This is a genomic window from Mesorhizobium sp. P2_E6, from assembly GCF_056403835.1.
The window spans coordinates 224488-274406 of sequence record NZ_JBFUEQ010000010.1 but is presented as its reverse complement, the minus strand read 5'-3'; the positions used below and the strand labels follow the sequence as shown (position 1 = coordinate 274406).

Below are 49919 nucleotides of genomic sequence, written 5' to 3'. Positions count from 1 at the left end.
GGGCCGCCAATCGCGTGAAGCAGGGCGCCGATCGCCTCCAGCTCGGTCTCCACCTTGCTCTCTCGAATGAGTTTGCCACCCGTGTCCATTACGCAGACGCTGGTGGTGCGAACGGAAACATCAAGACCGACGAACAGTTCCATGGCAGACCTCCTGACCGGTTGAACTGTTGGAGCCTGCCCGGAAGACCGACCTCCCGCTACTCCCATGCAGGGAGGCCGCCGGAGCCCCAATCATCCGATCTTTTTATTATTGGCTCCGCCGACTTACTGCGAGTGTTTTGGGTGGTCCCCACATACCGCCTGTAAAACTGTCAGAACCGGCGATCTGCAAGACGTTCACCTCTCTTTGATATTTTTTTCCGAACCAACCTTCATATTCGATCTGAATCGGAAACTCGGCCTGCGCGATCCAAAAGCTTTGACGCAGATCTCTATGGGTTAGACCAAAGAAAAGGACGTCCGAGCACCGTTGTCGAGGAGACGGATCACCCTGGAAGGCTCGAAACAAGCCAACTAAAGGCCCTTGTTCTCGTCGTTGGCTCCGGCACCAAGCGCCGCCTCAAGCGCTTTCTGATCGCTAATGAAGAGCTTGATATTCTTTGCCGGGATCGATCCGGAGTTAAGGATTACCAGGTCGTACGCGATAGCCTCGTTGCCGCCGTGGTGCGTCTCAACCATCGCCGTGATGATTGGGCGAAACTGACGTCGCCAGAAATGCAGCGACAGTCCAAGGGCCATCACCGTCGCGAATACGCCGGCGACGTTGAGCCAGTCCACGCTGACCAACCAGTAGATGAGAGATTACACTGCCCCACCCCCTTTTGTCGCGCGGGCCTGCCGATAGTTGCAGGAAAGGTTTGGCACCGCAATCAGCCGGCGAGGGCGCGACCGACTGCTATCCCGACGCCGATCGCCACGCCGATCGTCACGTTTCCTGCCAAGCGAAACGCCCAGGCCATCGCAGTTGGGCGCCAATTCCATGTCGGCTGGGCTCGCAGCAGGCCAATCAGTTCATCAAAAACATAGTCCATGGACGTTCTCTCCTTCAGCGCCTAGCGAAGTCGAGTTGCGTACCTATACCGTACCTATCGCCAAAAATGGCGATTTTGCAGATTCGGTAAGTGCTTGGAAAAGTTGGCTCCCCGGGCCGGATTCGAACCAGCGACCAACCGGTTAACAGCCGGTTGCTCTACCACTGAGCTACCGGGGAACAGAGGCTCTCATGTGAGTGGCGCAGCCTATAGCAAACCCTTTTCCGCTTTGCAAAGAAGCATTTCGCATTTTTCCGAGGCTTTTTCGCTCAGGCGTTTCTCGCAATCGTTCGCGGATGCCCTCATATTAGCCGTCTTGCTGGGGATATGGAACCGAAAGCGCGGTTGCGGCTTAGATTCAACGGTGCTCCTGAACGGTCAAAAGGGTTAATCTTTCGAGACGATGACAGCACAAGACAACCAGATGCCGGCGCGGAAAATCTCGGTTTTCGGGCGTGAGTTCAAAATGCCGCGCTCGCGCGGGCTCAGAATCACCATGGGCATCGTGCTGACCATCGGCGGCATTCTGGGTTTCCTGCCGATCCTCGGCTTCTGGATGGTGCCGCTTGGATTGCTGGTGCTGTCCTATGAATTCGCCATGGTCCGCCGCCACCGGCGCCGCTTCGTTGTCTGGTGGGAACGGCGCCGCCGGCCGGATTGAGGCCGACAGCGCCCGGTCTCAGCGCCCGGCGTGCTCTTCCAGCGCTTCGCGGATCTGCTTGAGAATCGCAGCCGCCGAGGCGAGCTTTGCCCGGTCACGCGGCAACAGGCTGCTCGCGCTCCCGATGCACAGGCGGTCGATGGCATAGCGCAAAAGCTCTTCGCACTGCGGCAGCGACAGGCCGGACGCCGCATTCATGTCGTCTGCCTTGCCTTTTGCTGCCGTTGTCCGACGCATGGCATGTCTCCCGCCATGTTCAACGTATGGGCTGCTGAATGAGTTTCTTCCGGCGTCGAGCCATGCTTAACAAGCAGCTAACGTATCGTCGTCAGGCCCGGGCCTGGGATTTGACGGGACGCTGCCCAAACCGGCGAGAGGAAACCGCTCGGAATGCACGGGTGGCCGCTTGACGGCATTTTCGCCGCAACCTATTGGAACCGGGTGGAACGCCGGGAGCAATGAGGCCTCGTGGCGGAGTGGTTACGCAGAGGACTGCAAATCCTTGCACCCCGGTTCGATTCCGGGCGAGGCCTCCAATGCCCGGGCCCCCGCGCACCAGCGCTGGGGCCTGAAGTTCCGATCGTAATGAACCGCGGTTCTGGCGCGGCAAGCGGATTGGTTGGAACATGAGCGCTGATTTCTCCGAGCTTCGCGTCAAGATGGTCGACGGCCAGGTTCGCACCACCGATGTGACCAGCGCGCCTTTGCTCGAAGCGATGCTTGTCGTGCCAAGAGAAATCTTTGTCGGCGCCGAACAGCGCGATCTCGCCTATATCGACGAGGACATCCGCATTGCCGCCGGCGCGGACGGCGCGCGCTATCTCATGGAAGCCTCGCCGCTGGCCAAGCTCATGCAACTGGCCGAGATCAGCCCGGCCGATTCGGCGCTCGATGTCGGCTGCGGCACCGGCTATGCCTCGGCCGTCCTGTCTCGGCTGGCGAAGTCCGTTGTGGCGCTCGAAAGCGATGCGGCGCTGGCTGAGACCGCCAGATCGACGCTTTCATCGCTCGGCTGCGGCAATGTGACCGTAGTCCAGGGGGCGTTGCCGCAAGGACATGCGGCCAAGGCGCCCTATGACGTCATCTTCATCGGCGGCAGCGTCGCGGACGTGCCGGCACCGCTGCTCGACCAGCTTGCCGAAGGCGGCCGACTCGTTGCCGTCGAAGGCCAGGGCAATTCCGGCGTGGCCCGGCTTTTTTTTAAAGCGGGGGGGGTTGTAACCGGAAGACGCGCATTTAATGCGGCAATTAAGCCACTACCGGGATTCGAACTTATTCGCGCCTTCGAATTCTGAATGATTTTGCCTTGCAGGATAGGCGTTGTCATGGTCGCTTGTGTTTGAAATCGTTGCTGATCCGCAAAACTGGGGGCACTTTGGGGCTGAGCAGCAGGGAACATTGAACACGCGGCGCCGGCTGCTCAAGAAGGAGAAGCCGGCGTGGCGTGGTTCCCATGGACAACGAATGAGGGATACATGGTCCTGCCTATACGCAAGAGTCTTTTCGCCGCCGTCCTCGTTTCCGCGACCGCGCTTTCTCCATTCTCGGCCTCGGCGGAATCCATCCTCGGCGCGCTGGCAAAGGCCTATCAGTACAATTCTTCGCTTAATTCGGCCCGGGCCGGCGTCCGCGTCACCGACGAGAGCGTCGCCATCGCCAAGTCGGGATGGCGCCCGACCATCAACGGGTCGGCGGACATCGACTACTCAAGCAGCCATCTCAACGGCACGAACTCAAGCGTGCGGCTGACCACCGGCAATTTTGGCGTCCAGATCAATCAGACGCTGTTCGACGGTTTTCAGACCAGGAACAATGTCGCCGCCGCCGAAGCGCAGGTCCGCGCTTCTGTCGAAACCCTGCGCAACACCGAAGAGAACACCCTGTTCAGCGCGGCGCAGGCGTATATGAACGTGATTCGCGACCGCCAGATCGCCGTGTTGACCGAGCAGAACCTGCAATTCCTGACCGAGACGGCGCGCGCGGCGCGTTCGCGTTTTGAGGTTGGTGAAGGCACGCGTACCGACGTCGCGCAGGCCGACGCTTCGCGGGCCGCCGCCGTGGCATCGTTGAGCGCCGCCCGCGCGCAAGCCTTGTCCAGTGCCGCAAGCTATCGCCAGATCGTCGGCGACGAACCGGGCAAGCTCAAAGCCGCTTCCCCGGTGGCAAAACTGTTGCCGTCGAGCCTCGCAGTTGCCGTCGAGGTGGCCGCGAACGAGCACCCGGCCATCCTTGCCACCCAGCATCTGGTCGACGCGGCCGCGTTTTCGGTGAAGTCGGCCGAAGGCGCGCTGCTGCCGCAACTGACTGCAAGCGCGGGTGTTTCGAGCGATTATCGCAATACTGTACCGGGCGTCTTCGCGTCGCAGGACGGCACTACCAATTCGGCCAACATCGGGGCCACGCTGAGCATCCCGATCTATTCCGGTGGCCGTAAATCGGCGATTGTGCGCCAGGACAAGGAATCGCTCAGCCAGGCCCGCATCGAGGTCGACGTCAGTCGCGACCAGGTGCGCCAGGCCGTCACCGCCGCCTGGACCGAGTACACTGCCGCGCAGCAACAGCTCACGGCCAACAAGCAAGTGATCGAGGCCGCGAAGCTAGCACTGAGCGGCGTCATCGAAGAACGCAATGTCGGCCAGCGCACCACGCTCGATGTCCTCAACGCACAGGCGACGGTCATCACCGCGGAGATCAACCAGGCTGGCTTTGAACATGATGTGGTGGTGGCGAGCTATGCCATCCTGCAGGCGACCGGCCGCCTGTCCGTCGACCGCCTTGGCTTGCAGGTGACGAAGTACAGACCTGAAGAGCACTACAACGCGGTCAAGGACAAATGGTTCGGCCTGCGTACGCCGGACGGCCGCTGAGAGGTTCGACTCGGACTTTTCGGTCCCTCCTGCCTGAGCCAGCTCTTTGGCTCCACTCCCCGTTGGTTCGGTATCTGGTCTAATCTGTTGAAATCCCACAAGTCCCCAGATTGGGGATTCTCGTGCGGCGATCCGTCGGTTACGCTGGCGTCATGATTCGATCCGGCTTTGCCGGAGCGGAAATCTGCAACGGGTCACAAGGGCGGCGGATGTGACGATGGCGACGGCAAGCAGCGCACAGCGCGAACCTTCCATGGAAGAGATACTGGCTTCCATCAGGAGGATCATCGAGGACAGCGACGGCGGCCGCAAGCAGCCGGGCGACACCGACGAGCTGCGCCAGGACCTGGAGCCGGCGGCGAGCGCCGGTGCAGTTGCCGACGTAGAGGCATTCCGAGCCGACCTGCAGGCCCCAGAGATCAAGAAGCCGGTGACGCTAGCGGAAGTCCAGGCACAATTGCCGGCGGCCGAGCCGGTGATTACGCGGATGGAAACGCCGGTGCGCCCCGAGCCCGTCCCGGCAAAGCCATCGATGACACTTGCAGAAGTCAGCGCCCGGGTCGCCGCCGAGCCGACCCCGCCGCTCATGGCCGACGCGCCGGAAGCGCGTCTTATTGCCGACTCGCTGGCAGTGCGCCCTGTCGCCGACGCCCCCGTTGCCGATTGGCGGCGCGAGATCGCCGCCGTCGGCGATCACGCCAAAGCTGTGCCGGACAGAGGCGAGGCCCTTAAGCCGGTTGTCCAGCCGCCGGTGGAGGCTCCGAGAGACGAACCGACTGCCGAAGCAGCCCCCGAGCCGTCTCATCCGGGCGCAAGCGTGGTGCGACCGGCGGTGGCCAGCGATGCGCCGCGTCCGGCCATCGTTTCCGAGCACACGGGCAGGCAGGTTGCCGCCGCCTTTGGCGAGCTTTCCGATGCGTTTGCCAGCCGTAGCAAGAAGACATTCGACGAGATGGCCGAAGAGATGCTGCGGCCGATGCTGCAGGATTGGCTCGACAACAATCTGCCGACACTGGTCGAGCGGCTGGTGCGCGAGGAGATCGAGCGCGTGGCGCGCGGGGCGCAGTAGAGGCGGCGTTTTTGTCGATGAGGTCAGCCCGCGCTGGTCGCGAAGCAAATGAGGTTGTCGTCGGGATCCCTGACGATGAACGTGCGGGCGCCCCATGGTTCGGTTCTCAATGTCTGGTGGAAGGGAGCCTCGGCTGCCTGAAACTCCAGGAACAGCGCCTTGATGTTGTCGAGTATGATCGTTGCCGCCAGCAGGTCATCGGCCGAATTGGCGGCCAATGGCGGCTTGTCGACATGGCGCAGGTTGAGCCGCGTGCCATCGCGCATGATCTGGGCGTAGAAGGGTGGCTCGCCATAGGTGAAGCGCGTCTCGAAGCCGAGCTTTTGCCGGTAGAAATCACAGGCCGCTGCGATGTCGCAGACAAAGAGCTGTGGCTCGGCAAAGGCGAGATGCGGTTTTGCTGCGTCTGGTGCTGCACGATCGGTCACGGTTCGAAGGCCTTCCTTCAGCGCCTGCCAGCTCTCGAAACCTGACTTCCTGGCGACGAGTTCCTGGGCATCGGCAAGCTTGAAGCCGTGATCGAGGATCTGGCTGTCGCTGAGATCGCGAAAACGCGGCAAGAGCCATCCAATCACAGCAGCGACGGGATAGTACCGCTCGCGATGCCATTTGAGGTAAAGCTTGGCCTGTTTCTTGTGGTGTTCGAGGGTCGGCATGGGCGCACTGCGGGGTTGAGGTGGCGTAGGCGGGCAATGCTCCTCCGGCCGGAAGCCGATGCGCCCTACAGCAGCGTTGTCAGCGTATTGCGGCGGCACCTGCCGGTCAAGGCGCGAGCGCTACGGCTTTCCCCGAGGAACAGGCCCGCTGCCAATCTGATCGATGGAACGCAAGTGGCTCTCCTTGACCTGATCCAGGCCGTATCTATTTGACGTTGAGGTTCAAGGCAGCCCCTGCGGTTGACTTGGCCAAAACCTTCCGATTTACACCGGACCAGCAAAACTCCCGACAGCGCGGACCATTTTCCCATGCTTGAAAAGACCTACGACGCAAAAACCGTCGAGCCGAAGATCGCCAAAGTCTGGGAAGACGCCGACGCGTTCCGCGCCGGCGCCGGGGCCGAGGAGGGGGCGGAAGCCTTCACCATCGTCATCCCGCCGCCGAACGTGACCGGCTCGCTGCATATGGGCCACGCGCTCAACAACACGCTGCAGGACATATTGGTGCGCTTCGAGCGCATGCGCGGCAAGAACGTGCTGTGGCAGCCGGGCATGGACCATGCCGGCATCGCCACGCAGATGGTGGTCGAGCGCCAGCTGATGGAAAAGCAGATCCACCGCCGCGACCTGACACGCGAGCAGTTCATCGAAAAAGTCTGGGAGTGGAAGGACGCATCGGGCGGGGCGATCTTCAACCAGCTGAAGCGGCTCGGCGCCTCGGCCGACTGGTCGCGCGAACGCTTCACCATGGACGAGGGCCTGTCCAAGGCGGTGCTGGAAGTGTTCGTCACGCTCTACAAGGAAGGGCTGATCTACAAGGACAAGCGCCTTGTGAACTGGGATCCCAAGCTGCTCACCGCGATCTCCGATCTCGAGGTCGAGCAGCACGAGGTCAACGGCAATCTGTGGCACTTCCGCTATCCCATCGAGGGCGAGGTCTTCGATCCGGAAAATCCGAAAACCTTCATCACCGTGGCGACGACGCGCCCCGAGACGATGCTGGGCGACACCGCCGTTGCCGTGCACCCCGACGACGAGCGCTTCCGGCATCTGGTCGGCAAGAACATCGTCTTGCCGATCGTCGGCCGCAAGATCCCGGTGGTGGCGGATGAGTACTCCGACCCGGAGAAGGGTTCTGGTGCGGTCAAGATCACGCCCGCACACGACTTCAACGATTTCGAGGTTGGCAAGCGCCACAAGCTGCCGGCGATCAACATCCTCACCGTCGCGGCGGCGATAAGCCTCAAGGACAATGAGGATTTCCTCGCCGGTCTCGAGGTGACGCCGGAGCGGCAGGCAGTCTGGGATGAACTCAACGGCCTCGACCGCTTCGTCGCGCGCAAGAAGGTCGTCGAGCTGATGGAAGAAGGCGGCTTCCTGGAAAAGGTCGAACCGCATCACCATGCGGTGCCGCATGGAGACCGCGGCGGGGTGCCGATCGAGCCGTTCCTGACCGAGCAATGGTATGCCAACGCGGCGGAACTGGCCAAGCCAGCGATCGCCTCGGTGCGCGAGGGGCGTACCAATTTCGTGCCGAAGAACTGGGAGAAGACCTATTTCGACTGGATGGAAAACATCCAGCCCTGGTGCATCTCGCGCCAGCTGTGGTGGGGTCACCAGATTCCGGCCTGGTATGGGCCGGACGGGCGCGTCTTCGTCGAGAAGACCGAAGAAGAGGCGCTGGGTGCGGCGATCGAATATTATCTGGCGCTGGAAGGGCCGTGGAAGGCCTGGGTCGAAGACAAGCTCGAGAACTTCAAGCCGGGCGAGATACTGATCCGCGACGAGGACGTGCTCGACACCTGGTTTTCGTCGGCGCTGTGGCCGTTCTCGACGTTGGGCTGGCCGGACGAGACGCCCGAGCTGAAGACCTACTACCAGACCGACGTGCTGGTCACCGGCTTCGACATCATTTTCTTCTGGGTCGCCCGCATGATGATGATGGGCCTGCATTTCATGGACGAGGAGCCGTTCCACACTGTCTACGTCCATGCGCTGGTGCGCGACAAGAACGGGCAGAAGATGTCGAAGTCGAAAGGCAACGTCATCGATCCGCTCGACCTCATCGACGAATACGGCGCCGACGCGTTGCGTTTCACCCTGACGGTGATGGCGGCGCAAGGCCGTGACGTGAAGCTCGATCCGGCGCGCATCGCCGGCTATCGCAATTTCGGCACCAAGCTGTGGAACGCGACGCGCTTTGCCGAGATGAACGAAGTCGCGCGCAACGACGATTTCTGGCTGAACGATGCCAAGCTTGCGGTCAACCGCTGGATCCTCACCGAACTGACACGGGCGGCGCGCGAGATCACGGACGGCATCACCTCATACCGCTTCAACGAGGCGGCTGGGTCGGCCTACCGGTTCGTCTGGAACCTGTTCTGCGACTGGTACCTGGAACTCCTGAAGCCGGTGTTCATGGGCACGGATGAGGCGGCCAAGGCCGAAAGCCGCGCATGCGTCGCCTTCGTGCTCGACGAGATCTACAAGCTCTTGCATCCGATGATGCCGTTCATGACCGAGGAACTGTGGGCGCAGACCGCTGGCGAAGGCAAGGAACGCGCCTCGCTGCTGTGCCATGCGGCGTGGCCGTCGCCGGACTTCGAGGACGCAGAGGCTGCCGCCGACATCAACTGGCTGGTCGATCTCGTCTCGGGCATCCGCTCGGTGCGCTCGGAGATGAACGTGCCGCCGGCGGCGATCGCGCCGCTGGTCGTGGTCGGCGCCAACGAGGTGACCCGCGAACGGCTTGTTCGCGAAGACTCGGCGATCAAGCGGCTGGCGCGGGTCGGCGACATCTCGCTGGCCGATGTCGCCCCAAAAGGCTCGGCGCAGATCGTGCTCAACGAGGCGACGATCTGCCTGCCGCTTGGCAGCCTGATCGATCTCGCCGCCGAAGCGGCACGGCTGCAGAAGGAACTGGCCAAGGTGACCGAGGAAATCGCGCGCCTGCACAAGAAGCTGTCGAACGAGAGATTCGTCGCCAGCGCGCCGGCCGAGATCGTCGATGCTGAGCGCGAAAAACTCGCTGAGTACCGCGACGCGCAGGACAAGCTTTCGGTGGCGTTGACGAGGGTTCGCGACGCTGGTTGAGGGCAGATTCGTGGCGCCTCGGCGGCTTCGAAATCAGACCTTCTTGCCTCGAAAATAGGCATTCCGCTGCGTTAATGTTGACGTAAACGGAAAGTTTTGGCCCCATTGTTGCCATAATGTAACAATGGGGCCGTGAATCCCCAAAAACATATATTTTTGAGCCTTTTGGGCGGATTTTTCTCGCGTTTTGAGGGCGGCACACACTCCGGAGGCGGTTTTTTGGCCTAACGGCAGTGGCTTGTTTTGTGTCGAAAATGCGCTTGGCGAACATGTACATGTACGCCCCAGGAATTCGTTATTGCACCGTTAACCTGAATTGGTTCTAGCTTGCCGCACTCGAATTCGGGGAGGACATTCATGACTATTTTGCGACATAAAGCACTGCTGGGGGCGGGGTGCTTTTCGCTGGCTTTGATCGGGACGGCGTTGAACTCGGCGCATGCTGGCGGCCTGGAGCGCGGCGGCTACGACATCGACTTGCTGTTCGATCCGGCGCAGGTCACAGGCGAGCTTTCCGGCACCTATGTGATGCCGCAGCGAGACCTGAAGAATGCAACGGATACGGATCCATCTGACGGCAATCTCAATGCGCTGGGCAAATCCAGCACGGCGCGCGATACCGAAAGCTATTGGGTGCCCTACGGCGGCATCAAGATCGGCATGGGACCGGTCGATTGCCTGGGCGACTACTCCCAGCCAATCGGTGCATTCAGCAATCCTGGTGCGAACTGGGCGGGTGCACAAAGCAATGTCGAGACGAAGGTAGAGAGCAAAGCCTTTAGCGCGACCTGTTCTTACAAAATGGACCTCAGCAAAGGTCAGTTTCGCTTCATCGGCGGCGTGTTCCATGAGGATGTTTCGGGTTTCAAGGAACAGTTGGTTGCGCCCATTCCCGCCTTTCTCGGCACAGGCATTGGCCGCCTTGATCTCCAAGGAGATGGATGGGGATGGCGTGCTGGTGTCGCCTATGAGATCCCAGACATCGCCTTGCGCGCCAGCCTGGTCTACAACTCGTCGGTCAAGCTCGACAATTTGAGTGGAACGCTTGATTTGACCCAGGTGCCTGGGCTCATCAATCCCGCAAATCCGCTTCTCGGCAACGTTACTGACGTCTATGGTTCCTCGCAGGTTCCGGACTCTGTTGAACTCAAGCTTCAGTCAGGCATCGCTCCCGGCTGGTTGGCTTTTGGATCCATCAAATGGGTGAATTGGAGCGATCTGCAGAGCATTCCGTTCTGCCCGACCTCGACCCAGGGGCTCATTGCCTGCACGACGACCAGCCCTGTGCGCGCCACCTCGCTTGATTTGCTCTATCGCGACGGTTGGACGGTTTCCGGCGGCATCGGCCATAAATTCAACGATCAGTGGAGCGGGGCGGCGGTTCTCACCTGGGATCGTGGTACGACGACCGGCCTGAGCGCGCAGACCGACACCTGGACGGTGAGCGGCGGCGTGGCCTACACGCCGACCCAGAACATCGAAGTTCGTCTCGGTGGCGCGCTGGGCGTGCTTACCAGCGGATCGATCCATTCGGTCGTCGGCAGTGACGGCGTTACCTACGGTACCGAATACACCGCAGACTTTGGCAATGATCTTGTTTCGGCGATCTCCACTTCCTTGAAGGTCAAGTGGTAACCATCTGAAGTGAAACGAAAAAAGGCCGGGCATTGCCCGGCTTTTTTTGTTTGGGCCGGCGCCGTTTGGGCCTTGGCATCCACGCTGCGTTGCAGATAAGCCGCAGCGCTTTCGCCTCGTGCGATTGTGACGTTTTGGCAACACTTTCTGAACAACCCCTGCGCTAAAAGTCAGGCTAGGGAAATTGCCCATTTCCCGCCATAAACCCGGCGCACCTCGATCTTGTCTCGGGACACGCGCCAAAAGGCTCGGCGATGGGGCAGGCCGCACCGCCCGCGGCAAGGAAGAGTATGGACGCCAAAGTTATTTCCAAGGCCAAGCTCCCGAGCCGCCATGTGACCGTCGGTCCGGCGCGTGCACCGCACCGTTCCTATCTCTATGCGATGGGGTTGTCGGCGGCCGAGATTGCGCAGCCGCTCGTCGGCGTCGCGTCCTGCTGGAACGAGGCAGCGCCCTGCAACATTTCGCTGATGCGCCAGGCGCAAGTGGTCAAGAAGGGCGTCGCTGCCGCCAACGGCACGCCGCGGGAATTCTGCACCATCACCGTCACCGACGGCATCGCCATGGGCCACCAGGGCATGAAGTCGTCGCTGGTGTCGCGCGAGGTCATCGCCGATTCAGTCGAACTCACCATGCGCGGCCACTGCTACGATGCGCTGGTTGGGCTGGCCGGCTGCGACAAGTCGCTGCCCGGCATGATGATGGCCATGGTGCGTCTCAACGTGCCGTCGATCTTCATCTATGGCGGCTCGATCCTGCCCGGCAGCTATCGCGGCCGCCAGATCACCGTGCAGGACGTGTTCGAGGCGGTTGGCCAGCACTCGGTCGGCACGATCAGTGACACCGAGCTGCTCGAAATCGAGCAGGCGGCCTGCCCGTCGGCCGGCTCGTGCGGCGCCCAGTTCACCGCCAACACCATGGCCACCGTTGCCGAGGCGATCGGCCTGGCGCTGCCCTATTCCTGCGGCGCGCCGGCGCCCTACGAGATGCGCGACCGTTTCAATTTCGCCTCGGGCGAAAAGATCATGGAACTGATCGCCAAAAACATCCGGCCGCGCGACATCGTCACGTTGAAGGCGCTGGAAAATGCGGCGACTGTGGTTTCGGCCACCGGCGGCTCGACCAACGCCGCACTTCACCTGCCGGCGATCGCCCACGAGGCCGGCATCAAGTTCGATCTGTTCGACGTGGCGAAAATCTTCGAGAAGACGCCCTACATCGCAGACCTCAAGCCGGGCGGCAAATATGTCGCCAAGGACATGTTCGAGGCCGGCGGCATTCCGCTCCTGATGAAGACGCTGCTCGACCACGGCTATTTGCATGGCGACTGCATGACGGTGACTGGCCGTACTTTGGCCGAAAATATGGAGCACGTTGCCTGGAATGAACATCAGGATGTGGTCCGCCCGGCCAACACACCTATTACCCAAACCGGCGGTGTCGTGGGGTTGAAGGGAAACCTCGCCCCCGAAGGCGCGATCGTGAAGGTCGCCGGCATGTCGGAGTTGAAGTTCTCCGGCCCGGCGCGCTGTTTCGATTCGGAAGAAGAATGTTTCGAAGCGGTGACGAAGCGAGATTACAGGGAAGGCGAGGTGATCGTCATCCGTTACGAGGGGCCGCGCGGCGGCCCAGGCATGCGCGAGATGCTGTCGACGACGGCAGCCCTCTACGGCCAGGGCATGGGCGGCAAGGTGGCGCTGATCACCGACGGGCGCTTTTCGGGCGCGACGCGCGGTTTCTGCATCGGCCATGTCGGGCCCGAGGCAGCGGTGGGCGGCCCGATCGGGCTGCTCAGGGATGGCGACGTGATCTCGATCGACGCGGTGAACGGCACGATCGACGTGGCGTTGTCCGATAGCGAACTGGCGGCGAGGGCAAAGACCTGGAAGGCGCGCACGACCGACTATCAGTCGGGCGCGATATGGAAATATGCACAGACGGTTGGGTCGGCGCGCGATGGCGCGGTCACCCATCCGGGCGGTGCGAAAGAAACACATTGTTATGCGGACATCTGAGTTGTTGAGGTCGTCTGTCTTTTCGGCACTGGTCGTGTTCGCCACGTTTGGCGCGACCTTTGGCGCCGTGGGCCAGGCCATGGCCTTTGACGACAAGGTGTTCGACGACAAGACCGGAGTGAAGCCGCAATCCAGCCCATGGGCGGTGTTCCAATTCGGCTTTTCCGCCTACAAGAACGGCCACAAGGAACAGGCCGCCGAGGCCTATAAATACGCCGCCGAGAACGGCCAGATCGGCGCCACCTGGAAGCTTGCCCGCATGTATGCCGAGGGCGACGGCGTGGCGCGCGATGACTATGAGGCGTTCAAGTTCTTCTCGGAGATCGTCGACCAGGATGTCGAGCCCGGCTCGCCCGAGGAAAGCTATGTCTCGGACGCGCTGGTGGCGCTTGGCGATTATCTGCGCAAGGGCATTCCCGGCAGCCCGGTCACCGAGAACGAGGTGGCGGCCCAGGAATATTACATGCGCGCCGCCGCCAACTACCGCAATCCGAACGCACAGTTCGAGATGGGTCAGATGTTCCTGAAGGGCGAGGGCGGGGTGAAGGCCAGCGTCAAGCAGGCCGGGCGCTGGTTCCAGCTTGCCGCCGAGAAGGGCCATGCCGGCGCCCAGGCGACGCTCGGCCATTTGTTGTTCCAGAGCGGCAAGATCGTTCGCGGCCTGGCGATGATGACGGCTGCGCTTGAACGCGCTTCGCCGGCCGACCAGCCGTGGATCCGCGGCATGCAGGAAGAGGCATTTGCCACCGCCGGCGAAGCCGACCGCCGCACCGCGATCTCGCTGGCCGATGACATCCTCACCAAGGGCGGCAGCGCGGACCAGTAGTCTCGCGGCCTGCGCTGGCCTTACCAGAGGTGCTCGATTTTGATCAATTCTCGGTCGGTTCCGTCGGCACCATGCTGGGGGCCGGCGTTGAGATCGGCGTCACATGGAGATGCGGCGCCATCGTGTTTTCAGGACAGCTGTCCCCGACCTTGGTCCACGACGTGTTGTTGAGCACCATGTCGCAGCGGGCAAGATGGCTCTGGTCGGCGACCGTCAGGCAGGCGACCTGACCAACCGAATACGATTTTCCATTGGCAAGACATTCGGGGGCGGCGAAAGCCGGCACGACCGCGGCCATGGCAAATGCCAAGCCGATCGGACAAAGAACAATTCGAATGCTCATGGGAACCCCGGCCGCCATGATGATCCCCCATCATGCGCCGGAATGTGGCCATATGAGGTCAAATGCCTGCGTGTCCGGCGTCAGGGCCTGCTGGACAGGGTCTCCGTCAGGCCGGCTGCAGCGCGAGGTCGATCGCCACCGGCACGTGGTCGGACGGCTTTTCCCAGGCGCGCACATGCTTTTCGATCGAGGCCGCGGAAAAGCGGTTGGCGGCTTCCGGCGACAGCAGCAGATGGTCGATGCGGATGCCGTTGTTCTTCTGCCAGGCGCCGGCCTGATAGTCCCAGAACGTGTAGGTGTCGGGCCTGTCGGTGACCGCGCGGACCGCCTCGGTGAAACCAAGATTGAGCAACCGTCGGAAAGCCTGCCGCGTCTGCGGCTGGAACAGCGCATCGCCCAGCCAGTTCTCCGGAAACCTGGCGTCGATCGGCTCGGGAATGACGTTATAGTCGCCGGCCAGAACCAGGGCCTCTTCCAGCCTCAGCCGCTCCTGTGCCCAGCGCTCCAGGCGCTCCATCCAGGATAGTTTGTAGGGGAACTTCTTATCGTCATCGATCGGATTGCCGTTCGGCAGATAGAGCGAGGCGATGCGCAACGCGCCCTTGTCGGTCGAGAAAACGCCTTCGATGAAACGCGCCTGCTCGTCGGCATCGTCGCCGGGCAGACCACGATTGACCTCGTCGAAGCGCAGTTTCGACAGGATGGCGACACCGTTGAAGCCCTTCTGGCCGTGGGTCTCGACATTGTAGCCAAGCGCCTCGATCTCGGCGCGCGGGAACTGGTCGTCGAGCGTCTTGATCTCCTGCAGGCAGACGATGTCGGGCGCGCTCTCGGTCAGCCAGTGGGTCAGGTTGCCGATGCGGGCGCGCACGCCGTTGATGTTCCAGGTGACGATTTTCATGACGGTCTCGATGCTGTTCAGTGGGGTTCTTGCGGCGGATGGCGTTCGACCAGGCCGATCGTATTGCCTGCCGGGTCCTTTAGAAAGGCCATCCATTCGCTTTCCCCTGCCGGACCGAACTGGCCTTCGGTGTCGTTATGGACGAGCGTCGGCGGCGCGGTGAAGGGGACGCCCGCGGCTTTTGCCTCGGCATGGAAATGGTCGAGGCCCGACATGTCGAGATAGACGGTTCCCGCCGGTACGCCGTCGGTGAACAGCAAGCGCACATCGCCGGCCATGATGAAGGCAATGCCCGGCGGATCGAAGCGGGCATGCACGGCCATACCGAGCACTTCGCGCCAGAACGCCAGCGTTACGTCGAGGTCACGTCCGGCCGACAGCGCGATCTGGCGGACCGCACCGATCGCGGACATTTCTATATGGAAAAGCTCGTGCCGCAGCCGCAGGAGGCGACGGCGTTCGGGTTCCGGATCTGGAACGACTGGCCCATCAGGTCGTCGACGAAGTCGATCACCGAGCCGCCCATATAGACCAGCGACAGATCATCGATCAGCACCGTGGCGCCATCCCTTTCGATGGCGACGTCGTCGTCGTTGCGCGTGTCGACCAGGTCGAACTTGTAGGAAAAGCCGGAACAACCACCGCCTTCGACCGAAACGCGCAGCGCCGTCTTGCCAGCTTCGCCAGAGACAATCTTGGCAATCCGCCTGGCGGCGGCCTCGGTCATGTCGACTTTCATGGCAGTCTTGGCATCCGCGCCCATGGGCGTCACCTTGCTTTCGGTTTCACATGATAGGTATGAAGCGCGAGCGGCCAAGTCAACTAGACCAATCAATTGCGGCATCGATCATGACCAACGAGTTGGGCGACATCGGATTCGGCTATCGGCCACGCGCCGCCTATGCCTGCGATCCGGCAAAGTCGCGCGGGCGGCTTTTCGATGAGGTCGAAAGCCCGACCCGCACGCCGTTCCAGCGCGATCGCGACCGCATCATTCATTCGACGGCGTTCCGGCGGCTGAAACACAAGACACAGGTCTTCATCGCGCATGAAGGCGACCACTATCGCACACGTCTGACCCATTCGATCGAAGTGGCGCAGATCGCGCGGGCGCTGGCGCGGGCGCTGCGCGGCGACGAGGATCTCGCCGAAGCCGTCGCGCTGGTGCATGATTTCGGCCACACGCCCTTCGGCCACACCGGCGAGGACGCGCTGAACGAGAAGATGGTTGCCTGGGGCGGGTTCGACCACAACGCGCAATCGCTGCGCATCGTGACGAGGCTGGAGGCGCGCTACGCCGAATTCGACGGGCTCAACTTGACCTGGGAAACGCTGGAAGGCCTGGTCAAGCACAATGGACCGCTGACCGATGGCAATGGCCAGGGCCTGAAAGGGCCGGTGCCGCAGGCGATCCGCGATTATTCGGAGCTGCACGATCTCGAGCTGGACCGGTTTGCCGGCATCGAGGCGCAATGCGCGGCGATCGCCGACGATATCGCCTACAACACGCATGACATCGACGATGGTTTGCGGGCAGGGGTGCTGACGCTGGACATGCTGGAGACGGTCTCGCTGCCAGGAACGATCCTCAAGGGCGTGCGCGCCCGCTATCCGGCGCTCGATGACGTGCGCACCGGCCACGAACTGATGCGGCGCCAGATCACCGCCATGGTCGAAGATGTCATTGTTTCGACCACTGCCAATCTGGACCGGATCAAGCCGCAGAGCGCGGACGCGGTGAGGGCAGCCGGGGAGACGATGGTGACCTTTTCGACCGAAATGGCTGCGTTCGAGAAAGAACTGAAGGCCTTCCTCTACAAGCACCTCTACCGGCACGCGGAGGTGATGCGGGTGCGCGCCGACGCCGAGCAGATCGTCAGGGACCTGTTCGACGTCTATTTCGCCGACCCGCGCGCCATGCCTGACGGCTGGCGAGAGGGGCTCGATCGGGCCGACGATCGCATCAAGGCGCGCAGCGTGGCCGACTTCCTGGCCGGCATGACCGACACCTACGCGCTCAAGGAACATCGGCGTTTGTTTGACCGAACCCCGGATTTGAGCTAGGGCGGGCTCGATTTTGCCGGCCAACGAGCCGGATTCGCCACAAAGCCGCCAGAGCCAGTCCAAATGAACATCTTCGCCGATTTCACCGCGCGAATCATAAAAGCCGTCGAAGCGCTTGATCTTAAAGACAATGATGGCGTTTCGCCGGACCTGTCGCGCATTGCCGTCGAGCCGCCGCGCGACGCCAGCCATGGCGACCTGGCGACCAATGCGGCGATGGTGCTGGCCAAGCCGACCGGCCAGAATCCGCGCGCGCTGGCCGAAAGACTGGCGCAGGCGCTGCGTGGGGACAAGGACGTTGCCGCCGCCGAGGTCGCGGGGCCCGGCTTCGTCAATCTCAGGCTTCGGGACGGTTTCTGGCAGGCGCATCTGACGACGCTGCTTGGCGAAGGCCGCAACTATGGCCGCTCGACGGTTGGTGGTGGCAGGAAAACCAATGTCGAATATGTCTCGGCCAATCCGACGGGCCCGATGCATGTCGGCCATTGCCGGGGCGCGGTGGTTGGCGATGCGCTCGCCAACCTGATGGCCTTCGCCGGCTACGACGTGACCAAGGAATACGTCATCAACGATGCCGGCTCGCAGATCGACGTGCTCGGCCGTTCGGCTATGCTGCGCTATCGCGAGGCGCTCGGCGACGATGTCGGCGAGATTCCGGCAGGACTTTATCCCGGCGATTACCTGGTTCCTGTCGGCGAGGCGCTGGCCAGGGAGTTTGGCCGCTCGTTGCTGGAGATGCCGGATGACGAGGCGCTGGCCATCGTCAAGGACCGCACCATCGATGCGATGATGGCGATGATCCGCGAGGATCTGGCTATGCTCAACGTGCATCACGACGTGTTCTTCTCCGAACGTACACTGCACGCCGACAACGCCAAGAAGATCCGCTCGGCGATCAGCGACCTGACGTTGAAGGGGCACATCTACAAGGGCAAGCTGCCGCCGCCCAAGGGCGAGAAGCCCGACGATTGGGAGGATCGCGAGCAGACGCTGTTCCGTTCGACCGCCGTCGGCGACGACATGGATCGGGCGCTGGTCAAGTCCGATGGCTCGTTCACCTATTTCGCCGCCGACGTCGCCTATCTCAAGGACAAGATCGACCGCGGCTTCGTCGACCTGATTTATGTGCTCGGCGCCGACCATGGTGGTTATGTCAAGCGGCTGGAGGCCTTGGCGCGCGCGATTGCCGGCGACAGGGTGAAGCTTACCGTGCTGCTTTGCCAATTGGTGAAGCTGTTTCGCGAGGGCGAGCCTGTGCGCATGTCGAAGCGGTCGGGTGATTTCGTGACGCTGCGCGAAGTGGTGGAGGAGGTCGGCCGCGACGCGATCCGCTTCATGATGCTCTACCGCAAGAACGATGCGCCGCTCGATTTCGACTTCGCCAAGGTGACCGAGCAGTCCAAGGACAATCCGGTGTTCTATGTGCAGTACGCCTCGGCGCGCTGCCATTCGGTGTTCCGGCAGGCGAGCGAGCAACTGGGCGAGGCCAATTTCGATCGCAACAGCCTGGCGTCCGCCGTAACTATGCTGACCGACGAGGGCGAGATCGGCCTGATCCGCAAGCTTGCAGAATATCCGCGTTTGATCGAGTCGGCGGCACTTGCGCTGGAGCCCCACAGGCTGGCATTTTACCTTTATGATCTGGCTTCTAGTTTCCACGGACACTGGAACCGTGGCACAGAAAATCCAGACTTACGTTTTGTTAAGGTTAACGACCGACAATTGACGCATGCCAGACTAGGGCTGGTGCAGGCTGTCTCGGACGTTCTGACGTCCGGCCTGACGTTGATCGGAGCCGCCGCGCCCACCGAAATGCGTTAGGTTTGACTAAAAAACCTGTCACCTTTTGCCCACATTGCGCTGGTAAGGGCCAACCCTACGCGACGTCCATGGCGTCCGAATGAGTGCGAGTTCGGGAACAATAATGGCAGACAGAACCCAGCTGAGAGTAGCCGACAACAACGACATCGTTGAAGATGATCCGTTCGCGGAACTGACCAGGATCATGGGATTCGACCCGCGCCAGCCGGTCAAGCCGCAAGCGCCCGTCCAGCCGAAAGCGCCCGTCGCCGGTCAGCCGGCGCAAGAGGACGATTTCGAAATCGATCTCGAGAAGGAACTGATGGGCGAGTTCGGCGCTGACGACAGCGACGCCGCTCCAGTCGCCGAGGCGCATGAGTCGACAGCCGAGGCCAGCGCGATGGCCGACGATCTTGCGATGTCGCTCGACGACGATTTCCATCTGGACATGGCGGATCTCGACGACCACGCACCGGTCGCCAGCCATGCGGATGTCGCCAGCCATGCGGATTTTCACGCTGCCGAAACCGCGCCTGCCATAGAGCCGGCTTTCGATTCTGATCTCGACAATGCCGTCGCCAGTTCCCTCGAAGACGTTTCGCCCTTCGAGGACGACCAGCCGATCGAGGACGAGCTTGCCGCGTCGCTCGATCATGACTTCCGGATTGACGACGAAGCCGACGAAGTCCGGTACGCCGCGGCCATTGCCGACGCGCCTGCTGCAGTCGAGCCTGCTGCTGTTGGGCCGGCCTCCGATCCTGAATTCGACGATGCGATCTCGCTCGAAGACGAGCTGGTGCTCGACAACCGTTGGGCAGTGGAGCAGTCCGATGCGGCTGCTGAACCGGCGGCTTCGGAACCTGTCGAGTACGCCATGCCGGCGCAAGCGCCTGCGCGTGACGCCCAGGCAATATCGAGCGAGGATTTTGCCGGTCATTTCGACGACGCCATGGCTGATGTCGATATGGATTTCGACAGTCGTGATGAGCCGGTCGCCTTCCAGGAGCCGGAAGCGCATGATGTGCTTGCCGATACCGCGGACGCGAAGGGCGAGATTTCCGACCCAGAAGGCTCGCTGGACGATGGGTTCGACCTGAACCTGGACGACTCGTTTGCCGAAACGGACGAAGAGCCGGTCGCCGTGGTTGCCGCCGCTGCGGTCCAGCCGCTGGCGCCAGCCGCCGTTGCGGCCGAGCCGTTGGATTCGCCGATCGCGGACGAACGAAGCCTGGAAGACGAGTTGAATGCACTGCTGGGTGCAATGACCGCGCGCCCGGTGCCGGCGGCCAGGGAGCCCGTCGCGGCTCGGCCGGTCGTCGTCGCCGCTCAACCGCCCGTCGCCGCAGTTGCAGAGACCACTGAGGAGCCGGCCGATCTCGCCGACCTCGAATGGGATATCGACGGACACGCGCCTGAGGAGCAGCACCGCCTTGAAGCTGTCCAGGCCGCAGATTCGGATCTCGACGTTCTACAGCTCGATGACCTGCAGGAGCAGGATCAGCGCTCGCATGTCACCGCGCACGGCGATGTCGATTTCGACGATGATGCGTTCGACGCGGCTTTGGCGAACAGCCTGGATTCGCGCGACGCAGCCGCTTCTCGGCACGATCAGGACGATCCTCATGATTGGCTGGCGGAACGCTCCGAGCCGACGGAGCCGACCCGTTCGTGGAGCCGCGTGACGCCGGTTCCGCAGCAGCCGGCATTTAGCGCTCAGCCGACCGCTTCGATAACACCCTGGGCCGCGGCACCGGCAGTCGCCGCAGTGCCATCCTACCGTTCGAGCGAGCCGGTCGAGACCGTCGCCCCTGCAGCCCCTGTATCCGTGCCGCAACCGCGACAGTCCTCGCACTACGAAGACATGCCCGATGTCGAGACGATCGACGTGCCCGAGCGTGTCGTGGCGTTGGCGGACGATCTCGACATCCCGGAACTGCACTTCGAGGAAGACAAGCCGGCGACGCCTGCCTATGACGATCTCGACGCGGAATTCTCCAGCCTTCTCACCGAGATGAATTCGGTGGAGGTCGCTCCTGCTCCCGCAAGCAGTGCCGCTTATAGCGATGAACCCCACAATGCCGGCTATGAGGAACCCAAGTCGGCCTATGACGGCGCCAAGCCGGGCTATGACGGGGCCAAGCCGGCCTACCAGCCGGAAGCGCGGACGTATGCCGCGAGGCCGGCCGAAATGCCTGCCCGTGCGACAGCGTCGGCAGGCTATGCGGATGCCGCTGGCTTCGACCTCAACAATCTGCCCGGCAGCCAGCCGGTTTCACAGGCGGACGATTTCACCGTCGACGAACTCGACTACGATCCCGAACTGGATGAGGCTATGGCTGTTCCGGGTCTCGGCGAGCGGGAGGCCGCGAGGCCCTCGCGCCGACGTGGCCTGTTCGTTGCAGCTGTTGTCGGCGCGGTGGCGGTTGCTGGCGGCCTCGGCGCCTTTGCGCTGTCTTTCGGCGGCAAGGGCGGCAGCGATGCACCGGTGATCGTCAAGGCCGACAACGCGCCGATCAAGGTCAAGCCGGAAAATCCGGGCGGCACAGTGGTGCCGAACCAGGACAACAAGGTTTACGACGCGGTGGTCAAGGGGACCAAGCCCGCCGAGCCTGTCCAGGATAAACTGGTCACCAACGTCGAAGAGCCGGTGGATGTGCAGGCCAAGGATCCCGCCCGCGCGATCGATCTTTCCGCCGACCAGAACGCCGCGGCAACTGGAGCGGATGACGGCAACGCCGCGCCGGTCGCCAATGCCGCGCCGGCCGCCAGCGCGGCGCCGGCCGATAACGCGGCGCCGGCACCGAAATCCGAAGATCGCATCGCGCAGGTGCTGCAGGAGGCCGACAAGGGCACCAACGCCGATGTCGTCGCGGTTGCGCCGCGCAAGGTGAGGACCATGGTGGTCAAGTCAGACGGTTCGCTGGTGCCGCGTGATGATCCGGCGCCCGCGGCACCGCAAGTGGCAGCCGCTGAGCCGGCCGACCCGGCGCCGCAGCAAGTTACCCCGTCGTCCCAGGCCGATGCGGACCAAACTGGCACCGTGACGCCCGCCACCGCCCAGGCAGACGACGAGCCGGCCCTCAAGCCGGCAGCGAAACCGGCGGCGGCGCCCAAGGCCGAGGCCAAGGCCCAATCGGCAAACACACCTGCCAAGGTTCCGGTCGCGCCGCAGCGCCCGTCCGACCAGCCGGTTGATGTCGTCGGCGAGGTCAAGCCCGACCAGGTTGCATCCATCGATCCGGGATCAACCGCGACCGGCGGTGGTTCGTGGTCGATGCAGATCGCTTCGCAGCCGACGGTCGAAAGCGCCCAGTCCAGCTACCAGGATCTGCAGCGCCGCTACGGCAGCGTGCTTTCCGGCCGCACCGCCAACATCGTCAAGGCGGAGATTGCCGGCAAGGGCACGTTCTACCGTGTGCGCGTTCCGGCGAAGTCGCGCAACGACGCGATCAACCTGTGCACCAGCTACAAGGCTGCCGGCGGCAATTGCTTCGTCTCGCGCTAGCAACTGAAGTCAACCAATCAAAGCCGGCGCGGTCTCAGACCGCGCCGGCTTTTTCATGTGGATGAGATCTGTCTTCAAGCGCATGCGGCGGGGGACGATTCCCTTTGATCGCGCGAAGCCCTAAACTCCCGTCATGACCGAATCAAAATCCATGATCCTCGGCTGTGCCGGGAAATCGCTTACTCGCGAAGAAATCAATTTCTATCGCAACGAATGCCCGTGGGCCTTCATCCTGTTTGCGCGCAACATCGGCGAGACCGAGCAGATCCGCGATCTGGTCGCCGAGATGCGCGACTGTATCGGGCGTCCGGACGCGCTGGTGTTCATCGACCAGGAAGGCGGCCGGGTGCAACGCCTGCGGCCGCCACTGGCGCCGAATTATCCTGCCGGTGGCGCACTCGGCGCGCTGTGGCGCGACGATCACGATGCCGGCGCCCGCGCGGCCTGGCTGATGGCGCGGCTGCATGCGTTCGACCTGCTGCGCTACGGCATCACGGCGGATTGCCTGCCGGTGCTCGACGTGCCGATCGAAGGCGCCAGCGACGTCATCGGCGCGCGTGCCTATGGCAAGGAGCCGCGACCGGTGATCGAACTCGGCCGTGCTGCCGCAGAAGGGCTGATGTCGGGCGGCGTGCTGCCTGTGATGAAGCATATTCCCGGCCATGGGCGCGCCCTTGCCGACACGCATTTCGAATTGCCGACGGTGAATGCGTCGCTCAGCGATCTGCAACGGCATGATTTCGCCCCGTTCCGGGAGCTCAACCATCTGCCCATGGCGATGACGGCGCATGTCGTCTACAGCGCCATCGACCCGAAGAACCCGGCGACGACATCCGGTAAGGTCATCGACGAGATCATCCGTCGTGAAATCGGCTTCGACGGACTGCTGATGAGCGACGACACCTCGATGAAGGCACTTTCTGGGGATTTCCCGACAAAGGCGGCCTCGATCCTTGCGGCGGGCTGCGATCTGGTCCTTCACTGCAACGGTGTTTTCGAGGAAATGGCCGGCATCGCGTCGCGCACCACGGGGCTTGAGGGCAAGTCACTGGAGCGCGCAAAACGGGCGCTGACCTATATTAGGAAACACGACGCGGCTGAAGAAACCGAGATACGCGCAGAATTCGCCACCTATTTCGATGCGGTGGCCTGACAAAGGAAGCGAGAGAAAGTGGCGGAAACATTGGAAAGCAAGGCCGCGAAGGCCGCACCGATGGACCGTCTGTGGGCCGAGAACGACGATTCCCGCGTCACCGGCGATCCGTCGCTGGTCGTCGACGTGGCCGGCTTCGAAGGTCCTCTCGATCTGCTGCTGCATCTTGCCCGCACCCAGAAGGTCGATCTGGCGCGGATCTCGATCCTGGCGCTGGTCGAGCAATATCTGACCTTTGTCGAGACCGCGAGGGCGCTCAGGCTCGAGCTTGCCGCCGACTATCTGGTGATGGCGGCGTGGCTGGCCTTCCTCAAGTCGAAGCTGCTCATCCCCAAGCAGCCTGGCGACGAGGGCGAAAGCGGCGAGGAACTGGCGGCGGTGCTGCAGTTCCGGCTGAAGCGGCTGGAGGCGATGCGCGACGCCTCGGCGCGTCTGGTCAACCGCAACCGACTCGGCCGCGACGTGTTCGCGCGCGGCATGCCGGAAATGGTCATCGTCGAAAAGCGCAACGCCTATTCGGCCTCGCTCTACGATCTCCTGACCGCCTACGCCCAGCAGCGGCAGAAGCAGGCGATTAACAATGTGACGATCGCCAGGCGCGGTGTCTGGTCGCTCAAGGACGCGCGCGACATCCTGACCCGGCTGGTCGGCGCGGTGCGCGACTGGACGGCGCTGGAGAGTTTTCTGATCGAATACATGACCAGCCCCGAGGAGCGGCGCACGGCGATCGCCAGCTCGTTCGCGGCCACGCTGGAACTGGTGCGCGAGGGCAAGATGGACATGCGGCAGGACGACGTGTTCGCGCCGATCTACCTGCGCGGCCGCGCACAGGCAATCAAGGCAGTCGAGGTGGCATCATGAGCGAGCGCGCCAACGCTTCGGTTATCCCGTTCAAGGTCGATGACGAAACGGAAGGGGAGTTGTTTCCCCAGGAACCAGCCGAGCAGGTCCAGAACCCGGCCGAGCGCCTCTATATGGCGGAAGCCGTGCGCATGGCCGAGGCGATCGTGTTCGCCAGCACTGAACCTGTCAGCGAAAAGCAGCTGGCGGCGCGCCTTCCAGATGGCATCAACATCGCCCTGGCGATGGCCGACCTGCAGCGAATCTATGCGCGGCGCGGCGTCAATCTGGTGCGCGTCGGCGACGCCTGGGCGTTCCGCACCGCCGGTGACCTGGCCTTCCTGATGAGCCGCGACACGGTGCAGCAGCGCAAGCTGTCGCGCGCCGCGCTCGAAGTGCTGGCGATCATCGCCTACCACCAGCCGGTGACGCGCGCCGAGATCGAGGACATCAGGGGTGTCGAAACCTCGAAAGGTACGCTCGACACGCTGCTGGAAACGGAATGGGTGCGCATGCGCGGCCGACGCAAAACGCCGGGACGCCCTGTCACCTATGGCACGACCGAGACCTTCCTCGACCATTTCGCGCTGGAGGAAATCCGCGACCTTCCCGGCATGGAGGAACTGAAAGGGGCAGGGCTGCTTTCGGGCCGCATGCCGTCGAATTTCTCCATTCCACAGCCGCCGGCCGATCCCGATGCGCTGGCCGACGACGAGGATGCGCTGACCGACATCGACCTCGAGGAACTCGGCCTGCTGACGCCGCGCGTCACGGAAGATTGACTGGCAATCGCGGCCAATCTGTCGAGGATGCGCGGATTCGTAGCGGGCCATCACGCCGAAAATGCGTGACATCCGCCACCCTTTCATAAACTCTGTCGCAGTTGTGTTTGAATCCCAACGCGAAAACGCATAGATCATCGCCAGGGAAAACATTCGAGAGAGATTTGCTATGGGTTCATTTTCGATTTGGCACTGGATGATCGTGCTCGTGATCGTGCTGCTGGTGTTCGGCCGCGGCAAGATCCCTGAGCTGATGGGTGACATGGCCAAGGGCATCAAGAGCTTCAAGAAGGGCATGGCGGACGACGACGTTGCCGAAGACAAGCGCACCGTCGAACACCGCGCCGACGAGACCGTTTCGGCCGCGAAGGAAAAAGCCAGCAAGAGCTGAGCCAAAAGGTTCTAGTCGGAACAGAGTGCCATGTTTGAAGTCGGCTGGACCGAAATGCTGGTCATCGCGATCGTCATGATCGTGGTCGTCGGGCCCAAGGATTTGCCCAATATGCTGCGCACCTTCGGCCGCACGACGGCCAAGCTGCGTGCCATGGCGGCCGACTTCCAGAAGCAGTTCAACGAGGCGCTGAAGGAAGCCGAGCTCGACGACGTCAAGAAGTCGGTCGACGAGCTCAGGGGCCTCAGCCCGATGTCCGAGATCAGGAAGCAGCTCAATCCGTTCGAGCAGGCGGCGGCCGATGTGCGCTCCGGCGTCGACGCGGTGATGAAACCCAAGCCGGCAGACGATCCGACAGCGCCAGCCGCTTCGACGCCGCAGGCGGCCGAGCCGTTGAAGAACGGCGCGACGACCATGCCTGGCGTCAGCGGGCCGGAAGCCGCACCAGCAGCGCCGATTTTCCCGGCAATGACCGATGAATCGGTGGTGACGGTGTCAGTGCCAGCCGAACCGGTTGTCGCGGCGAAGGCGTCGGCGGTGAAGAAAGTGGCCAAGGCTGTTCCGGCAAAAGCGCCGGCTAAAGCGCCTGCCAAGGCGTCGGCAAATGGCACGATGGCTTCCGCGCCGGCAAAGGCGGCGACCGCCAAGGCCGCACCTGTGTCCAAGGCGGCGGTAAAGCCTGAAAAGGCTGCGAAGCCCACTGCGGCCAAGACGGTCGCGACCAAGCCGATCGTTACCAAGCAAATCGCTACCAAGACAATCGTTACCAAGACTGGGACGAAAGCTGAACCGAAGCCTGCCGCGGCGAAGAAGCCGGCGGCCAAGAAGACGGCTGGAGCCGCCAAGTGAGCGTTTCGGACAAGGAAAGAGACGAGATCGAGAAATCGTCGGCGCCGCTGATGGAGCATCTGATCGAGCTGCGCCGGCGGCTGATCTGGTCGCTCGGCGGCTTCTTCGTCGCCTTCCTGGTCTGCTTCTTCTTCGCCAAGAGGCTTTTCAACCTTCTGGTCGTCCCGTTCAAATGGGCGACGAAGTGGGCCGGGCTCGATCCGCACAAGGTCGAGCTGATCTACACCGCGCCGCAGGAATTCTTCTTCACCCAGGTCAAGCTCGCCATGTTCGGCGGCATGGTCATCGCCTTTCCGCTGATCGCCACGCAGATCTACAAGTTCATCGCGCCCGGCCTCTACAAGAACGAACGCAACGCCTTCCTGCCGTTCCTGATCGCATCGCCGGTCCTGTTCCTGATGGGCGCATCGCTGGTTTATTTCTTCTTCACGCCGATGGTGATGTGGTTCTTCCTCGCCATGCAGCAGGCCGGCACCGACGATCAGGTGCAGATCTCACTGCTGCCGAAAGTGTCGGAATATCTCAGCCTGATCATGACGCTGATCTTCTCCTTCGGCCTGGTGTTCCAGCTGCCGGTGGTGACCAGCTTGATGACGCGCGTCGGCATGCTGTCGTCGAAGGCGCTGGCCGAAAAGCGCAAATGGGCGATCGTCATTGCCTTCGTCGTCGCGGCCGTGCTGACGCCGCCCGACCCGATGAGCCAGATCGGCTTGGCCATTCCGACGATCCTGCTCTACGAGGTCTCCATCTGGGCTGCGCGGCTGATCGAACGCGATCAGGAAAAGCAGCGTGTGGCCCGCGAGAAGCAGGACGCGGCCGAAGAGGTGGCCGAAAAGCCGGCGGACGCGTCTTCCACATAGGCCATAGGGCTGCCCCCGCCGGGGGGGCGGCGGGCTTGGCATCGATTGCCTTGTGACGGCAATTATGCTATAGATTGGGGTATGGTGCTGATTTGCGCCAACGACCCGCCGCAAGGCGGGTTTTTTATTTCCGGCTCTCGCGCCATCCCCGGTAAAGCGCGCTAAAGCGAGCTCGAAGCCCTGGCTTGATCACGCCTGATCTTGCATCGATCAACGATGCGGTTTACGCCCTCTGGCTGAAACGCATCGCCATCGTGGCGATGCGTTTCAGTTTTGTTTGAAGCATGTCAACCGCTGCGCACTTTTGGGCGACATGCTACCCAGGAGCGTTCAAACCATGCTTGACATCAAATGGATTCGCGACAACCCGAAGGCCCTTGTCGAGGCGCTGGTGAAGCGCTCGTGGTCGGCCGGCGAGGCGCAGTCCACGGTCGACGGGCTGATCGCCTCGGACGAGGCGCGGCGCGAACACGTCACCGAGTTGCAGACCAAGCAGGAGCGCCGCAACGCCGCCTCGAAGGAGATCGGCAACGCCATGCGCTCGGGCGATGCGGCGCTTGCCGAAAGGCTGAAAGCCGAAGTCGGCGAGATCAAGACCTTTATCCAGAATGGCGAGGCGCGAGAACGCGAGCTCGACAAGACGCTGAACGATGCGCTGGCGGTGCTGCCCAACGTGCCGTTCGACGATGTGCCGGTCGGCAAGGACGAGCACGACAATGTCGTCAAGCATATCGTCGGCAAGCTGCCGACGCGTCCGAATTGGGTGAAGGAGCATTTCGAGATCGGCGAAGCGCTCGGCATGATGGATTTCGAGCGCGCGGCGAAGCTTTCAGGTTCGCGCTTCACAGTGCTGAAGAGCGGGCTGGCGCGAATGGAACGGGCGCTCGGCCAGTTCATGCTCGACCTGCACACCAACGAACATGGCTATGAGGAAGTCATCCCGCCATTGATGGTCAAGGACGACGTTCTTTTCGGCACCAACCAGTTGCCGAAATTCGAGGAGGATCTGTTCTTCACGGCGCACGGTGAGGGCAGGCTTGGCCTGATCCCCACAGCCGAAGTGCCTCTCACCAATCTCGTGCGCGAAGAAATCACAGCGCATGAAAAACTGCCGCTGCGCTATACCGCACTGACGCCGTGCTTCCGGTCGGAAGCAGGCTCGGCCGGGCGCGACACGCGCGGCATGCTGCGCCAGCACCAGTTTTACAAGGTAGAGCTGGTGTCGATCACGGACCAGGAATCGTCGCTCGCCGAGCACGAACGGATGACGCAATGCGCCGAGGAAGTGCTGAAGCGGCTCGGGCTGCCGTTCCGCACCATGACGCTGTGCACCGGCGACATGGGCTTTGGCGCGCGAAAGACCTACGACATCGAAGTCTGGCTGCCCGGCCAGAACGCCTATCGCGAGATCTCGTCCTGCTCGGTGTGCGGCGATTTCCAGGCGCGCCGCATGGACGCCCGCTACAAGGATAAGGACGGCAAGGGCAACCGCTTCGTCCATACGCTCAACGGTTCGGGCACCGCGGTCGGCCGCGCGCTCATAGCCGTCATCGAAAACTACCAGAATGAGGATGGCAGCGTAACCATTCCTGAAGCGCTGCGGCCTTACATGGGCGGCCGGGAAAAGATCGAATCGAAATAATGCGCATACTGCTGACCAATGACGACGGCATTCACGCCGAGGGCCTGGCCTCGCTCGAACGGGTTGCGCGCACGCTGTCCGACGATGTCTGGGTGGTGGCGCCGGAGCAGGACCAATCCGGCTATGCGCACTCGCTGTCGATCTCGGAGCCGCTGCGGCTGCGCAAGATCGGCGAGAAGCATTTTGCCGTGCGCGGCACGCCGACGGATTGCGTCATCATGGGCGTCAAGAAGATCCTGCCCGGCGCCCCCGACCTGATCCTGTCCGGCATCAATTCCGGCGCCAACATCGCCGACGACGTCACCTATTCGGGAACCGTCGCCGGCGCCATGGAGGGCGCGCTGCTCGGCATCCGCTCGATCGCGCTCAGCCAGGGCTACAGCTATGTCGGCGAGGATCGGGTCGTTCCCTACGAGACGACCGAAGCGCTGGCGCCGGCACTGCTGCAGAAACTGGTGGCGACGCCGCTGCCGGACGGCGTGCTGCTCAACGTCAATTTTCCGAACTGCCTTCCTGAAGAAGTCGCCGGTACGGTGGTGACCTCGCAAGGCAAGCTCGTGCACAGCCTGTGGGTCGACGAGCGCCGCGACGGGCGCGGCCTGCCTTACTACTGGCTGCGTTTCGGCCGCGAGCCGGTCGAAGGCAAGCGAGGCACCGATCTCCATGCCTTGCGCAACAGGCTGGTGTCGGTGACGCCATTGCAGCTCGACCTCACCGCGCATGAAATCCGAGACCAACTGAGCAAGGCGCTTGCATGACCCAGGGCCTCCCAACCGACGACCGCGAAGGTTTTGCTGCCTTTCTGCTGCGTTTGCGCGGCAGGGGGACGGTGCCGAAGGCGCTGATCGCTGCCTTCGAGGCGACGCCGCGGCGCGGTTTCCTTGGCGCACAGTACCATCCGATCGCCTGGTCGGACCGCATGCTGCCGATCGAATGCGGCGAGGCGATCGAAGGTGCCGACCTGCAGGCGGCGGTGATTTCAGCCCTTGCCATCGAGCAGGGCAACCGCGTTCTCGAGATCGGCACCGGCTCCGGCTACACGGCGGCGGTGATGTCGCGGCTGGCGGCGCGGGTCGTCACCACCGACCGCTACAAGACGCTTGTCGAGCAGGCCAGGCAGCGCTTCGAGGCGCTCGGCATCGGCAATGTCATCGTGCGCCAGGCGGACGGTTCCGGCGGCCTGCCGAACGAAGGGCCGTTCGATCGCATCGTCGCCTGGGCTGCCTTCGACAGCCTGCCGCGCTTCCTGCTCGACCAATTGTCGAGCGGCGGCATCGTCATCGCCCCGATCGGACCGGAAGAGGGCGAACAGGTGCTGGCCAAGCTGACCAAGGTCGGCAGCCGGTTCGAACGCGAAGACATCGGTCTCGTGCGCCTGCAGCCGATCCTGCGCAGCGTCGCCGCCGTCATCTAGAGTAATCTTTTATGCGGTGCCGGCCTGCGAATTGTGAGGCCGCAAACCGCTGCATCCGGTTACGGCGAGTCGACTTAGCCAGCCCGGCCTGAGCATAGCTTCGGCACTCTGCAAGCGATCTCAAATATTTTAAGAAAATTCGCATCGGATTCTATGGGGTTAACCGACGAGTAACATTAACGCGCTTTAATCATGCCTAGTTTGTACCGGGTATGTGCGGGTTAGTGCGATGCAACTCAGTGTTTTGAAGACAAACGGACGCAACCTGATGCGTGGTTGTGCCGTACTCATGGTCGCAGGCGCTGCGGCAGGGTGCAGCTCCCAGGCTTCGCGCTTCAACAGCGTCGATGACGTCTTTACCTCGTCGACCAACAATCAGCGCGCCATCATCAACAAGCAGGACGCCGTGCAGGCCTATCCGGGCGATGTCGAGGCCGCTCCGGTCGACGGCAGCCATACGCAGTCGGTCAGCCGCTCCAGTCTCGAACCGGTCTCGACGCGGCCGCTGCCTCCGCCCGTTGCGCAGGCACAGCCGGCTCCGGCACTCGCGCCTGCCGCAAAGCCGGTACGCACTGCATTGGCTCCGGCGCCGCATGTCGACCGGACCACGACCGGCACCGTCGCTCCGGCGGCATCGCCGTTCAAGGTTGCGCAGCCCGACGCGCCACGCGTGGCCGCGGCCGGAACGCCGCATGCAACCGAGATCGTCGTCAGGGATGGCGAAACGATTTCCGGCCTGGCGCAGCACTACAAGGTGCCGGCCGACGTGATCATGAAGGTCAACGGGTTGAGCCCGACCAAGGGGCTGAAGACCGGCCAGAAGCTGGTCATTCCCGCCTATGCCTACTCCAGCAAATCGGAAGCGAAAGTCGCCGACGCCAAGCCGGTGAAAAACGGCAAGCACGACCTGCCGGCCACTGCGCCGGACAAGGTCGCCGTCCTGCCGCAGCAGCCCAAGCTTAAGGAGGGCAAGTCCGCCGCTCAGGTCGATACTTCGACCGCCGCAAGCCAGCCCAAGGAGCCCAAGCCGCAGATGGCCGCGGCCAAGGCGACCGGCGCTGCCGGCACCTACACGGTCCAGTCGGGCGACACGCTTTCTTCGATTGCCAGGAAGACCGGTGTCGGCACCGTAGCGCTGAAGCAGGCCAACGGCATGAAGGACGGCTTGCTCAAGATCGGCCAGACCTTGAAGGTGCCGGCCGGCGGAACCGCGACCGTCGCCAGTGCCAAGCCGGCGAAGATCGATCCGGTGACAACGGCGACCACGCAGCCCGCGGCAAAGACGACGCCGTCGGAAACGCTGGCGTCCTACACGCCGCCGAAGAAAGATTCGAAGGTCATCCAGCAGGCCGAAGACGACGACGCGGTTGCACCGGATGCAACCGGCATCGGCAAGATGCGCTGGCCGGTGCGCGGCCGCGTGATCTCCGGTTTCGGCTCCGGCAAGGACGGTGTCGACATCGCCGTGCCGACGGGAACGCCGGTCAAGGCGGCCGAGAACGGCGTCGTCATCTATGCCGGCGATGGCCTCAAGGAATTCGGCAACACGGTGCTGGTGCGCCACGAGAACGGCCTGGTCACCGTCTACGGCCATGCCAGCTCGATCGAGGTGCAGCGCGGCCAGAAGGTCAAGCGCGGCCAGGAAATCGCGCTGTCGGGCATGAGCGGCACGACGGACTCGCCGAAGCTGCACTTCGAAGTGCGCAAGAACTCCGCCCCGGTCGACCCCTCTGGCTATCTCGAATAGTCGGGCTGTCTCGAATAGAACAAGAACGCGATTTTGCGGGCCGTCTGACCTCCAGTCCGGCCCGCCGGCTCAGCCCGCCCCGCAAGGAGCGGGCTTTTTCAGTGGCTTTTCTCCGACCCTAATCCTTGAGCGGCTTGCCGAGCCGTCCTGCCAGGTCCTGGGTGAACTGCCAGGCGACACGGCCGGAGCGGCTGCCACGCGTCGTCGCCCATTCCAGCGCTTCGGCGCGCAACTTCTCGGGATCGACAGAAAGATCGTGATGGCGGACATAGCCGTCGATCATGTCGAGATATTCGTCCTGCGAACATTTGTGGAAGCCGAGCCATAGGCCGAACCGGTCTGAGAGCGAGACCTTCTCCTCGACCGCTTCGGACGGGTTGATGGCGGTCGAGCGCTCATTGTCGATCATGTCGCGCGGCAAGAGATGACGGCGGTTCGAGGTGGCGTAGAAGATGACGTTGGCCGGGCGGCCCTCGACGCCGCCTTCAAGCGCTGCCTTCAGCGACTTGTAGGAGGTATCGTCGTGGTCGAAGGAGAGGTCGTCGCAAAACAGGATGAAGCGGAAGGGGGCTGACTTCAGCAGTCCCATCAGCTTCGGCAGCGTGTCGATGTCCTCGCGGTGGATTTCGATCAGCTTCAGCGGCAGGTCGGACTTGGCCCTGGCGTTGATCTCCGCATGCACGGCCTTGACCAGCGACGATTTGCCCATGCCGCGCGCGCCCCACAACAACACGTTGTTGGCTGCGTAGCCGGCAGCGAAGCGTTCGGTGTTGTCGACAAGAATATCGCGGACGCGGTCGACGCCACGGATCAGGCCGATGTCGACGCGGTTAACCCTGTGCACCGGCTCCAGATAGCCGGGATCGGCCTGCCAGACGAAGCAGTCGGCCTCGCCGATGTCCGTTTCAGGCACCGGCGGCGGGGCGAGGCGGCTAACCGCCTCGATCAGGCTGTCGAGCTTCTTGTTGAGGGCGTCAATGCTGCTGTCGGTCATGTCGGTCTTTTGTTTATCGCGTTTTGAAGTGGGGAGCGTGCCGATTCCGTCGGGTTCGAAACCGGTTGCAACCTTTTGTTCGAGCGTGATCTTTTCCGAAAACCGGCTCGTGCTGTTCGCGATCATGCTCTAACACGGCTCAACAGGCCGGAAAAGCAGCCGATTTGGCGGGCCACGCAGTTGCATTGGCAACTTTACCGACTATATTCCGGCCAAATTTCAAGGGGCCGCCAAACTCCACAAGGACGGGTGGCGGCTGTTTTCAAAATTCAGGAGTACCTCGATGTTCGTGACACCGGCATACGCCCAAGGCGTTGGGGCCTCTCCCGACATGTTCATCAGCATTTTGCCGTTTGTCCTGATTTTCGTGATCATGTATTTTCTGATCATCCGGCCGCAGCGCACGCAGCTGAAGAAGCGCGGTGAGATGCTGGCCGCGGTTCGTCGCGGCGACACGGTCGTCACTGGCGGCGGCTTCGTCGGCAAGGTGACCAAGGTGATCGACGACAACGAACTCGAAATCGACCTCGGCGGTGGCACCAAGGTGACCGCGCTGCGTTCGACGATCGCCGATGTGCGCGTCAAGGGCGAGCCTGTGGCGAACCAGAACGCCAAGAAATAACCGAATTTCAGGCGGAGCGATCCGCGGATACGCTCTGACGGACGACGCCATATGCTTTATTTTTCGCGCTTCAAGATGATCCTGATCTGGGTGGCCGTGGCCATCACAGTGATCCTCGCCGCGCCCAATCTGTTCTCCGCCAGCACTCTGGCGCAACTTCCCAGCTGGGTGCCGAAGCGCCAGATGACGCTCGGGCTCGATCTGCAGGGCGGCTCGCACATCCTGCTGGAGATGAATCAGAACGACCTGATCAAGGACCGGCTGGAAACGACGCGCGACGAAATTCGAACGCTGCTGCGTGACGCCAAGATCGGCTATACCGGGCTTGCCGGCACGGGTCGGACCTTGCAGGTCCGCATCACCGATCCCGCCCAGCTCGATGCCGCCAAGAAAGCGCTGAAGTCGCTAACCGATCCCGTCGCTGCCGGCCTGTTCACCGGCGGCTCCATCCAGGAAATGACGCTCGACGATTCCGAGCCCGGCCTGCTCAAGTTCAACGTCACCGATGCCGGCATCAAATACCGCACGTCGACCGCCTTGACGCAGTCGATCGAAGTGGTCGAGCGCCGCGTCAACGAACTTGGCACGACCGAGCCGATTGTGCAGCGGCAGGGCGACGACCGTATCCTTGTCCAGGTGCCGGGCCTTCAGGACCCGCAAAGGCTGAAGGAAATCCTCGGGCAGACCGCCAAGCTGACGTTCCAGATGGTCGACCAGTCGATGCCGGTGCAGGACGCGCTCAATGGCCGCCCGCCTGCCGGCTCTTCGGTGCTGTATTCGCAGGACGATCCGCCGGTTCCCTACCTGATCGAAAACCGCGTCATCGTTTCGGGCGAAAATCTCGTCGATGCCCAGGCGACATACAATTCGCAGAACAACGAGCCGGTGGTTTCGTTCCGCTTCGATTCGAAAGGTGCGGCGCGCTTCGGCCAGGCCACGGCGCAGAATGTCGGCAAGCTGTTTGCCATCATCCTCGACAATCAGGTGATTTCCGCGCCGCAGATCCGCGAGCCGATCCTCGGCGGCACCGGCCAGATTTCGGGTAATTTCACTGCCCAGAGCGCCAACGATCTTGCCGTGCTGCTGCGCGCCGGCGCGTTGCCGGCGACACTGACAGTGATCGAAGAGCGGACCGTTGGTCCAGGGCTCGGCCAGGATTCCATCCATGCCGGCAAGGTCGCCGGCATCATCGGCTCGATCCTCGTCGTGGCCTTCATGTTCGTTGCCTACGGCTTCCTCGGCTTCCTCGCCAACATCGCACTGGCGGTGCACGTGGCGATGATCGTCGGGCTGTTGTCGCTGCTTGGCGCAACGCTGACCTTGCCGGGTATCGCCGGTATCGTGCTGACCATCGGCATGGCGGTCGATTCCAACGTGCTGATCTACGAACGTATCCGCGAGGAGCGACGAAACGGGCGCTCCGTGATCCAGGCGATCGACACCGGTTTCTCGAAGGCTCTGGCGACCATCGTCGATTCCAACGTCACCTCGCTCATCGCCACGGTGGTGCTGTTCTATCTCGGCACCGGGCCGGTGAAGGGCTTTGCCATCACCTACGCCATCGGCATCCTGACCACCGTCTTCACCGCCTTCACCTTCACCCGTTTGCTGGTCTCGATCTGGTTGCGCCGGGCGCGCCCGAAGGAGTTGCCGAAGGCGCCGGTGACCTTCATCCCGCCAGGCACCAAGATCCCCTTCATGGGCATTCGCCGCTGGACGTTTGCGCTGTCGAGCATCCTGTCGGTGCTGTCTGTGGTGCTGTTCATGACCGTCGACATCAACTACGGCATCGACTTCAAGGGCGGATCGATGATCGAGGTGCAGGCCAAGACCGGCAACGCCGATCTTGCCGACATCAGAGGCAGATTGACGGAACTCAACATCGGTGAAGTGCAGGTGCAGCAGTTCGGGGCCCCGAACGACGTGCTGATACGCGTCGGGACGCAGGATGGCGGCGAGAATGCCGAGCAGACGGTCATCGACAAGGTGCGCGGCGAACTGCAGGACCAGTATGATTTCCGCCGTGTCGAAGTGGTGGGACCGACGGTTTCCGGCGAGTTGGCCAAGCAAGGCACCATCGCCATGCTGGTCGCGCTGGTTGGTATCCTGGTCTATGTCTGGTTCCGTTTCGAGTGGCAGTTCGCGGTCGGCGCCATCGTCGCGACGGTGCACGATGTGGTCATGACGCTCGGCTTCTTCGTCATCACCGGGCTTGAATTCAACCAGTCGTCGCTGGCGGCGATCCTGACCATCATTGGCTATTCGCTGAACGATACGATCGTGGTCTATGACCGCGTTCGAGAGGATCTGCGAAAATACAAGCGAATGCCGCTGCCGCAACTCCTGAACAATGCCATCAACGAGACGCTGTCGAGAACGACGCTGACCTCGGTGACGACGATCCTGGCGCTGCTGGCGCTGGTGCTGTTCGGCGGCGAGGTCATCCGGTCGTTCACCATGGCCATGCTGTTCGGCGTCGTGTTCGGCACCTATTCGTCGATCTTCATCGCGGCACCGCTGCTGATCCTGTTCAAGCTGCGGCCACAGGCTGAAAGCGACGAGCAGAAGCCGGTCGGCGGCAGCAAGGCGGTCGCGACCTGACGCGCGGCCCCGAAGGGGTGTCAGAACGGTGACCGGCAAAGGCATCGTCATCCGCGAGGCGCATTTCCCCGGCCGCGCGCCGGTCGAGGCCTATGGCAATGGTGGGTTCCGCTTCGCCGACATGTCGCATCGCGGCTCGCTGCTCTGCCTGCCATCCGGCATCCATGGCTGGGAGCCGGCGGATCCCCTGGCGCTGACGGCGGCGGATTTCGACAGGCTGCTGGCCGAAGCCGACAAGGTCGAGATCCTGCTGGTCGGCATGGGCAGGGAACTCAGGCCATTGCCGGCAGCATTGCGGGCCGCGCTTAAGGCGGCAGGCATTGCGTCCGATCCGATGTCGACGGGTGCTGCGGTGCGGACCTACAATGTCCTGCTGGCGGAAGACCGCGCCGTGGCCGCCGCGCTCATCGCCGTCGATTGAAATGTCTCAGAATGCCAAAATCGTCATGGACGCGGTGCGCGCCGCCGACCACGACCGCTATCTCACGGCGCTCTACGCGCCGGCCGACAAGCGCGATGCTTTGCTTTCGCTCTACGCCTTCAATGCCGAGATCGCCGGCATTCGCGATCGCATCCACGAAGCACTGCCTGGCGAGGTGCGGCTGCAATGGTGGCGCGATGTCATTGCCGCTGAAGATGACGGCGCAAGCATCGGCCACCCCGTTGCCGACGCGCTGAAGGCGACGATTTCCGCTTTCCGCCTGCCGAAACTCGCCTTCGACAACATGCTCGAAGCGCGCATTTTCGACCTCTACGACGATCCGATGCCGTCGCGCACCGATCTGGAAGGCTATTGCGGCGAGACGGCAGCCGCACTCATCCAGCTTGCGGCGATGGTGCTCGATCCCGTCGCGGCGCCACGGTTTGCCGAACTGGCGGGCAGGGCAGGCTGTGCGCAGGCGATGACCGGCCTGCTGCTTCTGCTGCCGCTGCACCGCAAACGCGGGCAATGTTTTGTCCCGGCCGATATCCTGGCCGCGGCGGGATCGTCACCGGAAGAGTTTGTTGCCGGCGATGGCGGCCCTGGCGCCAAACGTGCGGTGGCAGCGATGATGGCGCTGGCGCGCGACCATCTTTCCGCTTTCGAGCAAGGCGCGTCTGCTCTGCCGGTCTCGTTGCATCAGGCATTCCTGCCGTTGGCCCTGTCGCGTGCCTATCTCAGGAAAATGGAGAGTGGTTCGCCGCTCGATGGGGTGGCGCGGCTGTCGGCCTTGCGCCGGCATTGGCTGCTGCTGCGGCGCGCGGGCAAGGGCTGGCCGGCACTTTGACGTAAACGTCAATCATGTTAAGGAGTCTCTCGGCCAAAACTGTTGCCAAAGACGACAGACCGGCCGGAGGAGATGCTGCATCCATGAGCTTGCCTTTGCTGGTCGCGATCGTCGCCCTTGGCATTGCGCTGTCGGTCGCCGCCGTACATTTCACCGGCGGCAGCAAGACGGCCACGCTTGCCGGCACGGATCAGGCGATGAGCCGTTTCGCTGAAGATTTTCCCGACGAGGTGCCCGCAACAGTTCGCCTGACGGCTGATGCCGGGACGGCGTTCCTGGATCTCGGGCGAGGGCGCACCGGCATCGTTCACAGCGTTGGCGACTGTTTTTTGACCCGCATCGTCACATCTCGGGACGTCACGGCTTTGACTGCCGGCGACGCAGACACGGTCTCGTTTCGGCTCGCCGACTTCACCTGGAAGGGCGGCCGCTTTCGCTTTGCCAGCGCAACAGATGCGCAAGGCTTGCTGAAAGCGCTTGAGCGGCGACATTCAAATTCCGCTGGGGAGGCGACGTGATGGACAGCTACAACTTTCCGCAGGTCACCCAACTGGCCATCCCGTTCTTCGTTGCCGCGATCCTGATCGAGCTCTGGCTGGTGCGCAGCGGCCGCGCCAAGGGCTCGTTCGAGACGCGCGACACGTTGACCAGCCTGATGATGGGCACTGGCAATGTCGTCGCCGGGCTGCTGCTTGGCGTGGTGTCCTACTGGGCGCTGCTGTGGCTGTGGCAGTTCCGCGTCTTCAATCTCGGCCTGTCGGTCTGGGTGTTCCTTGCTGCCTTCCTGCTCGATGACCTGCGCTACTATGTCTACCACCGTATTGCGCACAGGGTGCGCTGGGTGTGGGCCGAGCATGTCAACCACCACTCAAGCCAGCACTACAATCTGTCGACGGCGCTGAGACAAAGCTGGACCAGCCTGTTCACCTTCATGTTCGTGCTGCAGGCGCCCCTGGTGCTGCTTGGCTTCCATCCGGCGGTGATTGCCTTCACCTTTGGCTTCAACCTGGTCTGGCAGTTCTGGATCCACACCGAGACGATCGGCAAGATGTGGGGCTGGTTCGAGTTGGTCTTCAACACGCCGTCGCACCACCGCGTCCACCACGCCACCAATCCGCGTTATCTCGACGCCAATTATGCCGGCACACTGATTATTTGGGACCGCCTGTTCGGCACCTTCGTCGAAGAGCTGGAAGAGGACCGGCCGCGCTACGGCATCGTCAAGAACCTTGGCACATTCAATCCGCTGAAAGTGGCGTTCCACGAATGGATCGGCATGTTCACGGATGCCTTTGCACCAGGGCTGAGCTTGAGCGATCGGCTGAACTACCTGATCAAGCCGCCGGGCTGGAGCCATGACGGCTCGCGCGAAACCTCGGAGAGCCTGAAAGCCGCCTATGTCAGGCGGAATCCGGGCGAAGCCGGCAAGCCGGGCTTACCGGAGGCGAGTGCTGCGCCGGCCGAATAGTGAAGTAAACTACGACCTGGTGGCAATTTGACAGCATGATGGCTTGGTACTATTTTTGATATCCTAGTACTTTTGAGGGTGGTGATCATGCTTCGTCTTGTATCCACTTGCTTTTTTCTGCTCGTCACAACATTGACCTACGCTGCGCCAGCCATCGACTGGCGGGTCAAGCATCCTTTCCGGTATTTCACCGAAACCACCGATTTCGATATGCAGCGGGAAGCCATGGCCGAGGTCATGGCAACGCATGGCGGCGCCTTAACGGCTACGGCTGTTTCCGATCTCGAACGGCTGCTCAACGATCCGCGTTGGCTGCGTGAGTGGTACAAACAGGACGCCACGCTCTATCCAAATCCCAAGGGCGCGGGCCGGCCCGAACGCGGCTGGGCGAACCCTATCAATCGTCGCCGCTCCACCTGCTGGGACGCCCGAGAACAGTGGCATTCGTCCTGCGCCAGCGACAGTTTCGGAACGGCACTTCGGAGCGACTACGTGCGCCCGCAAGGGCACACCGTTGTCTTCAGCTTGACGGATGCGCCGGCCGGCATCTGCCGATGGCAAGCCGCGCGGCCGATTTTCATTGCCGGGCGTGGCCGGCTTTCGGCGACGGCGGAACAGCCCTGCGCCGCGCTCTTTGAAGCGCGCATTCCCTTTGAACCAGATATCCCGGAAGCTGCGCGCGGCGTCGATGTGTCTGTGACCCTGCCGAACGGCACGGTGCTTTCGCAACCTTCCATCTGGGTTCGTGACCGGCTCATCGCCGGTATCGGCGACAGTTTTTCGTCGGGCGAAGGCAATCCCGATACACCGGTCGAGATCGATCCGCTGTCAAGACGGAGACTTCTCAACATCTCCTTCGTCTACGACCCCGACACCCAGGCGATCAAATCGGTACCAGCCTATTCGTTGCCGGTCCGCTATCAGAATGCGCCGGCTGGCTGGCTCGACCGCAAATGCCATCGTTCGGCCTATAGCTACCATCTGCGCACCGCCTTGCAGGTCGCTCTTGCCGATCCCAAGCACAGTGCGGTGACGTTTCTCGGCTTTGCCTGCTCGGGAGCCGAAGTGACGGAAGGGCTGCTTTTTCCCTATGCCGGGGTTGAGGCAGTCAACAGTTCCTATTTTTCGTCGGGCGGCAAACTGCGTCGCGACTTGCCGCAGATCGATCGGCTGATGATCGAACTGTGCCGCGATGATCTTCTGCGCACGCATGCAACCCGTACAGTGGCTTTCGACACGCCGCTCACCGACGAGCGAGGCCGCGCATTGCGCAGCGCCAAACTCCTCGACTGCAAACCGGGGCGGTTCCTGCGGACGATCGACATGCTGATCGTGTCCATCGGTGGAAACGATGTCGGCTTCACACCGCTCATCGTGGAAGCGCTGACCAAGACAAGGCCTCCATACGCAAACGCCAACAGCAGTTTCCGCGCCGACGCCCTCGGCGCGTCAGTCATTCGAACTGTCGCTCGGATCGCCAAAGCGCATGATGTCGCCACGGCGCGAATCCGCGCAAAGGAGCTGCCGGCGCGCTTTGCCGCCTTGCGAAAGGCGCTGGCGCCGCTGCCCATCGCCAGCAACGGTGGAATGCCCAACATTGTGCTGACCGCGTTTCCCAAGATCGAATTCAACCAGGACGGAAGGCTCTGTGGCGAAGCCACACCGCGTGAAAGGCTTGAAGGCTTCAACGTCGGCGGGGTGCTGTCGATCGACGTGCCTACGCTGCGCCCCATCAGCGATTTCGCCAACAATGTGCTTTACCCGGCGACGCGCGACGCCGCCCACGCAGGAAACTGGCATTTCGTCGATGCCCAGCGTGCCGCGTTCGCCAAGCATGGGATCTGTGCGCAAAAGAGCTTGTCGAGCGGCGTCACGGCCGCCGAGAGCCTGATGCTGCCCTATTACCATGCGGACGGGCCGCGACCGGACAAATGGTCGGAATTCGAGCCTTTTTCCGCTCGTCGCGATGCCGATTTTAAAGCTTCTCGCGACACGCGTGCCTACGCGCCGCGCGAGCGCTGGTTCCGCACCATCAACGACATCTGCCTTTTCGTGCAGTCCAAGGCGAGCGGCACGCCACCGCCGCCGCAAGATTGGGCCTTGCTCGATCTGGTTGAGGTTTGCCTGGGCGGTCCGTTCCATCCGACCGCGGAAGGCCATGCCCACATCGCCGACGCGGTGTTCGCGGCAGCAACCACGATGCTCAACTTGCCACGGCCAACGGTCGCGGATGTGCGACCGCACTGAAGGGAGGAGCAGGGCTACTCGGCTGCTTCCGCTTGGGATGCCAGCCCCAGCCACTGCCTGCAATCGGCGCGCGCACGTGCGCTTATACCCTGCCGCTTGGCGACGGTCTTGTCCTTGCCGCGCAGGCGCTTGCCATCTGACTTCGGTGCTTCCATTGGCGGGAACAGGCCGAAATTGACGTTCATCGGCTGGAAGGAGCGTTTTCCCGGTTCGTCTTCGGAGACGATGTGGCCGCCGGTGATGTGGTTGAGCAAGGCACCGAAGGCCGTGGTGAGCGGGGGCAGGGATGGTGCCTGGCCGAGTCTTTCGGCAGCGGCGAAGCGTCCGGCGAGCAGGCCGATCGCGGCACTTTCGACATAGCCCTCGCAGCCGGTGATCTGGCCGGCGAAGCGCAGGCCGGGGCGCGACTTCAGCTGCAGCGAAGCGTCGAGCAAGGTCGGCGAGTTGATGTAGGTGTTGCGGTGCAGGCCGCCGAGGCGGGCAAAATCGGCGTTTTCCAGGCCCGGTATGGTGCGAAACACGCGCACCTGCTCGGCATGCTTCAGCTTGGTCTGAAAACCGACCATGTTGTAGAGCGTGCCCAGGGCATTGTCCTGCCGCAGCTGGACGACGGCATAGGCCTTGACCGTTGGATTGTGCGCGTTGGTCAGCCCCATCGGCTTCATCGGCCCATAACGCAGCGTCTCGACGCCGCGTTCGGCCATGATCTCGATCGGCAGGCAGCCGTCGAAATAGGGCGTGCCTTCCCATTGCTTAAATTCGGTCTTCTGGCCGTCGACCAGCGCTTGGACGAAGGCAAGGTATTGCTCCTTGTCCATCGGGCAATTGATGTAGTCCTTGCCGGTGCCGCCCGGCCCGACCTTGTCGTAGCGCGACTGGAACCAGCAAATGTCCATGTCGATCGTGTCGAAGTGGACGATCGGCGCGATGGCGTCGAAGAAAGCCAGCGCATCGGCGCCGGTCGCCTCCGCGATCGATTGGGCAAGCGAAGGCGCGGTCAACGGACCGGTGGCGATGATCGCCTGGTCCCAGTCCGCCGGCGGCAAGCCCGGCACTTCCTCGCGCTGGATGGTGATCAGCGGATGGCCTTCGAGCTTTTTCGTCACGGCGTCGGAGAAACCGTCGCGGTCGACGGCAAGCGCACCGCCGGCCGGCACCTGATTGGCGTCGCCGGCGCTCATGATCAGCGAGCCGGCCAGCCGCATTTCGGCATGCAGCAGGCCGACGGCGTTGTTTTCGGCGTCGTCGGAGCGGAAGGAATTGGAGCAGACCAGTTCGGCCAGGCCATCGGTCTTGTGCGCATCGGTGCCGCGAACGGGCCGCATTTCGTGCAGGATGACGGGCACGCTAGCCTCGGCTGCCTGCCAGGCGGCTTCAGAACCGGCGAGGCCGCCGCCGATGATGTGGATGGGATTTTTGCTCATGAGCGCCGGAATAATCGCTTGGAGCGGTGATTGCAATTGCCGCGCGTGGCGCAGGGCAAGCGGCTGCGGCGGAACCAACCCCTGAAAACAACAACACCCGCCGGGGGAGGAGGTCCGGCGGGTGTCGTTTTTGGGGTCGACCCTCGGGAGGAGGTGAAGGCCGACCGTATTCGTCATCGCCGGGGAGGAGGTCGGCTTTGACGAAATCTCTTTCGCCATTTTGAAAGGGGCGAAACCCTTTTGGGGCATTCGTTTTGCCCGGGGGAACAACGCCCGCCGCGGGAGGAGGTGCGGCGGGCGCCGTTTTGTTGGTCAGCCCTCGGGAGGAGGTGAAGGTTGACCGGATCCGTCAGGGTCGGGGAGGAGGTCGACCCTGGCGAAATTCTGGCTAGATCGCCCGGCGGGCTACAATCTTGATTTCGTCGCGGACGATACCGAGATCATGCAGCTGACGGTTCGAAAGGCGACCCAGCTCGGTAACCGTCTCGCGATAAACGCGCCAGTTACGATAGTTGCGGATCAGGTTCATTGTCGTTCTCTTTTCAAAACTGTTCGGACCATTTGCGGTCCGAAGAAATTAGACCGCCTTGCGAGCGACGTAAGGAATGTCGCTGCGGCTGATGCCGAGGTCGGTCAGTTCACGGTTGCTCAGGCGGCTCAGCTCGGACACGGTGTCCCTGTAGCGGCGCCAGTTGCGGTAGTTGCGGATCAGGTTCATGGTATTTCTCGTTTCGTCTTTCTTTCGGATCATTCCGTCTTTGTGTACGAAGCATAGATAGGCGGGCCTATATCGATTTAAAAGCGCTATGGCTGCATGGCAGCAATGCAAATTGTGCAATGCAGCATTAACGCGCGTTCACGGACCTGACACAAAGAAACCCGAATCGGAAAATGCCGTTGCGTCAACGGTTTGACCGGATCGGCTGAAAAAAAGACCAAGCTGGGGGAGAAGCGGCATGGCGGGCTATTCGTCACGATTGAGGTCGGATATCGCGCGCTGGCGGCAGGCCGGCCTGATCGACGCCGCGACCGCCGATTCCCTGACGCGCGATGTCGAGGCAAACGAGCGCAAATCGCTCAGCTTCGGCTCGATCCTGGCGATGATGGCCGCCTTGCTGTTCGGCGCCGCCATCCTGATTTTCGTCGCCGCCAACTGGGATGCGATCCCAAGGCTGGCGCGGGTCGCGGCACTCTTTGCCATCATCCTTGGCGGCTATGTCGGCGGCGCGCTGTTGAAGACGCGCGACCATGCGGCGATCGGCGAGGCGCTGTGGATCGTGGCCGCGGCGGCCTTCGGCGGTTCTATGGCGCTGATCGGCCAGATGTATCATCTCTCGGGCGACGAGGCGTCGGCCTTGGTCACCTGGGGCGCGGGCACGGCACTGGCGGCGGTCGCGCTGCGTTCGAACCCGCTGACCGTCGCTGCGGTCGGCATCGCCGATGCCTGGCTGTTCCTGAAAGGCTTCGACTATTACAGCCGCAGCGATTTTCCGCATCTCTTCGTGGTCATGGCGATCGTGCTGTTTGCCGTCTCGTTCTGGACCCGCAGCCAGCCGGCGCGGCACCTGATCATCCTGTCGCTGCTGTTCTACCTCGTCCTGTTTGGTATGGACCACGCCACGCTGCAGGTGGCGATCCCCCTGGTCATCGTCTCGGCGCTGCTGTTCGCGGCATCAGTCTTTGCGCCGGAGCCGGTCGACAGCATCGTCCAGCTCGGCGGCCGTTTGCCCTTGCACGCTTTGCTCGGCTTTCTCACCGGCCTGGCGATGGTCCAGTTCGAACTGGCTGATGAAAGCACCTACAACAGCGGATTCGCCATCGCTTCGGTGATTGCGTTGGCCGGCATCGTCGCTGCAATCGTGCTGGCGGGGCGAGAAAGCCGCGGATTGCGCTGGCTTGCCTATGCCGGCTTCGCCTTTGAAATCGCCATCATCTATGTTGTGATGCTGCAATCGATGCTCGATACGGCCGGCTTCTTCCTGGCCGCCGCAGTGCTGCTCGGCATCCTCGCGCTCGTCATCATCCGCATCGAAAAACGCATGAAGGGCCCAGCCGCCAAGGGAGCCACGGCATGATGACCGGAAAGAGGCTGATCATCTCGGCGCTGGTGCTGGCGCTCGTCCAGATCGGATTTTTGAGCTGGATCATCGCCGGCCGGGCGGCGATCCTGCGCAACGGCAAGGAAGTGCTTCTGAAGATCGAACCCGTCGATCCGCGCGATCTTCTGCGCGGCGACTACATTATCCTTGGCTATCCGATATCGCGCATACCGGTGAAAATGATCGCCAACATCCCGGCCGACAAATTTTCGAGTGACGACACGCCGATCGTCGTCCGCCTGAAGAAGGGTGCCGACGGCTATTGGCAGCCCACCACTGCCTGGTTCGGCAAGGCGCCGACGCCGGCCGCTGCCGACGAGGCCGACATATCAGGCCACGTCGCCGAGGGCTGGGATCTTCGCAGCGAAGGCATGACCATCGCCCCGGATTACGGCATCGAGCGCTTCTATCTGCCGGAAGGCGAGGGGACGGCGATCCAGAACGACATGCGGGTGCGCCCGTTCGGCATCCGCCTCGCGCTGGCCGGCGACGGCACCGCGCAGATCAAGGCGCTGGTGGACGGCGACAAGATACTGTTCGAGGAACCCCTCTACTAAACCAATGATGTCGATCGGGACGGTCGACGGACGCCCTCGGCGGTCTCCTACTTGGACGGTAAGAAGCATGCCAATCACCCTGTCGACGCGTGAAGACATCAACCTCGACACGGTTTTTCGTGTCGCCTGGAAGAAAGAGACGGTGGAGATCGGCGAGAAGGCGTTGCAGCGCATCGCCGAATGCCGAGCCTCGTTCCTCAGGCTTATCGAATCCGATCCGCCGCCGGTCATCTATGGCGTAACCACCGCCATGGGGGAGTTGGCGAGCCGCAAGCTCGAACTTGACGAGCGGGATCGCCATGCGCGCATCAAGGCGTTCGCCGCCGCCACCTCGTTCGGCGATCCTTTGCCCGATCGGGTGGTCCGGGCGATCGCGCTTGCCCGCCTGACCAACTTCATCGAGGGCAACGCAGCCACCACGCCACGCATCGCGCTCGCCGTCGCCGCGATGCTCGACGGTGGCCCGATGCCAACGGTACCGGCCTCCGGCCAGGGCGGCGCCGGCGAGATCCTGGCGCTCTACCCGCTGTTTGCAGAGCTTTCGGCGCGCTTCGACCTCGAGGTCAAGGAGCGGGGCTCGCTGATCAACGGCTCGCCCTGCGCCGCCGCGCTGGTGGCCGATGCGGCGCTCGCCGCTCGCCGCCGCATCCGCATGGCGCACAAGGTGTTCGCACTGTCGATCGAAGCGTTTCGCGCCCCGCTCGAGCACTACGACGTCGCGCTCGACACGCTCTGGGGTGACGACCATGAAGCCGCGGCCCTCCAGGGGTTGCGGGAATTTCTGGTCGGCGCCGGAGACGGCCGGCGCAATTATCAGGCGCCGGTCAGCTATCGCATCGTGCCGCGCGTTCTCGGCCAGGCGCATCGTGCGCTGTCGTCTGCCGAGCGGGCGGCTACCGTCTCGCTGGCCGCGATATCCGACAATCCGGTCTACATCCCGCCGGACGACGCACATCCGCTCGGCCGCTGCATCAGCACCGGCGGCTATCACAATGCCATGGCGACACCGGCGCTGGACGATCTGGCGGCGATATGGGCCGACATCTGCCTGCTCTGCGACCGTCATGCCTCCAAGCTTTTGAACGGCAAGGTGTCGCTGCTGCCCGATCTTTTGATGACCGGGCGGCATTGGGCCGACAGCGATGGCCACGGCAGTGTCGGCTATGTGCCTATGGCGATCACCGGCTATCTCGAGCAGGCCAAGCTCGCCGCTCAACGCACCTTCATTCCGGGAACGGAATCGGCCGGTGCCGGACAGGACGACGTCGCCACCACGGCGTTCTTCGCATGGACCAAGGAGGCGACCGCGGGCCGCTGCGTCGATGCGGCAATGGCGATGCTGGCGATGATGGCCTCGCAGGCGCTGCACGTGACCGAACGCGCGCCGCCGCCGGCGCTGCAGCCATTTGTCGATGACATCAGAGCCATCGTGCCGCCTGTCGGCGACGATCGCGTGCTGGGGCCTGAACTGGCGAACCTGGCCGCATGGTTCACAGTGAGAGCGTTCGAGGCTTAGGCACTGATGCCAGGACGGTCGCGGCCATCGGTTGTGTGCCTGTCGACGGATGGCGTTGGAACCTGCACCGGTCCTCCTTTGCCAAGGCTTCGGAACGCGTCAGAGGAGTGAGGTCACGCCGATCTGAGATAGCCCGAACACGGCGCGGTATCCGGCGATCGCTGCCGGAACGGCGAACGCAGCGGCGACGGCCGGATCAATTGACGGCACACAGTCAATTGAACAATCGTCGCTGGACACCACATGCGAGATGCAGTTGCGTTGCGGCAGCGCGGCACCGGATTGGACTCATTTTTGTATCAACTGTGGTACCCCACCGGGAGGGGGCGTGTGCCACTATACGAAATAGCCAAACAGATTTTTTCGCAAGAAAGTTCACTGACTCAGGGATGGAGAACGCTGCTGCTCAACTCCGGACCTTACTCGTCTCGGCGATGATTTTGGGATAGGGACCAATCGATATTGTGTAGCTAAAGTCTGCTACGCCTTTTTCCTGCTTGTGTGTCGAGGGGCTGCGCACAACCCAGTCATAGACGCCAGAAACCATGCAGCGATCGTTTGCACAGGTGACCACAATGCTGTCATTGCGGACGTTATATATCCGTTCGGGCCATCGCTGGTAATAGTTCCTCTTGTCCTGAATGATCGAACTCAGGTTCGTCAACTTGCCATAATAGTCGACCGTGCGAGCGTAGGACGCCTGAACTTGAGCAAGAGCGAAATCGTCGTTGTCGCCATGATGCTCGATCAGATCCTTGACGAAGGCGACCGCAGCGCTCTCCGCCTGTTGCCTTGCGTCGGGTGCGGGCACGGGCGCAGGCGCAGGATCTGGCCTCGTCGACACCTGCGATGTATCTACGGGCGATTGGTTCGCTGCGACATTGGTCACACGCAACTCTGCCATTTCGCTGGCCGATAGGTATCTTATGTCATGCTTGTCATAGCTCGATGCCAATTCCATCAGCTCGGGGTCCACTCCCATCTCGACTACATAGGATGTGATTGCGGCCGTTCCGAGCTGGAAACGGGCCTTTGCTTCTTCTCTGGACATCCCGTCAACCGATTTCAACCAAGCCCGATGAATGCCGATAGAACCTGGTTCGGCACCACGGTGGACGCCACCCAAGAAGGCAAGTGAGCAGGCTGAAGCGCACTGCAATTGGCGAAGCTGAAGCGTATCCAACCCTGCCGCGCGGATCATACGCCCCAACCGAAGCGCGCTGCCGACATTGCCGCCGGGGGAGTTGAATACGATCGTCCTGGCCCCGCTGCTCACAACCGCGTTACTAAAAGCGTTCAGGGGTTCATTGTCGTTGAACTCGCCGGAAACAACAAGAAACGGCTGCTGCCCTGGAGACGAAACAGGCGTGTATTCTAGGGCCTCAACCTTACATGTTGCTGCCGCGACAAGTGACCCTACCGCCAGAACTAGAGAAGCTACACGCACAGCCCGACAGAGCCCCAACCTGCCTGCTGCAAGTAAGAACCTGTCAACAACCTATTTCAAGAGCCCTCTTTGAAAGTTGGATTTCATTCGGAGCGGTCATTGGCGATAAAATTGGTGCGGATGAAGGGACTCGAACCCCCACGCCTTTCGGCACTGGAACCTAAATCCAGGGCGTCTACCAGTTCCGCCACATCCGCATGGACCGGCAATCCCATGTAGCCATCATTCTGTCAATGTCGGGAACAAGTGTTGGGGTCAGGAACAAGGTCGGGTCGGGGCCAAAATGTTGGTTGTTCGCCGAAATGCGAAGATGGTTGAAAAATAGCCCCGCCTGTGACAAAAGGCGTGTCGAATGTGACGGGACGCGACGATCCGCTTCTGCAAAATGTGATAAGAAGTAGGAAAAACAAGAACTTATTCACATTTTGGAACGCAGTTTGGAAGAGTTTGAGCCGTATTTTCGGTCAAATCGCCAGGTTCCGTACCAAAAGCCATTCCCGGCAAGATTATACCGGCAGGCTGTGAGCGGCAGAGGCCGTGGCAGTCTCATTGGTGAAAACAAAGGTTTTACGATGCAGGTCACCGAAACACTCAACTCCGGTCTCAAGCGCGAGATCAAGGTCACCGTGCCGGCCGGTGACATGGAAGCCAAGCTGATGGCGCGGCTTTCGGACGCCAGGAACAAGGTCCGCATCAACGGCTTCCGCCCCGGCAAGGTGCCGGTGCAGCACCTGCGCAAGGTCTACGGCAAGTCGTTCATGGCCGAAGTGGTCAACGAAATCCTCAATGATTCGACCCGCACGATCATTACCGGGCGTGGCGAAAAAGCTGCCATGCAGCCCGAAGTCATCATGACCGAGGACGAGAAGGAGGCCGAGAAGATCCTGGCCGGCGGCGCCGACTTCGAGTTCCGCCTCAACTACGAGATCATTCCGGCGATCGAGATCAAGGATTTCTCCGACATCAAGGTGACGCGCCAGGTGTTCGACGTGCCGGACACCGAGATAGACGAGCAGGTCCAGCGCGTTGCCGAATCGGCACGCAGCTACGAGCCGAAGACCGGCAAGGCCGCCAATGGCGACCGCGTCACCATCGACTATGTCGGCAAGATCGACGGCGAGGCCTTCAATGGCGGCGCCGGCACCGATCAGCCGCTGGTGCTGGGCTCGAAGGAGTTCATCCCGGGCTTCGAGGATCAGCTGGTCGGCGCCAAGGCCGGTGACGAAAAGCAGATCACCGTAACCTTCCCGGAGAACTACCAGGCGGCGCATCTTGCCGGCAAGGAAGCGACCTTCGACGTCACCGTCAAGGAAGTGTCCCAGCCCGGCGAACTGGAAATCAACGACGAGACCGCCAAGAACCTTGGCCTGGAATCGCTGGAGCGCCTGCGCGACGTCGTGCGTGGCCAGATCGAAAACCAGTTCGGCGCCATGACGCGCCAGAAGGTCAAGCGCCAGCTGCTCGACCAGCTCGACGCGTCCTATTCGTTCGAGGCGCCGTCGAAGCTCGTCGACGCCGAGTTCAACAACA

At 62.4% G+C, this 49919-nt stretch carries 45 protein-coding genes and 3 tRNA genes (1 of these 48 running past the window's edge); 33 read left to right on the top strand and 15 right to left on the bottom strand.

Annotated elements, in window-relative coordinates; all coding sequences use genetic code 11:
* Window positions 1-515: 515 nt before the first annotated feature.
* The 3 genes from AC1D08_RS24945 to AC1D08_RS24935 all read right to left on the bottom strand — a co-directional run bounded on the left by AC1D08_RS24945 (window position 516) and on the right by AC1D08_RS24935 (window position 1212).
* Window positions 516-779: a hypothetical protein gene (locus AC1D08_RS24945; RefSeq protein ID WP_457154478.1), complete on the bottom strand. Its 264-nt coding sequence runs from the start codon at window positions 777-779 to the stop codon at window positions 516-518.
* A 92-nt stretch (window positions 780-871) separates the two neighbouring features.
* Window positions 872-1033: a hypothetical protein gene (locus AC1D08_RS24940; protein ID WP_457154477.1), complete on the bottom strand. Its 162-nt coding sequence runs from the start codon at window positions 1031-1033 to the stop codon at window positions 872-874.
* 104 nt (window positions 1034-1137) lie between these two features.
* Window positions 1138-1212, bottom strand: a tRNA-Asn gene (locus AC1D08_RS24935).
* Window positions 1213-1436: 224 nt separating this feature from the next.
* On the opposite strand from AC1D08_RS24935, the gene AC1D08_RS24930 reads away from it, so the two are divergent.
* Window positions 1437-1694, top strand: a complete 258-nt coding sequence (locus tag AC1D08_RS24930) for a hypothetical protein (protein ID WP_457154476.1) — start codon at window positions 1437-1439, stop codon at window positions 1692-1694.
* A gap of 18 nt (window positions 1695-1712) precedes the next feature.
* On the opposite strand, the gene AC1D08_RS24925 is transcribed toward AC1D08_RS24930, so the two are convergent.
* Window positions 1713-1931: a hypothetical protein gene (locus AC1D08_RS24925; protein WP_457154475.1), complete on the bottom strand. Its 219-nt coding sequence runs from the start codon at window positions 1929-1931 to the stop codon at window positions 1713-1715.
* A gap of 225 nt (window positions 1932-2156) precedes the next feature.
* On the opposite strand from AC1D08_RS24925, the gene AC1D08_RS24920 reads away from it, so the two are divergent.
* The 4 genes from AC1D08_RS24920 to AC1D08_RS24905 all read left to right on the top strand — a co-directional run bounded on the left by AC1D08_RS24920 (window position 2157) and on the right by AC1D08_RS24905 (window position 5630).
* A tRNA-Cys gene (locus tag AC1D08_RS24920) sits at window positions 2157-2230 on the top strand.
* A 90-nt stretch (window positions 2231-2320) separates the two neighbouring features.
* A complete protein-coding gene (locus AC1D08_RS24915; protein WP_477424282.1) occupies window positions 2321-2989 on the top strand; it encodes a protein-L-isoaspartate O-methyltransferase family protein in 669 nt (222 codons plus the stop codon).
* A gap of 180 nt (window positions 2990-3169) precedes the next feature.
* On the top strand, window positions 3170-4561 hold the full coding sequence (locus AC1D08_RS24910; protein WP_457153486.1) for a TolC family outer membrane protein: 1392 nt from the start codon (window positions 3170-3172) through the stop codon (window positions 4559-4561).
* A gap of 217 nt (window positions 4562-4778) precedes the next feature.
* Window positions 4779-5630: a PopZ family protein gene (locus AC1D08_RS24905; protein WP_457153485.1), complete on the top strand. Its 852-nt coding sequence runs from the start codon at window positions 4779-4781 to the stop codon at window positions 5628-5630.
* A gap of 23 nt (window positions 5631-5653) precedes the next feature.
* On the opposite strand, the gene AC1D08_RS24900 is transcribed toward AC1D08_RS24905, so the two are convergent.
* Window positions 5654-6286: a bleomycin resistance protein gene (locus tag AC1D08_RS24900; protein WP_457153484.1), complete on the bottom strand. Its 633-nt coding sequence runs from the start codon at window positions 6284-6286 to the stop codon at window positions 5654-5656.
* A gap of 309 nt (window positions 6287-6595) precedes the next feature.
* On the opposite strand from AC1D08_RS24900, the gene AC1D08_RS24895 reads away from it, so the two are divergent.
* The 4 genes from AC1D08_RS24895 (at window position 6596) to AC1D08_RS24880 (ending at window position 13855) form a co-directional block, all read left to right on the top strand.
* Window positions 6596-9379: a valine--tRNA ligase gene (locus AC1D08_RS24895; RefSeq protein WP_477424279.1), complete on the top strand. Its 2784-nt coding sequence runs from the start codon at window positions 6596-6598 to the stop codon at window positions 9377-9379.
* Window positions 9380-9736: 357 nt separating this feature from the next.
* Window positions 9737-11014: an OmpP1/FadL family transporter gene (locus AC1D08_RS24890; protein WP_477398904.1), complete on the top strand. Its 1278-nt coding sequence runs from the start codon at window positions 9737-9739 to the stop codon at window positions 11012-11014.
* Window positions 11015-11304: 290 nt separating this feature from the next.
* Window positions 11305-13029, top strand: coding sequence for a dihydroxy-acid dehydratase (gene ilvD / locus AC1D08_RS24885; RefSeq protein ID WP_457150635.1), 1725 nt, complete (start codon window positions 11305-11307; stop codon window positions 13027-13029).
* On the top strand, window positions 13016-13855 hold the full coding sequence (locus tag AC1D08_RS24880) for a tetratricopeptide repeat protein (protein WP_095087686.1): 840 nt from the start codon (window positions 13016-13018) through the stop codon (window positions 13853-13855). The genes ilvD and AC1D08_RS24880 overlap by 14 nt, the downstream gene beginning before the upstream one ends.
* 43 nt (window positions 13856-13898) lie before the next feature.
* On the opposite strand, the gene AC1D08_RS24875 is transcribed toward AC1D08_RS24880, so the two are convergent.
* From AC1D08_RS24875 to erpA, 4 genes are all read right to left on the bottom strand, one after another.
* Window positions 13899-14216, bottom strand: a complete 318-nt coding sequence (locus AC1D08_RS24875) for a hypothetical protein (protein WP_457150636.1) — start codon at window positions 14214-14216, stop codon at window positions 13899-13901.
* An 88-nt stretch (window positions 14217-14304) separates the two neighbouring features.
* Entirely contained in the window at window positions 14305-15099 is a 795-nt protein-coding gene (gene xth, locus AC1D08_RS24870) for an exodeoxyribonuclease III (RefSeq protein ID WP_457150637.1), read from the bottom strand.
* A 17-nt stretch (window positions 15100-15116) separates the two neighbouring features.
* Window positions 15117-15512, bottom strand: a complete 396-nt coding sequence (locus tag AC1D08_RS24865; RefSeq protein ID WP_457150638.1) for a VOC family protein — start codon at window positions 15510-15512, stop codon at window positions 15117-15119.
* A 2-nt stretch (window positions 15513-15514) separates the two neighbouring features.
* Window positions 15515-15862, bottom strand: a complete 348-nt coding sequence (gene erpA, locus AC1D08_RS24860) for an iron-sulfur cluster insertion protein ErpA (protein WP_457150639.1) — start codon at window positions 15860-15862, stop codon at window positions 15515-15517.
* 86 nt (window positions 15863-15948) lie between these two features.
* Here erpA and AC1D08_RS24855 point away from each other — a divergent pair, with 86 nt between their 5' ends.
* The 13 genes from AC1D08_RS24855 (at window position 15949) to AC1D08_RS24795 (ending at window position 32146) form a co-directional block, all read left to right on the top strand.
* Window positions 15949-17163: a deoxyguanosinetriphosphate triphosphohydrolase gene (locus AC1D08_RS24855; RefSeq protein ID WP_457150640.1), complete on the top strand. Its 1215-nt coding sequence runs from the start codon at window positions 15949-15951 to the stop codon at window positions 17161-17163.
* A gap of 63 nt (window positions 17164-17226) precedes the next feature.
* Window positions 17227-18984, top strand: a complete 1758-nt coding sequence (argS, locus tag AC1D08_RS24850; RefSeq protein ID WP_457150641.1) for an arginine--tRNA ligase — start codon at window positions 17227-17229, stop codon at window positions 18982-18984.
* Between the two features lie 103 nt (window positions 18985-19087).
* On the top strand, window positions 19088-22468 hold the full coding sequence (locus AC1D08_RS24845; RefSeq protein ID WP_457150642.1) for an SPOR domain-containing protein: 3381 nt from the start codon (window positions 19088-19090) through the stop codon (window positions 22466-22468).
* Window positions 22469-22601: 133 nt separating this feature from the next.
* Complete coding sequence (gene nagZ, locus AC1D08_RS24840; protein ID WP_184873745.1) at window positions 22602-23621, top strand: beta-N-acetylhexosaminidase; 1020 nt, start codon at window positions 22602-22604, stop codon at window positions 23619-23621.
* Between the two features lie 60 nt (window positions 23622-23681).
* The gene (locus AC1D08_RS24835) at window positions 23682-24482 is read left to right on the top strand and encodes a segregation and condensation protein A (RefSeq protein ID WP_095088090.1); all 801 of its coding nucleotides are present in this window, start codon (window positions 23682-23684) and stop codon (window positions 24480-24482) included.
* On the top strand, window positions 24479-25243 hold the full coding sequence (scpB, locus tag AC1D08_RS24830; RefSeq protein ID WP_457150643.1) for an SMC-Scp complex subunit ScpB: 765 nt from the start codon (window positions 24479-24481) through the stop codon (window positions 25241-25243). The genes AC1D08_RS24835 and scpB overlap by 4 nt, the downstream gene beginning before the upstream one ends.
* A gap of 169 nt (window positions 25244-25412) precedes the next feature.
* Window positions 25413-25634 carry a twin-arginine translocase TatA/TatE family subunit gene (locus tag AC1D08_RS24825; RefSeq protein WP_095087696.1) on the top strand — a complete coding sequence of 74 codons (222 nt, stop codon included), beginning with the start codon at window positions 25413-25415 and terminating at the stop codon, window positions 25632-25634.
* 30 nt (window positions 25635-25664) lie between these two features.
* Window positions 25665-26483: a Sec-independent protein translocase protein TatB gene (tatB, locus tag AC1D08_RS24820; RefSeq protein ID WP_457150644.1), complete on the top strand. Its 819-nt coding sequence runs from the start codon at window positions 25665-25667 to the stop codon at window positions 26481-26483.
* Window positions 26480-27343 carry a twin-arginine translocase subunit TatC gene (gene tatC / locus AC1D08_RS24815; protein ID WP_095087699.1) on the top strand — a complete coding sequence of 288 codons (864 nt, stop codon included), beginning with the start codon at window positions 26480-26482 and terminating at the stop codon, window positions 27341-27343. The genes tatB and tatC overlap by 4 nt, the downstream gene beginning before the upstream one ends.
* Window positions 27344-27680: 337 nt before the next feature.
* Window positions 27681-28985: a serine--tRNA ligase gene (serS, locus tag AC1D08_RS24810; protein WP_457150645.1), complete on the top strand. Its 1305-nt coding sequence runs from the start codon at window positions 27681-27683 to the stop codon at window positions 28983-28985.
* Entirely contained in the window at window positions 28985-29743 is a 759-nt protein-coding gene (gene surE / locus AC1D08_RS24805) for a 5'/3'-nucleotidase SurE (protein ID WP_095087702.1), read from the top strand. Before serS ends, surE begins: the two co-directional genes overlap by 1 nt.
* On the top strand, window positions 29740-30399 hold the full coding sequence (locus tag AC1D08_RS24800) for a protein-L-isoaspartate(D-aspartate) O-methyltransferase (RefSeq protein ID WP_457150647.1): 660 nt from the start codon (window positions 29740-29742) through the stop codon (window positions 30397-30399). The genes surE and AC1D08_RS24800 overlap by 4 nt, the downstream gene beginning before the upstream one ends.
* Window positions 30400-30628: 229 nt before the next feature.
* Entirely contained in the window at window positions 30629-32146 is a 1518-nt protein-coding gene (locus AC1D08_RS24795) for a peptidoglycan DD-metalloendopeptidase family protein (protein WP_457150648.1), read from the top strand.
* Between the two features lie 118 nt (window positions 32147-32264).
* On the opposite strand, the gene AC1D08_RS24790 is transcribed toward AC1D08_RS24795, so the two are convergent.
* On the bottom strand, window positions 32265-33140 hold the full coding sequence (locus AC1D08_RS24790) for an ATP-binding protein (RefSeq protein WP_457150649.1): 876 nt from the start codon (window positions 33138-33140) through the stop codon (window positions 32265-32267).
* A 283-nt stretch (window positions 33141-33423) separates the two neighbouring features.
* Between AC1D08_RS24790 and yajC the strand changes: the two genes are divergently transcribed.
* From yajC to AC1D08_RS24755, 7 genes are all read left to right on the top strand, one after another.
* A complete protein-coding gene (yajC, locus tag AC1D08_RS24785) occupies window positions 33424-33762 on the top strand; it encodes a preprotein translocase subunit YajC (RefSeq protein WP_008876289.1) in 339 nt (112 codons plus the stop codon).
* Window positions 33763-33813: 51 nt separating this feature from the next.
* The gene (secDF, locus tag AC1D08_RS24780) at window positions 33814-36363 is read left to right on the top strand and encodes a protein translocase subunit SecDF (RefSeq protein WP_477303913.1); all 2550 of its coding nucleotides are present in this window, start codon (window positions 33814-33816) and stop codon (window positions 36361-36363) included.
* A 28-nt stretch (window positions 36364-36391) separates the two neighbouring features.
* A complete protein-coding gene (locus tag AC1D08_RS24775; protein WP_457155074.1) occupies window positions 36392-36784 on the top strand; it encodes an Mth938-like domain-containing protein in 393 nt (130 codons plus the stop codon).
* 1 nt (window position 36785) lies between these two features.
* Window positions 36786-37631: a phytoene/squalene synthase family protein gene (locus tag AC1D08_RS24770; protein WP_477424276.1), complete on the top strand. Its 846-nt coding sequence runs from the start codon at window positions 36786-36788 to the stop codon at window positions 37629-37631.
* An 83-nt stretch (window positions 37632-37714) separates the two neighbouring features.
* Window positions 37715-38149 (top strand): hypothetical protein, encoded by a 435-nt coding sequence (locus tag AC1D08_RS24765; protein WP_457155076.1) that lies wholly within the window; start codon window positions 37715-37717, stop codon window positions 38147-38149.
* The gene (locus tag AC1D08_RS24760) at window positions 38149-39099 is read left to right on the top strand and encodes a sterol desaturase family protein (protein WP_206073737.1); all 951 of its coding nucleotides are present in this window, start codon (window positions 38149-38151) and stop codon (window positions 39097-39099) included. Before AC1D08_RS24765 ends, AC1D08_RS24760 begins: the two co-directional genes overlap by 1 nt.
* An 87-nt stretch (window positions 39100-39186) precedes the next feature.
* On the top strand, window positions 39187-41346 hold the full coding sequence (locus AC1D08_RS24755) for an SGNH/GDSL hydrolase family protein (protein WP_477424274.1): 2160 nt from the start codon (window positions 39187-39189) through the stop codon (window positions 41344-41346).
* Between the two features lie 14 nt (window positions 41347-41360).
* Here AC1D08_RS24755 and trmFO read toward each other — a convergent pair whose 3' ends face one another.
* From trmFO to AC1D08_RS24740, 3 genes are all read right to left on the bottom strand, one after another.
* The gene (trmFO, locus tag AC1D08_RS24750; RefSeq protein WP_477424272.1) at window positions 41361-42770 is read right to left on the bottom strand and encodes a methylenetetrahydrofolate--tRNA-(uracil(54)-C(5))-methyltransferase (FADH(2)-oxidizing) TrmFO; all 1410 of its coding nucleotides are present in this window, start codon (window positions 42768-42770) and stop codon (window positions 41361-41363) included.
* A gap of 388 nt (window positions 42771-43158) precedes the next feature.
* Window positions 43159-43299 carry a DUF1127 domain-containing protein gene (locus AC1D08_RS24745; protein WP_013895120.1) on the bottom strand — a complete coding sequence of 47 codons (141 nt, stop codon included), beginning with the start codon at window positions 43297-43299 and terminating at the stop codon, window positions 43159-43161.
* 48 nt (window positions 43300-43347) lie between these two features.
* Entirely contained in the window at window positions 43348-43488 is a 141-nt protein-coding gene (locus tag AC1D08_RS24740; RefSeq protein ID WP_013531315.1) for a DUF1127 domain-containing protein, read from the bottom strand.
* 238 nt (window positions 43489-43726) lie between these two features.
* Here AC1D08_RS24740 and AC1D08_RS24735 point away from each other — a divergent pair, with 238 nt between their 5' ends.
* The 3 genes from AC1D08_RS24735 (at window position 43727) to AC1D08_RS24725 (ending at window position 46942) form a co-directional block, all read left to right on the top strand.
* Window positions 43727-44845 (top strand): DUF2157 domain-containing protein, encoded by a 1119-nt coding sequence (locus AC1D08_RS24735; protein ID WP_457153046.1) that lies wholly within the window; start codon window positions 43727-43729, stop codon window positions 44843-44845.
* A complete protein-coding gene (locus AC1D08_RS24730; protein WP_477227402.1) occupies window positions 44842-45426 on the top strand; it encodes a GDYXXLXY domain-containing protein in 585 nt (194 codons plus the stop codon). Before AC1D08_RS24735 ends, AC1D08_RS24730 begins: the two co-directional genes overlap by 4 nt.
* A gap of 67 nt (window positions 45427-45493) precedes the next feature.
* Window positions 45494-46942, top strand: a complete 1449-nt coding sequence (locus tag AC1D08_RS24725; protein ID WP_457153044.1) for an aromatic amino acid lyase — start codon at window positions 45494-45496, stop codon at window positions 46940-46942.
* A gap of 406 nt (window positions 46943-47348) precedes the next feature.
* Here the strand turns inward: AC1D08_RS24725 and AC1D08_RS24720 are convergent, their stop codons facing one another.
* Entirely contained in the window at window positions 47349-48389 is a 1041-nt protein-coding gene (locus AC1D08_RS24720; protein ID WP_477424270.1) for a COG3904 family protein, read from the bottom strand.
* Window positions 48390-48501: 112 nt separating this feature from the next.
* Window positions 48502-48586 (bottom strand) — tRNA-Leu (locus AC1D08_RS24715).
* A gap of 375 nt (window positions 48587-48961) precedes the next feature.
* Here AC1D08_RS24715 and tig point away from each other — a divergent pair.
* A protein-coding gene (tig, locus tag AC1D08_RS24710) for a trigger factor (protein ID WP_457154085.1) crosses the window boundary here: on the top strand, window positions 48962-49919 show its 5' portion. It continues 518 nt past the right edge of the window; 958 of the gene's 1476 nt are visible here — the first part of the coding sequence; the start codon lies at window positions 48962-48964; its stop codon lies beyond the right edge, outside the window.

What these genes read in the sequence shown, in the direction of transcription:
- AC1D08_RS24940 (WP_457154477.1), bottom strand. Translation starts at nt 1,033, where the DNA reads ATGGACTATGTTTTTGATGAACTGATTGGCCTGCTGCGAGCCCAGCCG.
- AC1D08_RS24930 (WP_457154476.1), top strand. Translation starts at nt 1,437, where the DNA reads ATGACAGCACAAGACAACCAGATGCCGGCGCGGAAAATCTCGGTTTTC.
- AC1D08_RS24925 (WP_457154475.1), bottom strand. Translation starts at nt 1,931, where the DNA reads ATGCGTCGGACAACGGCAGCAAAAGGCAAGGCAGACGACATGAATGCG.
- AC1D08_RS24915 (WP_477424282.1), top strand. Translation starts at nt 2,321, where the DNA reads ATGAGCGCTGATTTCTCCGAGCTTCGCGTCAAGATGGTCGACGGCCAG.
- AC1D08_RS24910 (WP_457153486.1), top strand. Translation starts at nt 3,170, where the DNA reads ATGGTCCTGCCTATACGCAAGAGTCTTTTCGCCGCCGTCCTCGTTTCC.
- AC1D08_RS24905 (WP_457153485.1), top strand. Translation starts at nt 4,779, where the DNA reads ATGGCGACGGCAAGCAGCGCACAGCGCGAACCTTCCATGGAAGAGATA.
- AC1D08_RS24900 (WP_457153484.1), bottom strand. Translation starts at nt 6,286, where the DNA reads ATGCCGACCCTCGAACACCACAAGAAACAGGCCAAGCTTTACCTCAAA.
- AC1D08_RS24895 (WP_477424279.1), top strand. Translation starts at nt 6,596, where the DNA reads ATGCTTGAAAAGACCTACGACGCAAAAACCGTCGAGCCGAAGATCGCC.
- AC1D08_RS24890 (WP_477398904.1), top strand. Translation starts at nt 9,737, where the DNA reads ATGACTATTTTGCGACATAAAGCACTGCTGGGGGCGGGGTGCTTTTCG.
- ilvD (WP_457150635.1), top strand. Translation starts at nt 11,305, where the DNA reads ATGGACGCCAAAGTTATTTCCAAGGCCAAGCTCCCGAGCCGCCATGTG.
- AC1D08_RS24880 (WP_095087686.1), top strand. Translation starts at nt 13,016, where the DNA reads ATGCGGACATCTGAGTTGTTGAGGTCGTCTGTCTTTTCGGCACTGGTC.
- AC1D08_RS24875 (WP_457150636.1), bottom strand. Translation starts at nt 14,216, where the DNA reads ATGGCGGCCGGGGTTCCCATGAGCATTCGAATTGTTCTTTGTCCGATC.
- xth (WP_457150637.1), bottom strand. Translation starts at nt 15,099, where the DNA reads ATGAAAATCGTCACCTGGAACATCAACGGCGTGCGCGCCCGCATCGGC.
- AC1D08_RS24865 (WP_457150638.1), bottom strand. Translation starts at nt 15,512, where the DNA reads ATGTCCGCGATCGGTGCGGTCCGCCAGATCGCGCTGTCGGCCGGACGT.
- erpA (WP_457150639.1), bottom strand. Translation starts at nt 15,862, where the DNA reads ATGGGCGCGGATGCCAAGACTGCCATGAAAGTCGACATGACCGAGGCC.
- AC1D08_RS24855 (WP_457150640.1), top strand. Translation starts at nt 15,949, where the DNA reads ATGACCAACGAGTTGGGCGACATCGGATTCGGCTATCGGCCACGCGCC.
- argS (WP_457150641.1), top strand. Translation starts at nt 17,227, where the DNA reads ATGAACATCTTCGCCGATTTCACCGCGCGAATCATAAAAGCCGTCGAA.
- AC1D08_RS24845 (WP_457150642.1), top strand. Translation starts at nt 19,088, where the DNA reads ATGGCAGACAGAACCCAGCTGAGAGTAGCCGACAACAACGACATCGTT.
- nagZ (WP_184873745.1), top strand. Translation starts at nt 22,602, where the DNA reads ATGACCGAATCAAAATCCATGATCCTCGGCTGTGCCGGGAAATCGCTT.
- AC1D08_RS24835 (WP_095088090.1), top strand. Translation starts at nt 23,682, where the DNA reads ATGGACCGTCTGTGGGCCGAGAACGACGATTCCCGCGTCACCGGCGAT.
- scpB (WP_457150643.1), top strand. Translation starts at nt 24,479, where the DNA reads ATGAGCGAGCGCGCCAACGCTTCGGTTATCCCGTTCAAGGTCGATGAC.
- AC1D08_RS24825 (WP_095087696.1), top strand. Translation starts at nt 25,413, where the DNA reads ATGGGTTCATTTTCGATTTGGCACTGGATGATCGTGCTCGTGATCGTG.
- tatB (WP_457150644.1), top strand. Translation starts at nt 25,665, where the DNA reads ATGTTTGAAGTCGGCTGGACCGAAATGCTGGTCATCGCGATCGTCATG.
- serS (WP_457150645.1), top strand. Translation starts at nt 27,681, where the DNA reads ATGCTTGACATCAAATGGATTCGCGACAACCCGAAGGCCCTTGTCGAG.
- surE (WP_095087702.1), top strand. Translation starts at nt 28,985, where the DNA reads ATGCGCATACTGCTGACCAATGACGACGGCATTCACGCCGAGGGCCTG.
- AC1D08_RS24800 (WP_457150647.1), top strand. Translation starts at nt 29,740, where the DNA reads ATGACCCAGGGCCTCCCAACCGACGACCGCGAAGGTTTTGCTGCCTTT.
- AC1D08_RS24795 (WP_457150648.1), top strand. Translation starts at nt 30,629, where the DNA reads ATGCAACTCAGTGTTTTGAAGACAAACGGACGCAACCTGATGCGTGGT.
- AC1D08_RS24790 (WP_457150649.1), bottom strand. Translation starts at nt 33,140, where the DNA reads ATGACCGACAGCAGCATTGACGCCCTCAACAAGAAGCTCGACAGCCTG.
- yajC (WP_008876289.1), top strand. Translation starts at nt 33,424, where the DNA reads ATGTTCGTGACACCGGCATACGCCCAAGGCGTTGGGGCCTCTCCCGAC.
- secDF (WP_477303913.1), top strand. Translation starts at nt 33,814, where the DNA reads ATGCTTTATTTTTCGCGCTTCAAGATGATCCTGATCTGGGTGGCCGTG.
- AC1D08_RS24770 (WP_477424276.1), top strand. Translation starts at nt 36,786, where the DNA reads ATGTCTCAGAATGCCAAAATCGTCATGGACGCGGTGCGCGCCGCCGAC.
- AC1D08_RS24765 (WP_457155076.1), top strand. Translation starts at nt 37,715, where the DNA reads ATGAGCTTGCCTTTGCTGGTCGCGATCGTCGCCCTTGGCATTGCGCTG.
- AC1D08_RS24760 (WP_206073737.1), top strand. Translation starts at nt 38,149, where the DNA reads ATGGACAGCTACAACTTTCCGCAGGTCACCCAACTGGCCATCCCGTTC.
- AC1D08_RS24755 (WP_477424274.1), top strand. Translation starts at nt 39,187, where the DNA reads ATGCTTCGTCTTGTATCCACTTGCTTTTTTCTGCTCGTCACAACATTG.
- trmFO (WP_477424272.1), bottom strand. Translation starts at nt 42,770, where the DNA reads ATGAGCAAAAATCCCATCCACATCATCGGCGGCGGCCTCGCCGGTTCT.
- AC1D08_RS24745 (WP_013895120.1), bottom strand. Translation starts at nt 43,299, where the DNA reads ATGAACCTGATCCGCAACTATCGTAACTGGCGCGTTTATCGCGAGACG.
- AC1D08_RS24740 (WP_013531315.1), bottom strand. Translation starts at nt 43,488, where the DNA reads ATGAACCTGATCCGCAACTACCGCAACTGGCGCCGCTACAGGGACACC.
- AC1D08_RS24735 (WP_457153046.1), top strand. Translation starts at nt 43,727, where the DNA reads ATGGCGGGCTATTCGTCACGATTGAGGTCGGATATCGCGCGCTGGCGG.
- AC1D08_RS24730 (WP_477227402.1), top strand. Translation starts at nt 44,842, where the DNA reads ATGATGACCGGAAAGAGGCTGATCATCTCGGCGCTGGTGCTGGCGCTC.
- AC1D08_RS24725 (WP_457153044.1), top strand. Translation starts at nt 45,494, where the DNA reads ATGCCAATCACCCTGTCGACGCGTGAAGACATCAACCTCGACACGGTT.